We start from the raw sequence: 55,735 nt of genomic DNA, 5'->3' as shown, positions 1-55,735 counted from the left end.
CGCATGGCATCTGCACCGAACGCACCGCCACGCGCGATATCAACGGTGCGGTGCGCCGCGCGGACGTGCTGGCGACGATCCGCTGGGTGGCGGGGCAGCCGGGCGTGGATGCCCGCCGCATCGTTCTGCTGGGTTGGTCCAACGGCGCGCAGGCCGTGCTGGAGGCCGTGGATGCCAGCCGCGCTTGGCCCGCCGATACGCCCGCGATCAATCGCGCGGTGGCGTTCTACCCGGGCTGTGCGTCGGCACAGAAGCGGCCGGACTATCGGCTCAACGCGCCGTTGCTGCTGCTGGCCGGCGGCAACGACGACTGGACGCCGGCCGATCACTGCCAGACGCTGCAGACGGCCGTACTGGCGCGGCAGCCGCAGGCGCGTTTTGAGCTGGACATGTTTGGCGGCGCGTATCACGGCTTTGACGGCACGGCAGCAATCAAGGAGCGCAACGGCATCCCGAAGGGACGTCGCTATGGAACGGTCACCGTCGGTGGCGACCCGGCAGCGCGCGAAGCTGCGTTTGCGAAGCTGGCGGCGTGGCTTGATGCAGCGAACCCCTGAGCGCAGCAACCGAAGAACACCTGAACACTGAATACCTGAGTACCTAGACATTCACACCACAACAATCGACAGGACACACGCAACATGCAATGGGAAGTGGTGATCGGCCTCGAGACGCACACGCAGCTCTCGACGGTCTCGAAGATTTTCTCCGGCGCGTCCACCGCCTTTGGCGCGGCGCCCAACACGCAAGCGGCGCCCGTTGACCTGGCGCTGCCTGGCGTGCTGCCGGTGCTGAACAAGGGTGCCGTCGAGCGCGCCATCGTGTTCGGTCTGGCCATCGGCGCCAAGATCGCGCCCAAGAGCATCTTCGCGCGCAAGAATTACTTCTACCCCGATCTGCCCAAGGGTTACCAGATCAGCCAGTACGAGATTCCGGTGGTGCAGGGCGGCACGCTGACCATCCAGGTGGAAGGCAAGAGCGGCCAGCCCGGTTATGAGAAGACCGTGCAGCTCACGCGCGCCCATCTGGAAGAGGACGCCGGCAAATCGCTGCACGAAGACTTTGCCGGCATGACCGGCATCGACCTGAACCGCGCCGGCACGCCGCTGCTGGAAATCGTCACCGAGCCCGACATGCGCAGCGCGGCCGAAGCGGTGGCCTATGCCAAGGCGCTGCACGCGCTGGTGATGTGGCTGGGCATCTGCGACGGCAACATGCAGGAAGGCAGCTTCCGCTGCGACGCGAACGTGTCGGTGCGCCGGGGCCCGGACGCACCGTTCGGCACGCGCTGCGAAATCAAGAACCTCAACTCGTTCCGCTTCCTGGAAGAGGCGATCAACTACGAAGTGCGCCGCCAGATCGAGCTGATCGAAGACGGCGGCACCGTGGTGCAGGAAACCCGCCTGTACGATCCGGACCGCAAGGAAACGCGCTCGATGCGCAGCAAGGAAGACGCGCAGGATTACCGCTACTTCCCCGATCCCGACCTGCTGCCGCTCGTCATCGGCGATGAGTGGATCGAGCGCGTGCGCGCCACGCTGCCCGAGCTGCCCGCCGCCATGGCTGCCCGCTTCGAGTCGGCCTACGGCCTGCCGAAGTATGACGCCAGCATCCTCACCGCCACCAAGGCGACGGCTGCGTACTTTGAAGCGGTTGTGGCTGATGCCGGCGCTGCGAACGCCAAGGCCGCTGCCAACTGGATCATGGGCGAGGTCGCCTCGAACCTGAACCGCGCCGATCTGGACATCGATGCAGCGCCGGTGTCGCCTGCGCAACTGGCCAAGCTGCTCGCGCGCATTGCCGACGGCACGATCAGCAACAACACCGCCAAGAAAGACGTGTTCCCGGCCATGTGGGCCGGCGAGCACGGCGCCGATGCCGACGCGATCATCGCCGAGAAGGGCCTGAAGCAGATGTCGGATTCGGGCGAGCTGGAGAAGATCATCGACGACGTGCTGGCCGCCAATGCCAAGTCGGTCGAGGAATTCCGCGCCGGCAAGGAGAAGGCCTTCAACGCGCTGGTGGGCCAAGCCATGAAGGCCACGCGCGGCAAGGCCAACCCCGCACAAGTCAACGAACTGCTGAAGAAGAAACTCGGCGCAGCCTGATGAGCACCTCCACGATGAACGCACAAGACGTCGCCAACTACCTGCAGGCGCATCCGGCCTTCTTTGAAGAGCACGCCGAGCTGCTGGCTGCCATCCAGCTCACCAGCCCGCACAGCCACCGCGCGGTGTCGCTGCAGGAGCGCCAGATGGAAATCCTGCGCGACAAGAACAAGCACCTCGAACTCAAGCTGTCGGACCTGATGCGCCACGGCAATGAGAACGACCGCACGCAGCAGCGCGTGCACGCGTGGACGACGCGGCTGCTGGGCGAGGCTGACACGCATGCGCTGCCGTATGCCGTGCAGGACGGCCTGCGTGAAATCTTCGACGTGCCGGCCGTGGCGCTGCGCGTGTGGCAGGTCGGCGAGGAATTCGCGCACCTGGAAGTCGCGCAGGGCGTGAGCGAGGAAGTGCGCCTGTTTGCGGCCGGCCTGCGTGCGCCGTATTGCGGCGCCAACGCCGGTTTTGAGGCCGCCGGCTGGCTCGATACGTCTGACAGCGGCGAGCCGATCGAATCGCTCGCCATCGTGACGCTGCGAGTGCCCGTGCGGGGCGATGCCGATGCCAGTGCTGCGCCGGCATTCGGCCTGCTGGTGCTCGGCTCGTCGGACGCCCGCCGCTTCCATGACGGCATGGGTACGACTTACCTCGCGCAGATCGGCGAACTGGCCGCTGCCGCGCTCAACCGCCTGCGCGACTGAGCGCAGCCCACCGCATGCCGCAATCTGCTTCAGCCGATGCGTCTGGCGCGCAGGCGCCGCATCCGCAGATTGCGGCGTACCTTGACGCGCTGAAGTTCGAGCGGCAGCTCTCGCCCCACACGCTGGAGAGCTACACCCGCGAGCTGGCCGTGCTGCAGCGCCTCGGTGCGCAGCACGCCGCCAATGTCGATCTCACGCAACTGCAGTCCCACCATATCCGCCGCATGATGGCGCAGCTGCACGGCGACGGTTTGTCCGGCCGCAGCATTGCGCGGGCGCTGTCGGCGTGGCGCGGCTGGTTCAAATGGATGGCGCTGCGCGATGCCGCCGTCACCGCCAATCCCGTTGATGGCGTACGCGCCCCGAAGAGCCCGAAGCGGCTGCCGAAAGCGTTGTCCGTTGAACAGGCCGTCGCGCTGATGGAGCAGTTGCCTGGCGACGATGCCGAGACCGTCCGCGACCGTGCCGTCAACGAGCTGTTCTATTCGTGCGGGCTGCGGCTCTCCGAGCTGGTCAGCCTCGACATGCGCCACGTGAAGGCCGGTGCGTATGAGTCGGCGAGCTGGCTCGATCTGGAGGCGCGCGAGGTGCAGGTGCTCGGCAAGGGCAGCAAGCGGCGCACCGTGCCGGTGGGCACCAAGGCGGCGGAGGCGCTGGCTGCATGGCTGGCGGTGCGCGAGCAGCTTGCCAAGCCCGACGCGGCACCCGAAGACGCGCACGCGCTGTTTCTCTCGCCGCGCGGCAAGCGGCTGGCGCAGCGGCAGATTCAATTGCGCATGAAGCGCAACGCCATCGCGGCGGGCGTGCCGGCGGATGTGCATCCGCACGTGCTGCGGCATTCGTTTGCCACGCACATGCTGCAGTCGTCGGGCGATTTGCGTGCGGTGCAGGAACTGCTCGGCCACGCCAGCATTGCCAGCACGCAGGTTTATACTTCGCTCGATTTTCAGCACCTGGCCAAGATCTACGATCAGGCGCATCCCCGCGCGAAGAAGAAGTAGCGCTGCCCGCTTTCTCGGGCGAACCATCCCAGTCGTATGCAAACCCTGATTCTCAAGCCCGGCAAGGAGCGCTCGCTGCTGCGCCGGCACCCGTGGATTTTCGCCAACGCCATCGATCGCGTGGAAGGCAAGCCAGCGTCCGGTGCGACTGTCATCGTGCGCGCGCATAACGGCCAGTTTCTGGCGCGCGCCGCGTTCAGCCCCGTATCGCAGATTCGCGCCCGCGTGTGGAGCTTTGATGAAGCCGAGCCCGTCGATCACGCGTTCTTCAAACGCCGCATTGCCGCCGCCGTGGCGTACCGGCGCGCGTGGGTGCACGACACCGACGCCGTGCGCCTCGTCATGGGCGAAGCCGACGGCCTGCCCGGCCTCATCGTCGATCAGTACGGTACAGGTGATGCGGGCCAGCTCGTCTGCCAGTTCAGCGCCGCGGGCGTGGAGCACTGGAAGCAGGCGATCGTCGCCGCGCTCATCAAAGAGACGGGTTGCCCCAACGTCTACGAACGCTCCGATGTGAGCGTGCGCGAGCGCGAAGGCCTGGAGCAGATGACCGGCGTGCTGGCCGGTGCGGAGCCCGCCGCAGATCTGTCTGCCACCGAGCACGGCGTCCGCTATTACGTGGACGTGCGCGAGGGCCACAAGACCGGCTTCTACGTCGATCAGCGTGACAACCGTGCACTCGTCGGCGCGCTGGCCAAGGACCGCGATGTGCTGAACTGCTTCTGCTATACCGGCGGTTTTTCGCTGGCGGCGCTCAAGGGCGGGGCGCGCTCGGTGGTGTCGATCGACTCGTCGGGCGAGGCGCTGGCGGTGGCTGAGCGCAACGTCACGCTCAACGGCTTCGATCCGGCGCGCGCCGAATGGCTGGACGCGGACGTCTTCAAGTCGCTGCGCAACTTCCGCGCGGAAGGCCGCCAGTTCGACCTGATCGTGCTGGATCCGCCCAAGTTTGCAGCCTCGGCGCAGCAGGTCGATCGCGCGGCGCGCGCATACAAAGAGATCAACTTGGTCGGCATGCAGTTGCTGCGCCCGGGCGGTCTGCTGTTCACGTATTCGTGCTCGGGCGCCATCGACGCAGACCTGTTCCAGAAGATCGTCGCGGGTGCGGCGGCCGATGCCAAGGTGACGGCGCGCATCCAGCGCCGGCTGGCGGGCGGCGTCGACCACCCGCTGCTGACGAGCTTCCCGGAAGGCGAATACCTCAAGGGCCTGCTGCTGCAAGTCGGCTAGCAATTTGTCGCAATTTTTGGCTTGTCCCGGCAAGCCTCCATTGCGAAGATGCGGTCCTTCGTCTTCCGCATCACGTGCATGGCTTCCAATGCTGCCCACCATGCGACGGGCTGGGCGGCAGGTCTGATTGCCGCCACCGCCGTCGCGCAGGCTTCCCATACGTCTCTCGAACATCTCGGCAGCATCCTGGCGTTTTGCGCGGCGGTTGCCGGCAGCACCGCGCCTGACTGGATGGAGGTCGCGTGGTGGACGCGTGCTCGCCGCTTGTGGATCACGCACCGCACTGCCACCCACTGGGGCATTGGCTGGGTGGCGGTGCTTGTTCTGTCATATCAGACGCTGGGCCACGGCCATCTGTGGGCGCCGTTGCTGTTCGGCTTCGCTTGCGGCGGGCTGATGCACCTGTTGGCGGACTGGCCCAATCCGCTGGGCGTGCCCTGGATCTGGGGGCGCCATTCCCTGAACTTGTGGAAGAGCGGTCGCTGCGATCTGATCGTGGTGATCCTGGCGTGGGCTGCGGCGTGCTGGCTGGTGCGGCCGCTGTGGGCGGCGACGGCAACGCGGGTGGTTGGATGGCTCGCCCACCAAGCGCGATGAGCCCAGCGTCTCGGCATTGTCTGATGGAAGCCGGGTCTGCGAACGACTAAGTTGGAACCGCCGGACGCCACGCGTCCGTATCCAACTTCGTTTGCGCAACGCTTGCGCAAACGCCCTCACCGGGAGTCGTCGATGACACTGGATGTGACGCGCCAAGACCCTCGCTACAACACGCTCAAACATGGCTTCAACCTGCGCTGGCCCTCGACGGATGCGCAGGCCGCCAGCCGCATCGCTCTCATAGAAAAGCCCGACGATGTGGCGCCCGCCGTGCAGCGCATCATCAACGCGGGCCAGCGCCCGACCGTGCGCAGCGGCGGGCATTGCTATGAGGATTTCGTCTCCAACAACCCAGACGGTACGATCGTCGATCTGAGCTTGCTCGCCACACCCGAGGTGCACGCCGACGGCACGGTGCGCATTCCGGCCGGTACGCAGAACTGGAACGGCTACCTGGAGCTGTACAAGCGCCACAACGTGACGCTGCCCGGCGGCTCGTGCTACTCGGTGGGCGCAGGCGGGCATATTTGCGGCGGCGGTTATGGACTGCTCTCGCGGCTGCAAGGGCTGACGGTGGATTGGCTCTCGGCCGTGGACATCGTCACCGTGGACAAGACTGGCAAGGCGGCTGCCCGCACGGTGGATGCAGCGCACGATCCGGATTTGTTCCGAGCGTGTCGCGGCGCTGGCGGCGGCAACTTCGGCGTCGTTACGAGCTACACGTTCGCCAAGCTGCCGGCGGCACCGCAGGAAGTGGCGCTCGCCACCGTGGCCTTTGACTGGGCCACCATGACGCCGCCGCGCTTTGCCGAACTGCTGCGCATCTACGGCGAATACTGGGAGACGCGCGGCAAGGACCCAGACACGTGGGGCATGTTCTCGCTGCTCAAACTCACGCACAAATCGTCGGGGCAGATCGTCCTGCTCACGCAGTTCTGCAACCCGGATGGCACGTGCCGCGATCTCTCTGTCCTCAATGATTTTCTGAACCGCTTCCAGGCTTGCGCGCCCACGCCGGTCAAGGGGCGCCCGCCCGGCTACGGCCCCGCGCACAAGCAGGGCGTGGGGCAACTGCTCTGCTCCAAGCCGCACACCATCGTGCAATACGACTGGCTGACCGCCACGCAGTATCTGAACGGCTCGGGAGCCAATCAGCGCGGCAAGTACAAATCGGCCTACATGAAGCGCGGCTTCACGGCGCGGGAGGCGCAGCGCATCTACGCCCACCTCACGCGGACGATGCCGGGCGTCGACCTGAGCCAGTCGCTGCTGCAGGTCGATTCGTACGGCGGCGCCGTCAACAAGGCCGAGCGCATTGGCGACACCGCCGTGCCGCAGCGGGCGTCGATCATGAAGCTGCAGTACCAGACGTACTGGACGTCCGCCGCCGACGATGCCGGCCACCTGCGCTGGATCAGCGATTTCTACCGCGACGTCTACGGCGCGCCCGACGTGCCCGCGCCGCACAGCGGCACGCCATACCCCGGCGACCGGTACGAGGGCTGCTACATCAACTACCCAGACGTCGACATGCTGGCCTACCCGTTTTGGCCTCAGCTGTACTACGGCAGCGGTGACCTGTACGCGTTTCTGCAGGATGTGAAGCACCGGTATGATCCGAACAACATCTTCCACCACGCGATGTCCGTGCGTGTTTGATGGAGCCATCCCATGACCAATCGTCTTCGTCGAACTTTCATGCAGTGGACTGGTAGCTTACCTTTGCTGGGCGCACTTCCCAAAACCGTCATGGCCCAGGCGGGCGAGCAAACCGCTGCGTCGGGTGTGCAGCCTGCGGGCAATGCGCGCCCTCCCCGTTTCGCCTATGTCGGTACCTACACGTTCAACGCACCGGGCGGCACTGCCGGCGGCCCGGCTGCTCGCGGCATTTATGTGCTGGCGCCGCGCGGCGATGCGTGGACGCAGGTGCAGGTGGTCGAAAGTGCCAATCCGTCGTTCCTGGCCGTGCACCCGAATCAGCGCTTCCTGTACGCCATCAATGAACTGGAGGTCTACGAGGGCCGCCCGAACGGCAGCGCCGAGGCCTATGCGATCGACGCGCGCGACGGCAAGCTGACGCTGCTGAACCGCCAGCCGCTATCACTGTCGGGCACGAACCCCGCACACGTGGTCGTGTCGCCGGACGGCAAGCACCTGTGCGTGTCGATCTACAGCGGCGGCGCGTACAACCTCCTGCCGATCGGCGAGGACGGCAAGCTCGGCACCGTCTCCGGCATCTTCAAGGACACCGGCTCCGGCCCCCGCCCCGAACAGGAAGCGCCGCACGCGCACATGATGCTGTTCGACACCACCGGCCAGCACGTGATCGGCACCGACCTGGGCACCGATCGCATCAACGTATTTGCCATCGAGGGCGGCAAGCTAGCCCCGCGGGATCGCGCGCAGCTCAAGCCCGGCAGCGGCCCGCGCCACCTGGCGCTGCATCCGCAAGGCAAGCTGCTCTACGTCATCAATGAACTCGAGGGCTCAGTCGCCTGCCACGGTTACGACCCCGCCACCGGCCACGTGCAGGAGGAGCGCCAACGCATCTCTACCACCCCTGCCGACTACACCGGCCAGAAGAGCGGCGCCGAACTGCTGATGCATCCGTCGGGGCGGTTCCTCTACGCCAGCAACCGGAAGCTGAAGTCGGATCACCCGCTGGCCGACAGCGTGGCCGCATTCAGCATTGACGCCTCCGGCAAGCTCGCGCCGCTTCAGTACTGGAGCGAAGGTGTGCACTTCCCGCGCGCGATGACGATGGCGCCCGACGGCAGCTACGTCTACGTGCTCAACCAGAAGGGCGACACCCTCCTGCGGCTGCGCATCGACGGACAAACCGGCAAGCTGGACCAGCCCGTGGTGGTGGCAAAGGTGCCGACGCCCGTGTGTCTGGTGTTCGCGGCATAAGCGGTAGCGAAGCGCGAAAAGAAACCCCGGGGCGGCGCAATGCCGCCCAATTGCAACTCAATTGCAGCAACCCGCGCCACGTGGGACAATCCCGCGCATGAACAGCCGGCCCCCGCGCGACGATCTCGCCACTCCGCAATCCCATTCGCCTGAAGAGGCCGCCCGCGCACGCCTGCGTGGCCTGGGTAGCCGCGTGACCGAGCCCCGCGTGCGCGTGCTTGCCGTGCTGATGCAGGGCGCCGATCCGCTCTCGCACCAAGCCGTGTGCGACGCACTGCCCGACGATTCCGGCATCGACCGTGTGACGGTCTACCGCGTGCTCGACTGGCTCGTGGCAGGCGGCATCGTCCACAAGACGGCGGGGGCGGATCGTGTCTTCCGCTTCAGCCTTGCCGAGCACGACGCCGCGCGCGAAGCGGCGCACCGCTCGCACAGCCATTTCCACTGCACGCAATGTGGGCGCGACTTCTGCCTGGAGGGCGCCGAGCCGCCGGCCATGCCGAAGGCCGGCCTGCCCGCCGGCTTCGCGGCCGACCATGCTGAACTCACCATCAAGGGCGCTTGCGCGGATTGCGCGCATCTGGCGGCCCATCACAAGACAGGAAACGCACCATGTCCAAAATGATCCCGGTCACCATCCTGACGGGCTTTCTCGGCAGCGGTAAGACCACGCTGCTCAAGCGCATCCTGACCGAACAGCACGGCATGAAGATCGCCGTGATCGAAAACGAGTTCGGCGAAGAGAACATCGACAACGACATCCTCGTGCAGGACGGCAACGAGCAGATCGTGCAGATGAGCAACGGCTGCATCTGCTGCACCATCCGCGGCGATCTGGTGAAGGGGTTGTCCGACCTGCTCACGCGCCGTGACAACGGCCAGATCCAATTTGATCGCGTGGTCATCGAAACCACCGGCGTTGCGAACCCCGGCCCCGTTGCCCAGACGTTCTTCATGGACGACGAGATCGCCAGCCGCTACCTGCTGGATGCCGTCATCACGCTGGTCGATGCCAAGCATGGCAACATGCAGCTCGACAAGCAGGAAGAAGCGCAGCGCCAAGTGGGCTTTGCCGATGCCATCTTCATCACCAAGAGCGATCTGGTGTCCGCCGACGATGTGGACGCACTGCGCCACCGCCTGCTGCATATGAACCCGCGCGCCCCGATCCGCACCGCCAATTTTGGTGAGGCGCCGATCGACACGATTTTCGACCTGCGCGGCTTCAATCTGAACGCCAAGCTGGAGATCGATCCCGACTTCCTGCGCGAAGACGATCATGACCATCACCACGAGCATGATCACGACCACGCTTGCTCGGCCGACTGCGACCACGATCACGATCATGGCCATCAACATGGCCACGGTCACCACCATCACCACGGCCATGCGCACCACACGGACCGCATCGCCTCGTTCGTCTTCCGCAGCGAACGGCCGTTCAATTACACCAAGCTGGAGGAATTTCTCTCCGGCGTGCTGAATATCTACGGCGAGAAGCTGCTGCGCTACAAAGGCGTGCTGTATATGGAAGGCGTCGACCGCAAGGTCGTGTTTCAGGGCGTGCACCAGCTCATGGGCAGCGACGTGGGGGGCAAATGGGACGGCGAGACCCCTTCTAACCGCATGGTGTTCATCGGTGTGGACCTGCCGCGCGAAACGATTCTGAAAGGATTGGAGAACTGCCTGGCCTGATTCCGGCGCTTTTTCCCTCCTTTTGGGTGGCCCCGCCGCGCGGTTTCAGGCAGAATCCGGGCCGGATTTTGTGTCCGTGTTTCTCCGATAGTTCGGTTAATATCGTTCAGCTACAATAGGTCGATTTAGAAGCACGTCGTCCGAAGCACGTCCGATAGGAGAGCAGGCGATGGTGACTAAGACCAAGGAAGGACGCGGCGCCAACGGCGGTGCCGGGCGGTCCGAAACGGAGTCGGCAGCAGCCCAGGCTGCGCCAGCCACCCGAAAAAAAGCGGCAGGGGGCGCCGCTGCGGGAGAGGCAAAAGGAGGCGCGCGGGGCGGCAAGTCCGCCGCAAGCCAGAATGAGTCCGGCGCATCCCCGCGCAAGGACGACGCGACAGCCGAGACGGCGCGCGACTTACCAGGATCATCTGCAGCAACCATGAGCAGCAAGAAACTACTCACCGAAGCCGAAATCCTGAAGATGAGCGACAAGGATTACATGAACGAGGCGCAGCTCGCCTTTTTCAAGGACCGGCTTGTAAAAATGCGCGATGAAATTCTCGCGAACGCCAACCAGACCACCGAGCACCTGCGCGAGACTGTGATCGTGCCGGACCCGGCTGACCGTGCCACCATCGAGGAAGAGCACGCGCTGGAGCTGCGTACGCGGGATCGCGAGCGCAAGCTGCTCAAGAAGGTCGAACAGTCGATTGCGCGCATCGATGCCAACGACTACGGCTATTGCGACGAAACCGGCGAGCCGATTGGCATTCCGCGCTTGCTTGCGCGCCCGACGGCCACGCTGACGCTGGAGGCGCAAGAGCGCCGCGAAAAGCGCCAGAAGTTGATGGGTGACTGACGCAAGCGTCGCATTTGTCTGACGCATTCATTTGATTTGGCAGCCCGGTAACTCACCGGGCTGTTTGCTTTGTTTGGCCACAAACTGAGGCCACTGATCATGTCCCGTCCGCTTCCCGTTACCGTGCTGTCCGGCTTTCTGGGCGCCGGCAAGACCACGCTGCTCAACCACGTGCTCGCCAACCGCGAGGGCAAGCGCGTGGCCGTGATCGTCAACGACCTGTCGGACGTCAACATCGACGCGCAGCTCGTGGGCGATGGTACGGCCACCAGTGCGCAGCTTTCGCGCACCGACGAACGCATGGTGGAGCTGTCCAACGGCTGCATTTGCTGCACGCTGCGCGAAGACCTGCTCGACGAGATCGCGCGCCTAGCCCGTGAAGACCGCTTCGACTATCTGCTGATCGAATCAACCGGTGTGGCCGAGCCGCTGCCGATTGCCGAGACGTTCACGTTCGAAGACGCTGAAGGCGAGGTGCTGTCCGACCTTGCGCGCCTCGACACGATGGTCACCGTGGTCGATGCCCAGCACTTCCTGGTCGATTACGATGCCGCCGATTTTCTGGCCGACCGCGGCCAGGCGCGTGATGAAGACGACGACCGCACCGTCGTCGACTTGCTGATCGAACAGGTCGAGTTTTGCGACGTGATTGTGCTCAACAAGATCGACCTCGTGAGCGATGCCGAGCGCGAGCGCCTGGCCAGCATCCTGCACTCGCTGAACCCGCGCGCGCGCATCGTGCCGGCGTCCTTTGGCAAGGTGCCGCTGGACGAGATCCTCAACACGCATCGGTTCGATTTCGATGCCGCATCGGCGGCACCTGCGTGGCTGGCCGAGCTGCGCGGCGAACATGTGCCCGAAACTGAAGCGCTCGGCATCGGCAGTTTCGTCTATCGCCGCCGCGCGCCGTTTCACCCGCAGCGCCTGTGGGACCTGATGCACACCGAATGGCTGCGCGAACACGGTCGCGTGCTGCGCTCGAAGGGTTATTTCTGGCTGGCCTCACGCATGGACACGGCGGGCAGCTGGGGCCAGGCCGGCGGCGTGATGCGTCACGGCGGTGCCGGCGCGTGGTGGGCAGCGGTGGATGAAGCCGAATGGCCCGACGAGGAAGAAGCCCGCGCAGACATTTCCGAGAAGATGCACGACAACGGTGCGCCCGCGCGCTGGGGCGATCGTCGCCAGGAATTGGTCTTCATCGGTACCGATCTGGATGAAGCCGCGCTCACTGCGCAGCTCGATGCCTGCCTTCTGACCGATGCCGAGATGGCTGCCGGACCCGAAGCATGGGTCGCGCTGGCCGATCCCTTCCCCGCCTGGGCCTACGACGACCACGACGACACGGAGTGGGACGACGACCACGATCACCAACACGGTGACGACTGCGACTGCGGGCACCATCACTGAGCGCGCAGACCCCCTGCTTCATCGACGTTGACACCGGCGTCGTCCGGTCCCGACAATTCCCGAACGTTTTGCTTTCGTCATAAACCACGGGGAGTCGTCATGTCGGTCCTGCGTCTGCTGCGCGCCGCGAACCTGGTCGCTGCGCTGTCTTTTGCCACGACGCTCTCGGCGCTCACGCCGATTGCGGCGCATGCCCAGCCGGCATCCACGTTGGTGATTGGGCTGTCGAGCGACATCACTTCGCTCGATCCGCACTTCCACAACGTCACGCCCAATTCGAACGTGGCCGAGCATATGTTCGAGGCGCTGATCGCCAAGGACGAGAAGATGCGTCTCAAGCCGGGCCTCGCCACGTCATGGAAGGCTCTGAGCGATACGGTATGGGAGATCAAGCTGCGCCCTGGCGTGCATTTCCATGACGGCAGCGAATTCACCTCGGCCGACGTCGTCTATTCGCTGGCGCGCCCGGCCACCATCAAGAACAGCCCATCGCCGTTCACGATCTACACGCGTGGCTTCAAGGACGTGACGGCGGTCGACAAGCTGACCGTGCGCATCACCACGAACGGGCCATACCCGCTGGTGCCGAACGATTTGTCGACCGTCTACATGGTGTCGAAGAAGGCCGTCGAAAAAGCCGGCGCGGACGATTTCAACAACGGCCGCGCCATGATCGGCACCGGGCCGTACAAGTTCGTCTCCTTCAACCGCGGCGATCGCGTGGAACTCACGCGCTTTGACGGCTACTGGGGCAAGAAGCCGCAATGGCAGCACGTGACGCTGCGCATCCTGACGGCCGACGCGCCGCGCGTGGCGGCGCTCCTGGCGGGCGACGTGCAGGTCATCGAGAACGTGCCGAGCTCGGACATCAAGAAGCTGTCGACCAACCCGGCGGTGACGGTGTTCAAGATGCCGGTGTTCCGCATGATGTATCTGCACATGGATTCGAACCGCGACGTGTCGCCGTTCGTCACCGACAAGGCTGGTAAGCCGCTGCCGAAGAACCCGCTCAAGGATGCACGCGTGCGCGAGGCGATCTCGCTGGCGATCTCGCGCCAAGCCATCGTCGATCGCGTAATGGAAGGCGCTGCCGAGCCCACTGGCCAACTCGTCAACAGCGCGCTGTTCGGCCACGTCCCGGGCCTGAAGGCACCCGTGGCAGACCCGGCCGCAGCGAAGAAACTGCTCGCCCAGGCCGGCTACCCCGATGGCTTTGCCATCACGCTGCATGCCACCAACAACCGCTATCCGAACGATGACCGCGTCGCACAGGTGATCGCTTCGATGCTTTCGCGGGTGGGCATTGCCACCAGGGTCGAGACGCTGCCGTCAGCGTCGTTCTTCACGCGGGCGAACAAGCTGGACTTTTCGTTTCTGCAGGCTGGCTGGGGCGCGGATACCGGCGAAGCCAGTTCGAGCCTGAAGGCGCTACTGGCCACCTATGATCCGGGGCGTGGTTGGGGCGCGTCCAATCGCGGACGCTATTCAAATCCAGCGCTTGACGCCAAGCTGGCCGAAGCCCTGCAGACCTTGGACGACAGCAAGCGCGAGAGGCTGCTGCAGGAAGCCACGGAAATCGGCATGCGCGATTACGGCGTGATTCCGCTCTACTTCAATATCAACGTGTGGGCGGCCCGCAAGGGCTACACGGTGATACCGCGTCTGGATGAGCGCACCTACGCGTTCGATGTGACGCAGTGAGGCGTAAAGCAACGCCAAAAAGCGATTTTCGGCGCACAAAAAGTGTGCGCTGTGACGGAAATCAGGCTTGAAATCCTCGGGGCTGGCGTCAAGTATGAAGTTCTTTGGCCGGCCCGCTGGGGGCCGCGCCAAGCCGGACCCCTAGGAACAAGCGCATGGAACAGTATCACGGCACCACCATCGTCAGCGTGCGGCGCGGCAACCAAGTCGCGCTCGGCGGCGACGGCCAGGTCACGCTGGGCAATATCGTGATGAAAGGCTCGGCTCGCAAAGTGCGCGCCATCTACGATGGCAAGGTGCTGGTTGGCTTTGCAGGCGCCACTGCTGACGCCTTCTCCCTGCTGGATCGTTTTGAGGCCAAGTTGCAGAAGCATCAGGGCAACCTGCTGCGCTCCGCTGTCGACCTGGCCAAGGACTGGCGCACCGATCGCGCCCTGCGCCACCTTGAGGCGATGCTGATCGTCGCCGACCGCGAAACCACGCTTGTCATCACCGGCAACGGCGATGTGCTCGACCCGGAAGGCGGTATCGCTGCCATCGGCTCGGGCGGCTCGTATGCACAATCGGCCGCCAAGGCGCTCATGGAGAACACCGACCTCGCTCCGCGCGATGTGGTGGAAAAATCGCTGCGCATCGCTGGCGAACTCTGCATTTATACCAACACCAATTTCGTGATCGAGACGCTCGAATAATCGAACGCCTTCATCGACAGGATTCCCATGTCTGAAACCATGACGCCGTCAGAAATCGTCTCCGAACTCGACAAGCACATCATCGGCCAGCACAAGGCCAAGAAGGCTGTGGCCGTGGCGCTGCGCAACCGTTGGCGCCGCCAGCAGGTGGGAGACCCGCTGCGCCAGGAAATCACGCCCAAGAACATCCTGATGATCGGCCCGACCGGCGTGGGCAAGACCGAGATCGCCCGGCGCCTGGCCAAGCTGGCCGACGCACCGTTCATCAAGATCGAGGCGACCAAGTTCACCGAGGTGGGCTACGTCGGCCGCGATGTCGACACCATCGTGCGCGATCTGGCCGAGATGGCCGTCAAGCAGACGCGCGAATCCGAGATGAAGAAGGTGCGCGCCAAGGCCGAAGATGCGGCCGAAGATCGCATTCTCGACGTCCTGATCCCTCCGCCGCGCGACATCGGCTTTGCGCAGCCGGAAGAGAAGGATTCGACCGCGCGCCAGACCTTCCGCAAGAAGCTGCGCGAAGGCCAGCTCGACGACAAGGAAATCGAACTGGAAGTGTCGGCCGGCACGCCGAGCATGGACATCATGGGCCCGCCCGGCATGGAAGACATGACCGAGCAGATCCGCTCGATGTTCGCGGGCCTGGGTCAGGGTAAGAAGAACCGTCGCAAGATGAAGGTGAAGGAAGCCTTCAAGCTGTTGATCGACGAAGAGGCCGCGAAGCTCGTGAACGAAGATGAGCTGAAGCAGAAAGCGGTGGCTAACGTTGAGCAAAACGGCATCGTGTTCCTGGACGAGATCGACAAGATCGCCAGCCGCAGCGAATACGGCGGCGGCGAGGTGTCGCGCCAGGGCGTGCAGCGCGACTTGCTGCCGTTGGTGGAAGGTACGACCGTCAACACCAAGTACGGGATGATCAAGACCGATCACATCCTGTTTATTGCGTCAGGCGCGTTCCATCTGTCCAAGCCGAGCGACCTGATTCCTGAATTGCAAGGCCGCTTCCCGATTCGCGTGGAGCTGGATTCGCTGTCGGTGGAGGATTTCCGCGCGATTCTCACGCAGACCGACGCGAGCCTCACCAAGCAATATCAGGCACTCCTGAAGACGGAGGGTGTCGATCTTGTGTTTGCCGAAGACGGTATCCGCCGCTTGGCCGAGATCGCATGCTCGGTCAACGAAAAGGTCGAGAACATCGGCGCACGCCGTTTGTACACGGTGATGGAGCGGCTGCTTGAAGATCTGTCGTTCCACGCACACAAATCGTCCGGCGAGACCGTGACCATCGACGCTGCGTACGTCGACGAGCGCTTGAACGAGCTGTCTGGTAACGAAGATCTGTCGCGCTACGTGCTGTAAGCGTGTAAGCAACGCATTCCATATGTCCTGCGGGCCGCATCGGAGACGATGCGGCCCGTTTTGTTTGGGCACCTGCCAAGCCAAGCCTGGCAAGGATTTGCTCAGAATCGTGCGTGGTCAGGTCCGTTATCTGCTGAAGAAGGTGGTGCCGCACAGACAATGCGCGCCGCGCACCTGGCGTGCGCGATTCCAACCACGACAAGGAGAGAAGCGTATGAAACCGATCCAACGCCTGGCCCTGTGTTGCGTGCTTGCCTGCGCCCCGTTGGGCATCGCCCACGCCCAGCTCACGCCCGCGCCAACCGGCCCCGCCGGTGCCTCAGCACCGAACGATGCCAAGCGCGCCGCTTACGACAGTGCCGTCAAGCAAGCCGATGCCAATTACAAAGCCGCCAAGGACAAGTGCGATGCGATGAAGGGCAATGACCACGACGTCTGCCGTGCGCAGGCCAAGGGCGATTACAACGTTGCCAAGGCCAATGCGATGGTGGAGCGCGATGGCACTGAGGCCGCCCGCAACCGCGCCGCCAAGGAGAAAGCCGAGGCCGACTACGACGTCGCCAAGACGAAGTGCGATGCCATGAAGGGCAACGAGAAGGACACCTGCGTGAAAGACGCCAAGGCCGCCTACACGCGTGCCAAGGGTGGCGAAGAGGTGAGCCACGCCAAGGCCACGGGCAATGCCAAGGATGTCAGCGAAGCGCGCCGCGACGCCGTCAAGGACACCAACGACGCCAATTACAAGGCCGCGAAGGAGCGCTGCGACGCCATGTCCGGCGATGCCAAGACGAAGTGCCAGAACGACGTCGCCGCCAAGTTCAAGAAGTAAGCCGTACGGAAGTGCCTACACGGGCGGCCTGCGGGTCGCCCCTGCTTTGTCTCAATCTCACAATCGCAACGGAGGACGTATGAACTGGGACCAGATCGAAGGTAAATGGGATCAGGCCAAGGGCAAGGTCAAGGAGAAGTGGGGCCAGCTCACCGACGATGACCTGACCGTGATCCGCGGCAAGCGCGACCAGCTCGCCGGCAAGATCCAGGAACGCTACGGCTACACGAAGGAACGCGCCGAAGACGAGCTCAAGGCGTGGGAGCGCGATACCCGTTGGTGATGCGGCGCTGATGTGGCGTCACGCGGCCGGCGTCTATTTGGCGACCGGCCGCTTGCCCAGCTTGCGCTGCAGCGTGCGCCGGTGCATGTTGAGCGCCCGTGCGGTGGCGGAGATGTTGCCGCCGTGCTCGGCCAGCACGCGCTGGATGTGCTCCCACTCCAGTCGTGCGACCGACAGGGGCGCGGGGTTTTCCATCGTCTGCTCCGCCACGGCTTCAGACACGCCAACCTGCAGCGCCAGCAGAATCGAATCGACGTTGGCCGGCTTGGCCAAGTATTCGTCAGCTCCCAGCTTGACCGCCTGCACAGCGGTGGCAATGCTCGCGTAGCCCGTGAGAATCAGCATGCGCGCGTCGGGCAGCGCCTGGCGCAATGGGGCTATCCAGTGCAGGCCCGAATCCGTGCCGCCATGGGGCATCAGGCCCTTGTCGCTCGCGGCCAAGTGCAGATCGACAGTCACATACGAAAAGCGTGTCTGGCGTGCGAGGGCCAACGCTTCCCCCCCCGTGTGCGCGATCTGCGGAGCAAAGCCGCGACGCGTGAGTGCGCGCGCCAGCGTCTGCGCAAAGACGTCGTCGTCATCGAGGATCAGAAAGGGGGCGGGCTGCTGCATGGTGTTCTCCGGGGCCGTACGTGCGCGGGGCTGCGTCAGGCCGTCTCGTTATGTGAAGAGGGTGGGCGCGCCAATGATGGGGGCGGCCGCGTGTTCCATCGGACCGCCAATCGGCAGTCGGAGTTCGGCAATGGCGCCTTGCGGCGGGTTCGGACGGAGCACCACGGTACCACCCAGGCGGCGCGCAGTGGTGGAGGCAAGATACAGCCCGATGCCGTGACCCCCGTGCCGGCTTGGCACCGGTGTGCGGCCCAGCGAGGTTCGCAGGTCTTCCGGCAAACCCAACCCCGTATCGACGATGGACAGCACGATCTGCGGCGGCATATCGCGGAGGATGTCCGGGTTGGCGTCGATCTTGGCCGTCAGCAGCAGCGGCACCAGATCGCGCCCGGCGTGCTGCTGGCTGCGAGCTGCGTTGTCCAGCAGGATGGTAAGGATCTGGCCGACGCTCACTGCATCCAATTCGACCGCCTGTGCCGCCGGCGACGTCTCCGTGTGCAGGCGAATGTCCGGATGCCGCAGCTGCCACGTCTGCGTGAAATCGGGCAACCATTGGCCGAGTGGCTCGGGCGCGCCGTCGTTGGGTTTGCGTTGCAGACGCGCGAGAGCGGCGCGGCACAGTTCAAGTTGCTGCTCGATGGCGCGCAGGTCTTCGCGGTACGGGCCGAGCGGGGAATCGGGCTGCTTTGCGTCGTGCTGCAGCTCGCCGGCGATGACGGCCACGGTAGACAGCGGCGTACCCATCTCGTGCGCCACGCTCGCGCCTTGCGACATCAGGGCTTCGATGCGTTGCTCGCGCAGCAGTCGCTCGCGCGCTTCGGTCAATTGCGCTTCGCTCTCGCGCAAAGCGGCAGACAGCCGCGCCGTAAAGCCGGCGATCATCGCGCTGCTGGCCACGAAATCGATCCACATGCCGGCCAGGTGATACGCCACCGCATCGGCCTGGTTCGCCAGCTTCAGCGGGATGTAGTTGCCGAGCATCATGCTGTAGGCGGCCAGCGCATACAGCGTCAGGCCGACCACGTGTGCGATCGGCAGCATGGCCGCCGCAATCGCCAGCGCCGGCAGATAGAACGAGACGAACGGGTTGGTCGCGCCACCCGTGAAATACAGCAGGGCGGACAGCGCGGTCAGGTCCACCAGCAATTGAACGGTGATCTCGATATGCTGCACGGGCCGGTTGCGCCGCACCCGCCATCCGGTGAGCAGGTTAAACAGCGCATGCAGGCCCATCACGCTCAGCAGCGGCACCACCGGCAGTTGCACGCCAAATACCAGCGGCGCGAGCAGCATCAGGACCAGTTGGGTGGCCAGCAGGCTCCATCGCAGCCAGAAGAGGCGGCGTAGACTGGAAGCGTCCAGCAGTGGCGCGGCAAGAGACAGGGTGGAAAGCATGGTGGACAAGTGTAAACGTGCGCACCGCGCGGTTCTCCGTGCGGCGATGCGTCAATCAGCCGCACAATTGTGCACCCAACCTATCTCCCCACAGACGCTGTGCTTTAATGCGCAGCACGTTTGTCCCCGACAGGAGCCCTTGATGATGACGTCCCGATCGATCCGTTCTTCCGCTTGCCTGGCTGTGCTCACTGCTGGCCTGCTCGCAAGCGCCGCCGCTTTCGCACAGGTCACGGTGCAGGATGCCTGGGTGCGCGGCACGGTGCCGGGCCAGACATCCAGCGGCGCGTTCATGACGCTGCAATCGGCCGACGGTGCCAAGGTGGTGGGCGTGTCGACGCCCGTGGCCGGTACGGCCGAGATCCACGAGATGAAGATGGAGGGCGACGTGATGCGCATGCGCGCGATGCCCTCGCTGGATCTGCCCAAGGGCCAGACGGTGCAGCTCAAGCCGGGTGGCTACCACGTGATGTTGATGAACCTGAAACAACCGCTGGTGAAGGACACCACCGTGCCGCTCACGCTCAAGGTGGAGCTGGCCGACAAGCGCGTCGTCGAGCAGAAGGTCGAGGCCCGCGTGCGCGACCTGACCGCCGGCAACATGCCCGCCATGAACCACGGCGGCGAACACAAACATTGATGGCTTGCGGCGAGTGTCGCTTCAAGCCACGTAAGGAAGCATTCCCATGGCTAACAAGACACTGGGCACTCGCCAGAAACTGACGTTCCGCATCGAACCCTCAACGAAGGCCGGCACTGCGCGCCCGCGCAACTTTCTCGTGCCGCTCGCCCGCGGCCGCAAGGCCGGCGCCCACACTGAAGGCGGCCACGCTGAACGCCAGTGCGGCCGGGCCGACGTCCGCCGCGCACTGCGCACGCTGGACGACGACAGCAAAGACAAAGACTGATCAACTCGCTTCAGGCGCTGCCTTTGCCTGCGTAATCGCTTCGCGCAGGCAACGCTGGCAGCGGCAGCCCTGTCCCGGGCGCCGCGCGCTGGCGGGCAGCGTTTCTTCGGTCATGCACCAGCATGCCGCGTCGGGCTGCTTGCCGTCGCCGATGGCGCCGCAGCGCAAGTCCGCGCCGCACATCGCACATACGGTGTTGGCAGCCGGCGCAGTCACGCGGGGTTGCTCCCGTCGTCGTCTTGCCCGAGCTTGTGCATCGCTTGGCGCAAAAATCCCATCTGATGCGAGAACCGCGTACACGCATCGCAGGCAAACAGATGCACGCGCAGGCGTAGCCGCTCGCCTGTGGACAAGTCGCGGTCCATCTTCGACACCAGCATGCGGTGGGCTTCTTTGCAGGTGGGCAGTCCCCAGCGGTTCGGCATGGTCGTTCTCTGTGATGCGGCTTAGGTGCGCTTACGGGCGATTCAGGCAGCGGCAGGCTGATTGCCGAACCAGTGCAGGTCAAGGCACTCGCGCAGGCGCATGCGGGCGCGATAAAGCAGTGCCCAGGCATTGGTCGCGGTGATCTGCAATTCCTGACAGATTTCGTCGGTTTCCAGCTCCAGCCACTCGCGCATCATGAAGACGCGGCCCACCCGCGGCGGCAGTCGATCAACGCACATTTGCAGCACGTCGAAGAACTCGCGCCGTGACAGCGCGGCATCGGGGTCGCCCCAGTCGGACGGCGGGCGGGTGTAGTGGCCATCGGCGGCGAAGAGGCTGTCGAAGACCGCTTCGTCGGAACGCATGCCGGCCTCGTCGGATTCACCGCCCGCAAGCAGCGAGACGCGCACTTCGCGCCGCCCCGAGCGGATCGCGTCGATGATCTTGTGCTTGAGTATGCCGATCACGTACGTCTTGAGGGAGGCGTTGCCGGCAAAACGCTCCGGGTGTTCGAGCACCGCCAGGATGGTGTCGGCCACCGTGTCTTCAGCCAGGGCCGAGTCACGCAATTGCAGTTGGGCAAAGCGCAGCAGGTGAGGGCGCAGCGCGTCGAGTTGGTCGGGTGCGATGGCCATGTTTCCCCAGGGTGTTCTTTCGTGGCAACGGTATGGCAGGCACGCAAGGTGCGCCACCAGACCGTAGCGCCTTTTCTTGTAAAATCGCGCCTGCCGAAAATGGGCTGCTTCGTTTTTGTAGCACGCGACATTCGGCGCTCCATCATACCCGCCCAACCGGATGTCACCGTCATGACCGCTTCTGCTGCCCCCGACCCTGCTGGCCTCGCCCCCGAACTCGCGCACGTTGCGCCGGCGTTGAAGGCTGAAATTCTCGCGCAGGCCCTGCCTTACATTCGCAAGTTCCACGGCAAGACCATCGTCATCAAGTACGGCGGCAACGCCATGACGGAGGAAAAGCTCAAGCACGGCTTCGCGCGCGACGTGATCCTGCTCAAGCTGGTCGGCATGAACCCGGTGGTGGTGCACGGCGGCGGTCCGCAAATCGACGAAGCGTTGAAGAAGGTCGGCAAGCAAGGCACCTTCATCCAGGGCATGCGCGTGACCGACGAAGAGACCATGGAAGTGGTCGAGTGGGTGCTCGGCGGTGAAGTCCAGCAGGACATCGTCATGCTGATCAACCAATACGGCGGCCAGGCCGTCGGTCTGACCGGCAAGGACGGCGGCCTGATCCGCGCCAAGAAACTGAAGATGCCGGACCGCGAGCGCCCGGGCGAGTTTATCGACATCGGTTTCGTGGGCGATATCGAGACGATCAACCCGGCCGTGGTCAAGGCGCTGCAGGACGACGCGTTCATTCCGGTCATTTCGCCCATCGGCTTCTCTGACGAAGGCCAGGCTTACAACATCAACGCGGACGTCGTGGCTGGCAAGATGGCCGAGATTCTGAAGGCTGAGAAACTGGTCATGATGACCAACATTCCGGGCGTGATGGACAAACAGGGCAACCTGCTGACCGACCTGTCGGCACGCGAGATCGACGAGCTGTTTGCCGACGGCACGATCTCGGGCGGCATGCTGCCGAAGATTTCGTCGGCGCTGGATGCTGCCAAGAGCGGTGTGAACTCGGTGCACATCGTCGATGGCCGTATCGAGCACTCGCTGCTGCTGGAAATCCTGACCGAACAGGCGTTCGGCACGATGATCCGCTCGCACTGATGCGAACCACTCGGGCGGTGCGGGTGCGCCATGCTGCGCGCGCCTTCCCGCGCGAGGTGCCGGCGGGCTCCCCACCCGCCCGGCAGCCGGTCTGGCTGTTCGACCTCGACAACACACTTCACCACGCATCGCACGCGATCTTTCCGCAGATCAACCGGCTGATGACCGCGTACGTGGCGCGCGTGCTCGGCACGGACGACGCCACCGCCAGCCAGGTGCGCGTGGATTATTGGCGCCGCTATGGCGCCACGATTCTGGGCATGGTCCGCCATCACGGCGTCGACCCCGCTGATTTCCTTGCCGAGGCCCACCGCTTTGAAGACCTTCGCGCCATGGTGCGCGCGGAGCGCGGCCTCGCCCAACTGCTGCGTGCCCTGCCGGGGCGCAAGATCCTGCTGACCAACGCCCCGGTTGCCTACGCGCGCGAGGTGCTGCGGCTCATTGGCCTGAAACGCGCGTTCCTACGCGAAATTGCCGTCGAACACATGTGGGTGCACCGGCGCTTGCGCCCGAAGCCCGACCCGCTGATGCTGCGCCGGTTGCTGGCGCGCGAACGCATTGCGCCATCGCGCGCCATCCTCGTCGAAGACACGCTTTCTCACCTCAAACGCTATCGGCGCCTCGGGATCGGCACGGTATGGGTAACGGGCTATCTGCGGCGCGTGCCGCCCGGCGTGCTGCCAACCTCCGCTGCCGACGCATTGCATCCAATGCAAGCGTCAGCGATGGGCGCGCGTGCAAATTCACCACATCAACCGGCTGCCACACCGATTTTGTTCGCCAACCGGCCCGGCTATGTGAGCGTGAAAGTAAAATCGGTGCTTCAACTAAAACGAAGGCTTGTTCGACGCGGCTAGGCAGTGGTAACTCCGCGCTCGGAACGGGAGAGGGGCCAGGAAGTCATGAGCAACGCGCAAACGGAGTTTCCGACCGCCGAGCCGGTCGCGGACGTCGCCATAGAAGCACCGCCGGTACGCAAACGCCCCCGCCCGGGCGAGCGCCGCGTGCAGATTCTGCAGACGCTTGCCGGCATGCTCGAGCATCCGCGTGGTGAAAAGATCACAACCGCGGGCTTGGCTGCACGGCTGGATGTCTCCGAAGCGGCGCTGTATCGCCACTTCGCCAGCAAGGCGCAGATGTTTGAAGGGCTGATCGAATTCATCGAGCAGACCGTCTTTGGCCTCATCAACCAGATCACCTTGCGTGAGGAACACGGCCTGCGCCAGGCGCATGCCATCGCGCACATGCTGCTGTCGTTTGCCGACAAGAATCCGGGCATGACACGCGTGTTGGTGGGCGACGCGCTGGTCGGCGAAGACGAGCGCCTGCCCGAGCGCATGGCGCAGTGCCTGGATCGCATTGAGGCGTCGCTCAAGCAGAGTCTGCGCATGGCGGTCACGCAGGGTGCCTGGCCGGCGGATGCCGACATCGCTTCGCGTGCCAACTTGGTCGTATGTGCGGTGCTGGGACGCTGGCATCGGTACGCCAAGAGCGGCTTCCGGAAGTCTCCGGTGGAAGGTGCGGATGCGCAGTTGCGGGTGCTGTTGGCCTGATCGTGCTTCGTCCCAAGTAAAAGCCCCGCGATGCGGGGCTTTTTTGTTGCGTGCAGCGTTGGTCAGCCAATGGTGCGTACCGCTTCCGCCAGCGTATGAAATCGCGCCGCAATCTGCTCCGTTTCCACGTGGCCATAGCCAAGCAGCAGCCCCGGCAGGCGGCGCGCATCGTCCTGGTAATAACGTGAGAGAGGCCGGGTGACGACGTCATTGGCGAGTGCCAGATTAGCAACAGCCACATCGTTGGTGCCAGCCGGCAAGCCCAGCACGAGATGCAGGCCCGACGCGCCGTCATGCACGGGCAGTGCGTCGCCAAACTCGTGGGCGATGGACGCCAGCAACGTCTCGCGCCGTTCCGCATACACCCCACGCATGCGCCGGATGTGAGAGACGAAATGCCCCTCTGCAATGAAATCTGCCAGCACGGCCTGCGTGAGAATCTGGCCGCCGCGGAACATCTCCGACAGCCCCGTCGTAAACGCATCGGCCAGCGCGGGCGGCACGACCAGATAACCGATCCGCAAACTGGGGAACAGCACTTTCGAGAACGTGCCCATGTAGAGCACGCGCCCGCCTTCATCCAGCCCTTGCAGTGAGGGCAGCGGGCGGCTGCCGTAGCGGAATTCGCTGTCGTAGTCGTCTTCGACGATCCATGCATCGGTTGCGTGGGCCGTGGCCAGCAGCGCCCGGCGCCGCGCGAGGCTCATCACCGAACCGAGCGGGTATTGGTGCGATGGCGAGACCACCATGAGCTTCGGCGGCTTGCTGCGCTGACGCCCGCGTGTGGGGATGTCGAAGCGCATGCCTTCGTCGTCCACCGGCAGGGGCACGGTGCGCACGCCCGCAGCGGTGAGTACGCTGCGCACGCCCCAGTAGCCGGGGTCTTCGATCCATGCGCTGTCGCCGGCGTCGCACAGCAGCTGGGCAATGAGCTGGAGCGACGGGTGAATGCCTGCAGTGATGATGATTTGCTCGGGCTCGCACCGCACGCCACGCGCGGTGCGCAGGTAATCGGCCAGCGCGGTGCGCAGCGGCAGGTAGCCGGCGCCAACGGGATACGTCAGCAGCGCGGGTGAAGGCTTGCGCAGCAGCCGGTTGTGCAAGCGCGACCAGATGCGCGCCGGAAACATCCGCACTTCGGGCACGCCCGGCATGAAGGCGCCCCATTGGCGCGAGCTGGCGCCCGCATCGCGCACCAGCGCACGGCCGCGCATGGAGAGCATCGGCGCGGACGGCGTGGCCGCTTCAGTGATCGGCGCGGGCGCCACTGCGGCAACCGCTGCAGCCGGTGCGGGGGCGGCGTCCAGCCGGTCTGGCGCGGTATCGGCGACGAAGGTGCCGCTGCCCACGCCCGCCGACACATAGCCTTCCACGCCGAGTTGCTCATAGACGTGGATGACCGTGTTGCGCGCAATGCCCAGCTCGGTAGCCAACTGTCGCGATGACGGCAGGCGAGTGCCCGGCTGCAGCTCGTCGCGCAGGATGCCTTCCTGCAACACGCGGTACAGGCGACGGTGGTCGGGCTCGCCGCCCGGCTCTGCACGGTCGAAGCGGCGTTGCAGGTAGTCGACCAGCATGCTGGCGCGGTGGGTGGGTGAGTGGTCGGCCATGGTGCGCGATGGAACCAAAGTGGTTCTAAAAGAAAAACCTGATTGGGTCTTATTGTACAGAGCCAATGGGAACACACTGGCTCGCATCGCCTCTTTCTTGACCCAACGCACACGACCGCCATGAACGCCCGAGACCCGCAACAGAACGCCCAATGGAATGCCCGCCGTCTGGCCGCCACGCCGCGCGGCGTTGGTGTGATGACCGACCGCTACGCCGAGCGCGCCGAGAACGCCCTGTTCTGGGACGTCGAAGGCCGCCGCTACATCGACTTCGCAGCCGGCATTGCCGTGGTCAACACGGGCCATCGCCACCCGCGTCTGGTGCAGGCCGTGCGCGAGCAGCTGGATCACTTCACGCACACTGCTTTCCAGATCGTGCCGTACGGTTCGTACGTCGAGCTGGCCGAGCGTCTGAACGCGATCACGCCAGGCTCGCACGCCAAGAAGACCGCTTTCTTCACCACCGGCGCCGAGGCTGTGGAAAACGCCATCAAGATCGCACGGGCGCACACGGGCCGCCCGGGGGTGATCGCACTCACGGGCGCGTTCCACGGCCGTACGTTCATGGGCATGTCGCTGACGGGCAAGGTGGTGCCGTACAAGACGGGCTTCGGGCCGTTCCCGGGCAGCATCTATCACGTGCCGGCGCCTGTCGCACTGCATGGCGTGAGCACGCAGGATGCGCTTGACGCCATCCAGCGCCTGTTCAAGGCTGATATCGATCCGCGCCAAGTGGCAGCCATCATCTTCGAGCCGGTGCAGGGCGAGGGCGGCTTCTACCAGATGCCCGCCGATTTCGTACGCGCCGTGCGTGCGCTCTGTGACGAACACGGCATCGTGATGATCGCCGACGAAGTGCAAACCGGCTTTGCCCGCACCGGCAAGCTGTTTGCCATGGAGCACACCGGCGTGCTGCCGGACATCACGACGATGGCCAAGGGCCTGGCCGGCGGCCTGCCGCTGTCGGCCGTCACGGGCCGTGCAGAGATCATGGACGCGCCGGCTCCGGGCGGGCTCGGTGGCACCTATGCGGGCAACCCGCTGGCGGTGGCATCCGCACATGCGGTGCTCGACATCATCGCCGACGAGAAACTCTGCGAGCGTTCCGCCGCGCTGGGCGCACGGCTGGTTGACGCACTGAACGCTGCCAAGGCCAAACAGCCGCGCATCGCCGAAGTGCGTGGCGTGGGCGCGATGGTTGCTGTCGAATTCAATACGCCGGACGGCAAGCCGGACGCCGATTTCACCAAGCTCGTGCAGCAGCGCGCGCTCGAAGCCGGCCTGCTCCTCCTGTCGTGCGGCGTGTACGGCAACGTGATCCGCTTCCTGTTCCCGCTCACGATTGAAGACGCGGTGTTTGAAGAGGGCCTTGCCATCCTGCAACGCGCACTGGAGGGCTGACACCATGACCCGCACCGATTTGCCTAGCGCGCCGGTTACCCCGCCGATCGCACTGAAAGACCCTGGCCTGTGGCGCACGCAGGCGTTTCTCGCCGGCACCTGGGCCGATGCCGATGACGGCGCCACACACGACGTGACCGATCCGGCCACCGGCCGCAAGATCGGCACCGTGCCCGGCATGGGCACCGCCGAAACGCGCCGCGCCATCGATGCCGCGCAGGTTGCGCAACGCGCCTGGCGCAAGGTGAGCGCACGCGATCGCGCCAAGGTCCTGCGCAAGCTGGCCGATTTGATGATGGAGCACCAGCAGGATCTCGCCGCCATCCTCACAGCCGAGCAAGGCAAGCCGCTGCCGGAAGCCGCCGGCGAAATTGCCTACGCCGCGTCGTTCATCGAATGGTTTGCGGAAGAAGCACGCCGCATTTATGGCGACACGATTCCTTCGCCGCAGGGCGATCGCCGCATCGTCGTGCAGAAGGAGCCGATCGGCGTGAGCGCGGCCATCACGCCATGGAATTTCCCCATCGCGATGATGACGCGCAAGGTCGGCCCGGCGCTGGCGGCCGGTTGCTCGATGGTCGTGAAGCCTGCGCTGGAAACGCCCTACTCTGCGCTCGCATTTGCCGAGCTGGCCGTGCGCGCTGGCGTGCCGGCGGGCCTGCTGTCCATCGTCACGGGCGATTCGCAGGCGATTGGCGGCGAGCTGACGTCCAACCCGATTGTGCGCAAGCTCAGCTTCACGGGCTCCACGGCGGTCGGTCGCTTGCTGATGCGCCAGTGCGCCGACGACATCAAGAAGCTGTCGCTCGAACTGGGCGGCAACGCGCCGTTCATCGTGTTCGACGATGCCGACGTCGATGCGGCCGTGGAAGGCGCGATGATCGCCAAGTACCGCAACGCAGGCCAGACCTGCGTGTGCGCGAACCGCTTCTACGTGCAACGCGGCATCTACGACACGTTTGCTGCCAAGCTGGCTGACGCGGTGCGTGCGCTGCGCGTGGGCAACGGCACGGAGCCCGGCGTGCAGCAGGGCCCGCTGATCCACATGCGCGCGATGGACAAGGTGCAACAGCATCTGGACGACGCCGTACGCCAAGGCGCCCGCGTCCTGGTGGGCGGCAAGCCGCATGCGTTGTCCGCACAGGGCGGTGCGTTTTTCGAGCCCACCGTCGTCGTCGATGCGAAGCCTGGCATGCTGCTCGCGCATGAAGAAACGTTCGGCCCGCTGGCTGCGCTCATTCCCTTCGACACGGAAGAGGAAGCTGTGGCCGCCGCCAACGACACCGAGTTCGGCCTCGCTGCGTATTTCTACACACGCGATCTGGGCCGCGCCTGGCGTGTTTCGGATGCGCTGGAGTCCGGCATGGTTGGCGTCAATACGGGGCTGATCTCGACGGCGGAGGCGCCGTTTGGCGGCGTCAAGCAATCGGGGCTCGGCCGCGAAGGCTCGAAATACGGCATCGACGAATACCTGGAGATCAAGTACATCAACATGGCCGGCCTTTGACCAACGTATGACGGAGGATCGGACGCATCACGATGCGGTGATGCGTCCGCCGCAGCTTGCTCTATAATCACCCTCCTCTGGCGCGCCGATTTGACGACTGGCTTGCGGGCGCGCGGGAGTTCAGATATCCACGGATGTGGCCCTGGGCTCTCATTACAAATGCGGCTAAAGAGGTTCGGTCAGAGCGGGGGCGGTAAAAGCAAGCGCCCCACGTGCGCCACATGAGAACCCGATTGGTTGCGTGAACAGCGTTGCCGGTCGGGTTTTTTCTTTGGTGCCATGACAGACATCCAGGCTGACCCCGCGGTCACCGCAGCCGATGCGGCGCAGGCCGATACCTCCTCTCCGAAGGCACATCAGGGCAAACCGGCCAACGCCATCGGCCTGGTCGTGCCCGAGCGCATGCACTTTGCCGAGCCGCTGCAACTGCGCAACGGCTCGCAGATCAGCGGCTACGACCTGATGGTCGAAACCTACGGCACGCTCAATGCCGACCGTTCCAACGCTGTGCTCATCTGCCACGCGCTCAACGCTTCGCACCACGTGGCCGGCGTGCACGCCGAGGGCGAAGTCGGCTGGTGGGACAACATGGTCGGCCCCGGTAAGCCGGTCGACACCAACCGCTTCTTCGTCATCGGGGTGAACAACCTGGGTTCGTGTTTCGGCTCGACCGGCCCCATGAGCCCGCATCCGGAAACTGGCCTGCCTTATGGCGCACGCTTTCCCGTGGTGACGGTGGAAGACTGGGTGAACGCCCAGGCGCGCGTGGCCGATCGTTTCGGTATCCAGCAGTTTGCGGCGGTGATGGGCGGCAGTCTCGGCGGCATGCAGGCGCTGGCCTGGAGCCTGATGTATCCGGACCGGCTGCGGCATTGCGTGGTGGTGGCGTCCACGCCCAAGCTGTCGGCGCAGAACATCGCTTTCAACGAGGTGGCGCGCAGCGCGATTCTGTCTGACCCCGATTTTCACGGCGGCGATTACTACGCGCACAACGTCAAGCCCAAGCGCGGGCTGCGCGTGGCCCGGATGATCGGCCACATCACGTATCTGTCGGATGAAGACATGGCCGCGAAATTCGGCCGCGAACTGAAGGCGCAAGACATCCGTTTCTCGTTCGACGTCGAGTTCCAGGTCGAGAGCTATCTGCGCTACCAGGGCGACAAGTTTGCCGAGTACTTCGATGCGAACACGTATCTGCTCATCACGCGCGCGCTCGATTACTTCGACCCCGCGCTGGCTTACGGTGGCAATCTGACCAAGGCCGTCGCGCATACCAAGGCGAGCTACCTCGTCGTCAGCTTCATGACCGACTGGCGATTCGCCCCTTCGCGTAGCCGCGAGCTGGTCAAGGCGCTGCTCGACAACAAGCATCCCGTCACCTACGGCGAGATCGACGCGCCGCACGGTCACGACGCTTTCCTTCTCGAAGACGCGCGCTACCACGCGCTGGTCCGCGCCTATTACGAACGCATCGCGCAGGAGATCGGCGCATGACAACGCAAACGCTGAACCCCGCTGCGCCGTCCGCGGTGCCGAACATCCTGACCGACCGCGCGGACTTTCGTGCCATCGCCCGCTGGATCGAGCCGCGCTCCACCGTGCTCGACCTTGGCTGCGGCGACGGCAGCCTGTTGCGCGTGCTGCAGGATGAGCTCGACGTGCTGGCCTACGGCATCGAGATCGACGACGCGGGCGTGCTGGCCTCCGCGAAAAAGGGCGTGCACGTGATCCAGCAGAACATGGAAGGCGGCTTGGCGCTGTTCGAAGACAAGAGCTTCGATACGGTCATTCTTTCGCAAACGCTGCAGACCATCCACAACACAGCGCAGGTGCTGCGCGAGATGCTGCGCGTCGGCCGCGAGTGCATCGTGTCGTTCCCGAACTTCGGCTACTGGCCGCATCGGCTGTCGATCTTCCGCGGGCGCATGCCGGTGTCCAAGTCGCTGCCGTACGAGTGGTACAACACGCCCAACGTGCGCGTGCTGACCATCCGCGACTTTGAAGCGCTGGCGCCCAAGGTGGGGCTGGTGATTCTCGATCGCGTTGTGCTGCACGAAGGCAGCGTGGTGCGCTGGGGGGCCAACTGGCGTGGCAGCGTGGCCGTGTACCGGGTGCGCGCGGGCTGATTGCCTCGGCAGCCGCGGGCGCCTCTGGTGTGCTGGTTTGTGCGCACCCGCACGTAGCAAGTTGGCGCGTTACACTGGGCCATCTTCCGGTGAGGAGCGCGCGATGAGCAGACAGATCCGGCGCAGAAGTCCGCGCATGCTGCAGGCGGTGTTGGCGGTGGTGATGAGTACGGCGATGTCGTTGACAGCCGCTGCAACGTCACCTGCCGACACACAGGGCGATGCCGCCGCCCTTACCCAGATCGCCATCGCGCATTACGAGAAGAACGATTTCGGCCACGCCTTCGACGAGTTTGCCGAGGCTGCGCAGCGCGGCAACCGGCTCGCGCAATTTAACTACGCGATGATGCTCATGCGCGGCGAAGGCACCGTCGCCCGCCCAGAAGAGGCGGTCAAGTGGCTGCGCCGTGCCGCCGACAACCAGATGACCCACGCGCAGTTTGCCTATGGCGAATTGTTTGAGCGCGGCGAGCTGGTACCGCGCTCCCTGGAAGAAGCCAACAAGTGGTACGAGCGCGCCGCGGCGGGCGGGCATGTCGAGGCACAGCGTGCGCTGGCCACCAACTACTTCACCGGGCGCGGTTTGCCGCGTGACTACGGGCGTGCGTTCAACTGGTACAAGAAGGCGGCCGAGGGGGGCGATGGGCCTTCGCAGTACATCGTCGGCAGCTATTACGAGCGTGGCGAGCCCGGCGTAGTGCCTCAGGATGTTGAGCTGGCCAAGAAATGGTACGGCCGGGCGGCTGCGCAAGGGGATGTCGGGGCGCTCGGCAAGCTGCGCGAGCTGGTGGAGAAAACCTACCGCGGCAAGCACGGCGACCCGCCCACAACGGCACGCCAGTCCATGTAGCGCTCCCAAGAAAAAACCGCCGGGCATGGCTGCATGCACCGGCGGTTTTGCTTTGGAGCGTGTTCAACCGTTGATCAACAGCAGCGGCCGACGCGCCCCGCGTAGCGCGCGTCCTGGCGTTCGCGGAAGAAGTCTTCGTACGTCATGACGGCCTGGCCCGGATGGGTCTCCTGCATGTGGCGCACGTAAGTGTCGTAGTCCGGCACGCCAACCATCAGGCGCAGCGTCTGGCCCAGGTAGCGGCCGAAGTTTTCGAGTTCTTCGCGCATGCCCGTGCTCATGCGCCCAGCGCTTCGTACGGCGTTTCGTTGGCGGTCGGGCGGCTCGCCGCGCGCGCCTTGAGTACCGTGCGCAGGCCATACCAGGCGATGCTCACCACCACGAGAATGAACAGGCCGCACAGGAATGCGTCGATGCGGTCGTTCAGCACCACCTGCTGCATTTGCGCCATCGACTTGGCCGGGGCGAGCAGCTTGCCCTCGGCAATCGCGCTGGCGTACTTGTTGGCGTGGGCCAGGAAGCCGATCTTCGGGTCCGGATCGAACAGCTTCTGCCAGCCGGCGGTGAGCGTGCAGATCAGCAGCCAGATGGTCGGCAGCAGCGTCACCCACACATAGCGGTCGCGCTTCATCTTGACGAGAACGCAGGTGCCCAGTGTCAGCGCAATCGCGGCGAGCATCTGGTTGGAGATGCCAAACAGCGGCCACAGCGTATTGATGCCACCCAGCGGATCGACCACGCCCTGGTACAGGAAGTAACCCCATAGCGCGACGGTCGCGGCCGTGGCAATGAGGTTGGCGACGAGCGAATCCGTGCGCTTGAGTGCCGGCACAAAGGTGCCGAGCAGATCCTGCAGCATGAAGCGCCCGGCGCGCGTACCTGCATCCACGGCCGTGAGGATGAACAGCGCCTCGAAGAGAATCGCAAAGTGGTACCAGAAGGCCATCATGGCCTGGCCGCCCACCACTTGGTGCAGGATGTGCGCCATGCCCACGGCCAGCGTCGGTGCGCCGCCTGCGCGGGCGAGGATGGTGTTCTCGCCGACGTCCTTGGCGGTCTGGATCAGCACGTCAGGGGTGATGACGAAGCCCCAGGTGGAGAGCGTGTGTGCCACCGTATCCGGCGTCGCGCCCACCAGCGCTGCCGGGCTGTTCATCGCGAAGTACACACCCGGGTCGATGACCGAAGCGGCCACCAGCGCCATGATGGCGACGAACGATTCCATCAGCATCGCGCCGTAGCCGATGAAGCGCGCTTGGCGTTCGTTCTCCAGCAACTTGGGCGTGGTGCCCGACGAGATGAGCGAGTGGAAGCCCGACACCGCGCCGCATGCAATCGTGATGAACAGGAAGGGGAACATGTTGCCCGACCACACCGGACCACCGCCGCCTGCGAACTGCGTGAGCGAGGGCATCTGCATCTGCGGCGCGACGATCAAAATGCCGATGGCCAGTGCCATGATCGTGCCGATCTTCAGGAACGTAGACAGGTAATCGCGCGGGGCCAGCAGCAGCCACACCGGCAGCACCGAGGCGACAAAGCCGTAGCCGATCAGCATCCACGTGAGGGCCTTGCCGTCGAACGTGAACAGCGGCGCGAGGGCAGCATTTTCGTGCACCGCCTGACCGCCGATGATGGCCAGCATCAGCAGCACGAAGCCGATGATGGAGATCTCGCCGATGCGGCCCGGACGGATGTACCGCACGTACACGCCCATGAACAGCGCGATGGGAATCGTCGCGGCGACCGTGAAGGTGCCCCACGGCGAGCCGACCAGCGCCTTCACCACGATCAGCGCCAGCACGGCCAGGATGATGATCATGATGAGGAACGCGCCAAACAGCGCGATCACGCCGGGCACCGTGCCCATCTCACTCTTCACCAGGTCGCCCAGCGAGCGGCCGTCGCGGCGCGTGGAGATGAACAGCACGATGAAATCCTGTACCGCACCGGCAAACACTACGCCCGCCAGAATCCACAGCATGCCCGGCAAATAGCCCATCTGCGCGGCCAGCACGGGGCCGACCAGCGGGCCAGCGCCGGCAATGGCCGCAAAGTGGTGGCCGAACAGCACGTGCTTGTTGGTGGGGACGTAGTCGAGCCCGTCGTTGTAGCGCCAAGCGGGCGTCTTGCGGGTGCCGTCCAGGCCGAGCACCTTGTCGGCAATGAAGCGGCTGTAATAGCGATACGCGATCAGGTAGATGCATACGGCGGCCACCACCACCCAGAGCGCGCTGACTGCCTCGCCGCGCGCAAGCGCAACGGTGGCAAAGGCAGACGCGCCAAGAATGGCGACGACCAGCCAGATCAGGTGTTGCCTGACGAAGCTCATGTCGGTCTCCTCGAACCTTGGTCGAAGTTATTTGCTGAACGCGGGATGTGGGTTCATCCCTGCAGTAAGTCCTGCCCCGTGACAGGGGCGTGTAGTATTTGCCAGCCTCACCCCGCGCCACAAGCGGAGGACTACGCAACGCATGTCCGTAGTTCTACGCAGGGCCCCACACCTGATCGAGACCGCGCCGCCGCCTTGCAATGCAGCAAAGCGTCGCGTTTTTGTTATGAAGCTCCGCCAGAAGATCCTGCTGCTCGCCGTCGCACCGCTGACCATTGCCATGCTGGCGATCATGCTGACCGTGCGCCATCAGTCGATCGCGCTGGCGCGGCACGAGCGGCAGCTGGTGGAGTCGGCGTATCTGCAGGCCAAGGAGACGGAGCTGCGGTCTTACGTCAAGCTGGCGCAGAGCGCCATCGCACCGTTGCTGGCGGCCGGCCACGGCGCAGACCCGGCCCGGGACGAAGCCACGCGCGACGAAGCCATGCGCACCCTCGCCCGCCTCGACTTCGGCACCGATGGCTACTTTTTCCTCTACGACTTGCGCGGCCGCAACCTGATGCACCCGCGCCAGCCCGAACTTGTCGGGCGCGATCTGTGGGACCTGACGGACTCGGGTGGCCAGCCGACCATCCAGAAACTGGTGGCTGCCGCGCAGGCGGGTGGCGGTTTCGTGCGCTACATGTGGGACAAGCCATCGACGCACCAGAGCGTGCCCAAGCTCGGTTATGTCGAGCCGATTCCGCAGTGGGGCTGGATGGTGGGCACAGGCCTGTACCTGGATGACATCGAGCAGACCCTGCGAGAGATTGACCAACGCGCGCAGGCCAACATCGATCAGACGCTGGCGTGGGTGGTCGGCATTGCCGCGATCAGCATCCTGCTGGTGGCGGGCAGCGGTTTGGCGCTGAACGTGAGCGATCACCGCCAGGCCGATGCCAAGCTGCGCCAACTCGCGCAGCAGGTGGTGAAGTCTCAGGAAGACGAACGCGCCCGTGTCTCGCGTGAACTGCACGATGGCATCAGCCAGGTGCTGGTCTCGACCAAGCTGCTGCTCGAAACCGCGCATGGTCATCTTGAGGCGTCGGCTGCATCGCCGCCGTCGATCGAACGGGCGGACAGCATGTTGCGCCGCGCGCTTGATCGGCTGAACGGCGCGCTGGGCGAGGTGCGGCGCGTGTCGCACAACCTGCGCCCTGCGCTGCTGGATGATCTCGGTTTGGCGGCTGCGCTGGAGCTGCTCGTGCGAGAAACGCGTGAGGCGCACGAAGACAGCCAGCCGGGGTTCGCGATTGCGCTCGAAGTGGTCGGCCCGCCCGTGCAGTTACCGGACGCGTGCAACACCGCGCTGTTCCGCATTGCGCAGGAGGCTGTCTCGAACATCGAGCGCCACGCCACGCAAGTCACGCGCATCGGCGTATTGCTTGAAAACGATCTGGGTGCCGTGCGCTTATCCGTTCGCGACAACGGCCCCGGCTTCGATGTGGAATCCGTGCAGGTGGACCCGCAACGTGGCATCGGCTTGCGCAACATGCGCGAACGCATGGCCGCGCTGGGCGGCACCTGTACCATCGCTTCGGGCCCGCACGGCACGGAGGTGTGTGCTGTGCTCCCGCATGTCGTCATTGCTCAACTGGCTTCCGCTCCCTCTTCTCCCCTCGTATGAACATGCGACCCGCCGCGCCCGTCAAACTGCTCCTCGTCGACGATCACCCGCTCGTGCGCGATGGCGTGCGCATGCGGCTCGAAGCCGTGCCGCATTTCGAGGTAGTGGGGGAAGCCGGTGACGCCGATGCTGCCCTGCAGGCCGCGCGCACCTTGTCACCCGATCTGGCACTGATGGACATCGGCATGCGCGGCATGAACGGCATTGCGCTGACCGAGAAGTTTGCCGAGGCGTTTCCCGAGATTGCCGTGCTCGTGCTGTCGATGCACGACAACCTGGAATACGTACGGCAAGTGATCCGCGCCGGCGCGCGTGGCTACGTGCTCAAGGACGCGCCCGCCAGCGAGCTGGTCGAAGCAATCGACGCTGTGCTGGCCGGCCGACCGTTCTACAGCGCGCAGCTGGCGATGCGCATGGCCGAGCAGGCCGTCATGCCCACGCCGGTCGAGGCGCTCACCCCGCGCGAGCGCGACATTCTCGACGGCATCGCCAAGGGCTATGCCAACAAGCGCATCGCCGACGAGCTGGGCTTGTCCGTGCGCACGGTGGAATCGCACCGCCTGAACCTCAAGCGCAAACTCGGCATCGAGGGCCAGGCGGAACTGGTGAAGTTTGCGGTCGAGCTGGGAAAGGGCCGTTAGATGCCCTTCGCACTGTCCACGTAATCACGCACCATCGCCTCGAACGAGGTGTCGCGGCCAAAGCCCATTGCGTCGGCGCGGGCGGTGTCGAAGCGCGCCGGCCAGCTTTGCACGATGGCCTTGATGCGCGCGTCCGGCTCCCATCGGATACGCGAGACCGGCGCATCGCCGGCCACCTTGCGCAGCGCCTCCACCATCTCGCCCACGCGCACCGTAATGCCCGGCAGGTTCAGTGATCGGCGATTGCCCCATGCCGACGCCGGCAGTGTGTACGCGCGCAGCAGCGACGCCACCACCTGGCGCGGCGAGGCAAGCCACAGCTCAGTCTCGGCTTCCACGGGGCAGATGGCTTCCTCGCCGGCCAGCGGCTCGCGGATGATGCCGCTGGCAAAGCTCGATGCCGCGCCATTTGGCTTGCCTGGGCGCACCGACACTGTCGGGATGCGTACCGCGCGGCCGTCGATGTAGCCCTTGCGCGAATACTCGCCCACCAGGAATTCGCCCATCAGCTTCTGCACGCCGTACGAAGCCTGCGGCGTGGCCGCCGTGTCGTCGGTGACGACGGCTGGCAGTTGACCGCCGAACACCGCTACCGAGCTGGCGAACAGCACGCGCGGCGCCCGGCCGGTCTTGGCGTGTTGCGCGCGTAGCGCATCGAGCAATGCGCGCGTGCCGTCCAGGTTCACGCGCATGCCGAGGTCGAAATCGGCCTCGGCGGTGCCGCTCACCACGGCGGCCAGGTGGAACACGCCGCCCACGTTTTCGTCGATCACCTGGGCGATCAGGGCGGGGTCGGAGGCATCGCCGGTCACGTAGCGCACGCGCGCATCGGCAATCTGACCGGCCACCTGGTCCAGCACGATGAAGGTCTCAACGGGCTGCACCGAGCCTTCCGTATCCGGCAGGCCCGGTTGTTCGAGCAGTGCCGCCAGCACGCGCTGGCCCAGGAAACCGGCGCCGCCGGTGATGACGATGTTCATGGTGTCTCCTTGTTGCCGGGCCTGAGCGGCCCGGCGTTTTGATTGATGCCTAGGGTAAACAGGGATGAAGCTCCGCGACTCAACTTGTATGATGACACGACGAATTTACGATTGCCAAGACATCCCTGCCACCATGTTTGAACGACTCGACGCCGCGCCTTCCCTGTCCGACCGCGTGGCCCAGACCCTGATGGACAAGATCGACGCCGGGGAACTGCGCCGCGGCGAACGGATGCCGTCCGAAACCGTGCTTGGTCAGGAATTCGGCGTGAGCCGCACCGTGATCCGCGAGGCCATCTCGCGTCTGCGCCACGAAGGCGTGGTCGAAGCGCGTCAGGGCAGCGGCGTGTACGTCACGCAGCAGGCTGGCCTCAAGCCGCTGCGGATCGATGCGGCGCAGGCCGGCTCGATCGATGCCGTGCTGCACATCATCGAATTGCGCCGGGCGTTGGAGGCCGAAGGCGCCGCGCTGGCCGCCCAGCGTCGCACCGATGCCGAGATGATCGGGATCGACGCCGCACTCGACGGCATCGACGCTGCGGTGGCGGCCGGCGGTGACGGCGTGGCCGAAGACCTGCGCTTTCACCACGCCATCGCCGCGGCCAGCGGCAATCCGTTTCTGGTGCAGGCACTCGGCTTTTTCAGCCAATACCTGGAAGAAGCGATTGGCGTGACGCGCAGCAACGAAGCGCGCCGCGAAGACTTCGCCCGCCAGGTCCGCGACGAACACCGCGCGATGGTCGAGGCGATCCGCAACCGCGATGCACTTGCTGCACGCAATGCCGCGCAGACCCACATGTTCAATGCCGCTCGTCGTTTGGCCGAAGGGCGCGACGTGGCGCAAGACTGATTTCTGGAGTCATTCATGACGCAATCGATGGCGGACCGGAAGGTCGGCGTGATCGGACTTGGCGCCATGGGTTTGGGCATTGCCAAGACCCTGCGCAATCACGGCTACACCGTGCATGCCTGCGACGCGCGCCCGGGTGCCGCAGCGGATTTCGCCAAGGAAGGCGGCGTGGCCCGCGCAACGCCGGCGGAGGTTGCCGCTGGTGTGGATGTGGTGGTCTCGGTGGTGGTCAACGCCGCGCAGACCGAGGCCGTGCTGTTCGGCGAGAGCGGTGCAGCGGCCGCCATGCGACGGGGCAGCACGTTCGTCATGTGTTCCACGGTCGACCCGAACTGGTCGATTGCGCTGGAGGCACGCCTCGCGCAGCAGGGCATCCTGTATGTGGACGGCCCGATTTCGGGCGGCGCCGCCAAGGCCGCTTCGGGCCAGATGACGATGATGACGTCGGCCACGCCCGAGGCGTATGCGGCGGCGGGCCATGTGCTCGACGCCATGGCCGGTAAGGTCTATCGCCTGGGCGACAAGGCTGGCGCGGGCAGCAAGGTCAAGATCATCAACCAGTTGCTGGCCGGCGTGCACATTGCCGCCGCCGCCGAAGCCATGGCCCTGGGCCTGCGCGAAGGTGTGGCAGCGGATGCGCTGTATGAAGTCGTCACCCATAGCGCGGGCAACAGCTGGATGTTCGAAAACCGCATGGCCCACGTGCTGGCCGGCGACTACACGCCGCTGTCCGCCGTCGACATCTTCGTCAAGGACTTGGGCCTCGTGCTCGATACGGCGCGTGCCACCAAGTTTCCGCTGCCGCTGGCGGCTACCGCGCACCAGATGTTCATGCAGGCATCCACTGCGGGCTACGCCAGGGAAGACGACTCCGCCGTGATCAAGATCTTCCCGGGGATCACGCTGCCGGAGGGCCAGCAAAAATGAGCGCAGCGCCAACTTCCCGCCCGGTCCTCGGTTGCATCGCCGATGATTTCACCGGTGCGACCGACCTCGCCAACATGCTCGTGCGCGCCGGCATGCGCACGGTACAGGCCATCGGTGTGCCGCAGGCAGGCGGCGAGGGCATCGCTGCGGATGCCGATGCCATTGTCGTGGCGCTCAAGTCGCGCACGATTCCGGCGGCCGATGCCGTGGCGCAGTCGTTGAGCGCACTGCAATGGCTGCGTGCGCAAGGCTGCTCGCGCTTCTTCTTTAAATACTGCTCGACCTTCGATTCCACCGACGCCGGCAACATCGGCCCCGTAGCCGAGGCGTTGATGGCTGAACTGGGCGCCGATTTCACGTTGGCCTGCCCCGCGTTTCCCGAGAACGGCCGCACGATCTTCCGTGGCCATCTGTTCGTGGGCGACGCGCTGCTCAACGCGTCGGGCATGGAGCACCATCCGCTGACGCCGATGCGCGATCCGAACCTTGTGCCGGTGCTCGCGCGCCAGAGCGCGGGCAAGGTCGGCCTGCTGCGTTACGACACCATCATGCGCGGTGCCCAGGCCGCGCGCGATCAGGCCCAGCAACTGCGCGCCGACGGCGTGAAGCTGGCGATCGCCGATGCCATTTCCAACGATGACCTGATCGTGCTGGGCGAGGCGTTTGCCGACTTGCCGCTGCTCACAGGTGGCTCGGGCCTGGCGCTTGGCTTGCCTGCGCAATACCGCCGCGCAGGGCTGATCACCGAACATGGCAACGCGGCCCAACTGCCAGCGGTGGCCGACTCGGCGATCGTGTTGTCGGGCAGCTGTTCTCGTGCGACGAACGCACAGGTGGCGCACTGGCGTGCATCGCGCCCCGCGTTCCAGATTGATCCGCTGGCGCTGGCCGAAGGCAAGCCGGTGGTGGTCGACGCGCTCGATTTCGTACACCGCCATGCCGGTCAGACGGTGCTGGTTTACGCCACCAGCGCGCCCGAGCAAGTGGCCCATGTGCAGCAAACGCTGGGTGTGGAGCGCGCCGGCAAGCTGGTTGAAGACGCACTGGGCCGCATCGCTCGCACGCTGCATGCTGACGGCGTGCGCCGCTTCGTGGTGGCGGGCGGTGAAACATCGGGCGCCGTGGTGCAGGCGCTTGACGTGCGTGCGCTGCGCATCGGCCCGCAGATCGACCCAGGCGTGCCCTGGACAGCCACCATCGACACCGATCCGGTTGCGCTGGCATTGAAGTCCGGCAACTTCGGAACGGTGGATTTCTTCGAGAAGGCGCTTGCGCAACTGGCGCTGGCCACCGCGGAGGCTACCGTATGAGCGCGTCCACAGAAACAGCGCTGCGTGAAGAGATCGCCCGCGTCGGGCAGAGCCTGTATGCGCGCGGCTATACCGTCGGCACGGCAGGCAACATCAGCGCACGCCTGCCTGACGGCTGGCTCATCACGCCCACCGATGCCTGCCTCGGTTCGCTGGACCCGGCGCGCATTGCCAAGGTACTGGCGACGGGCGAGTGGGTCGGCGGCGACAAGCCTTCGAAAACGCTCGCTCTGCATCGCGGCATCTACGACCGCAATGCCGACGCGCATGCCGTGGTGCACACGCATTCGACGCATCTTGTGGCGCTCACGCTAGCCGGCGTCTGGAACGAAGCCGATGTGCTGCCACCCATCACGCCGTACTACGTGATGAAGGTCGGCCACGTGCCGCTCATCACGTATCGGCGTCCGGGGCATCCGGATGTGGCTTCGCAGATTGCTGCGCTGGCCAATGACGTGCGCGCCGTGCTGCTCGATCGACTCGGGCCCGTGGTATGGCACGGCTCGGTGTCGAATGCAGCCTACGCGCTGGAAGAACTGGAAGAAACCGCACGGCTTTGGTTGATGACCGAACCGAAGCCCGCGCCGCTGTCCGACGCGCAGATCGACGAACTGCGCCAGACGTTCGGGGCCCGTTGGTAGCGACCGATAGCAAATCGGTAGCGCCCGCTGCACGGCCCACATAAAACCTAGACCGGAGACCACATGAACACCTCGACCGCCACCACGGCGGCGTTGCCTTCGCACGCCGTTTCAAAAGAGGACAGCGTCTATGCGCGCGTGTCGCGCCGCATCGTCCCGCTCATCATGCTGTGCTACGTAGTCGCGTATCTCGATCGCGTGAACGTTGGGTTTGCAAAGCTGCAGATGTCGCAGGCGCTGAATTTTTCCGAGACGGTCTACGGGCTCGGTGCCGGCATCTTCTTCATCGGGTACTTTCTCTTCGAGGTGCCGAGCAACCTGCTGATGAACAAGATCGGCGCGCGCATCTGGATCGCGCGAATCATGATCACGTGGGGTTTGATCTCGGGCGCATTCGCATTCGTGCAGACGCCGACGCAGTTCTACGTGATGCGCTTCCTCCTGGGCTTGGCAGAAGCGGGCTTCTACCCTGGCGTCATCCTGTACCTGACGTACTGGTATCCGTCGCATCGCCGCGCGCGCATTGTCGCGATGTTCATGGCGGCCATCCCCATCTCGGGCATTTTCGGCAATCCGCTGTCGGGTTGGATCATGAGCGCGTTTCACGGGACGGGCGTCGGCGGCGGCTGGCAGGGCTGGCAGTGGATGTTCGTGATCGAAGCCGTTCCTGCTGTGCTGGTCGGCCTGCTGGTGCTGTGGAAGTTCGATGACAGTATCCGCAAGGCCAAGTGGTTGTCAGAAGACGAGAAGCAGATTCTTGAAGCCAACATTGCTGCAGACAACAAAGGCAAGACCGAGCACCACGGCATCGGCAAGGTGTTCTCCGACCCGCGTGTGTGGATGATGAGCCTGATCTACTTCGCTTTCGTCATGGGCCAATACGGCTTGACGTTCTGGATGCCGACGCTGGTCAAGAACGCCGGTGTGACAGACACCTTCATGGTGGGCGTGCTCTCTGCGATTCCGTACGTATGTGCGGCGATCACCATGGTGCTGATCGGTCGCAGTGCCGATGCACGACGCGAGCGTCGCTGGCACCTGGTTGTGCCGGCGTTGATGGGCGCAGTCGGTTTTGCCGTGGTGGCGACGGCCGGGCACAACGTGGCCTTGTCGATCGTGTTCCTGTCATTGGCCGCTGCGGGCGTGCTGACGTGCGCGCCGCTGTTCTGGTCCCTGCCCACGGCCTTCCTGCAGGGCACGGCTGCCGCTGCCGGCATTGCCGCCATCAACTCGGTCGGCAACTTGGCCGGCTTTGTGAGCCCCTATATGATCGGTGCGCTCAAGGACATGACGGGCAGCACATCCACCGGCATGTATGCGTTGGCGGGCGTGCTGGTGCTCGGCTGCATTGCCGTGTTGCGTACGCCGTCGAAGTTGGTCAATAAATAAGCAATCGTATCCAGAGGTCTGTCATGCCCCGCTTTGCCGCCAACCTTTCCATGATGTACCAGGAGCACGCGTTCCTCGACCGCTTTGCCGCCGCGGCAAAAGATGGGTTCGAGGGCGTTGAGTTTCTATTTCCCTACGACTTCGACAAGGCGGATATCCGCGCCCGTCTTGACGACGCTGGCCTCACGCAAGCGCTGTTCAATGCCCCGCCGGGCGATTGGGCGGGCGGCGAGCGCGGCATCGCCTCATTGCCCGGTCGCGAGGATGAATTCAAGCGCGGCATTGCGACAGCGCTGGAGTATGCGCAGGTGCTCGGCAACACGCGCCTGCACGTGATGGCCGGCCTGCTGCCCGCCGGTGCAGACCGCGCACGCCATCAGGCCACCTACGTGAGCAACGTCGCCTACGCTGCGCGCGAGGCTGCCGGCGCGGGCGTCACCATCGTGCTGGAACCGATCAACACGCGCGACATGCCGGGCTTCTTCCTCACGCACCAGGCGCAGGCACACGCGGTGTGCAAGGAAGTCGGCGCGACCAACGTCAAGGTGCAGTTCGACCTGTACCACGCGCAGATCATGGAGGGCGATCTGTCGGTCAAGCTCAAGCAGTACCTCGATGGCGTGGGCCACGTGCAGATTGCCGGCGTGCCCGATCGTCACGAACCGGACGAAGGCGAGCTGAACTATCCGCACCTCTTCGCGTTGCTGGATGTGCTCGGCTATGACGGTTGGGTCGGCTGCGAATATCGGCCGCGTGCCGGCACCAGCGAAGGGCTCGGCTGGCTCAAGCGCTGGCGCGAAAGCCAGCGTTGACGCGCAAGCATAAGGAGTACCTGCGTCGATCTGCCCAGGTTATGGCGCGCATCGCCAAGCGCAGATATAAAAGAAAACCGCCGCTGCGCAATGCGCACGCGGCGGTCTGCTCTGGCGGACAGGCTCGTCAGGCGCCCAACTGAGCGGGGCCAAGCGAGCGCGTCGTGGGGACGCGGCCGTATGCCGGCAGCTCCGCCTTGCGGGTCGCCACTTCCAGTTGCATGCCAATCGCTTCGGCAGCATGCGCGGCCGTTGCGCCGCTGGTGCCCACCACGAGGCGATAACCGCCACCGCGCACGGTCTGGATCAGGCCATCGCAGGGCGTGCCGGCCAACGCCACGCGCAGCTTGCGCACATGCACATCCACTGTGCGCTCACCCACGAATACATGGTTGCCCCATACGCGGTCCAGCAGTTGCGTGCGCGAGTGCACGCGTTGCGGGTGCGCGACGAGAAAGTGCAGCAAGCGGAATTCCAGCGGGCTGAGCGGAATGGCGCGCGGACCGGTTTCGGTTTGCGCAGTCACGCCCAGCGTGAGCGGATCGAGGCGCAGGCCGTTGACCTGGAGGATGTCGTCGCCATGCTGATGCGGCGCGCGGCGGCGCAGTACGGCGCGAATGCGGGCGTGCAGCTCGCCCGTGTCGCACGGCTTGACGACGTAGTCGTCGGCACCGGCGTCGAGTGCGGCAATCTTGGCACGCGCATCGCCATGACGGGACAGCACGATGACCGGCAGGCCGCGCGTCTGCATGTTGGCGCGCAACGCCAGCAGCATGTCGATCGACTCGCGCTCGGGCCACGTCCACTCCATCAGGAGCAACTCAGGCATGGCCGCCAGGATGGCTGCCTGCGCCTGGCCCGGATGGCTGACCCGTTGTACCTCGTGTCCACCATCACGCAGGGAAAACGACAGACGCTCCCCCTCTGCCTGGTCTTGTTCGACCAGCAAGATCTGAATACCCACTTTGTGATACCTCCCGTCTAACCAGCCGACACACTCCGGCGAGCAGCCTCGCGGCTGCGCTCTGCTGTCTGCGGTGCGCGTTGTTATGAGTGCCATGCGGGCAGTTGCGCGTGTGCTCGCATGTCGTTTCTTGCGGGCGCTGTTGCCCGGCCGTCGGCCTTGCGCGGATCGTCATGCTGCTGTTCCCGTCGACGATCGCCAGCGGAGCCTCCTGGGTGGTGTCCAGGGTGGTCTTGAGAAAGGTCTGCAAGCCCCTCGGTGCCTGCTGCGGCGTGCCGAACCATGCAATCGTTTGCACGGTTTGCGGCCTTGCCTGCGCGCAATCCGAGCCGGCGCCCCCCCGAGCGCCGGTGAAGTAGGGATTCCCCACCTCCGTTGGCATAAGGCTTGTTAGCCCTTTCCCGTTTCCTCTAGTCATGAACCCCCCCTCTGGCTCAGAGAGAAAGGATTCCGTTTTGCGGGATTATAAGAATCCCGTAGGGATTCGTCACGCAGGAATTTTAAAATTTGGAAATTCATTCAATTCGACACGCATTGGGGTGGCGTGGTTGACATGCATTCTTCATAAAGCTATGCCAGGCAACGTTCTTGGCCGATACCATGCGTACAACGATTCAAGCCAGGCATAAATGCATGACGATTATGCTCGCGCCGGCATAATGATCGCGCTTATGTGTGCGCCGGTATTTTTTACAAAACGATTCGATTTCCTAAAAATCAATTGATCTGTTTTGTTGGCAGGGGTAATTCGCGCGATTTAAAACTTTAGGATTACTGCTCATTGTTTGGGCAACTTTCTGCGGGCAGGCGAAAAAAAAGCCCGCACAAGGCGGGCTTTCTGTCCTGATGCCAAAGCGGCGGCGGCTGTCAGCCCTCCAGGCGTTCTTCCAGGCGGGCCTTGGCGTCGGGCAGCGCTTGCGGCAGGCCGTGCGCCAGTTTCGTGAACAGCTCGTCGTGCAGCGCCAGTTCTTGCTTCCAGGCTGCCGCGTCCAGCGAGATCACCTTGGCGAACTGCTCGGCCGTGAAGTCCAGGCCGTCCCAGCTCAGTTCTTCGTAGCGCGGCGATACGCCAAAGACGTTCTCATCGCCCTGCGCCTGACCTTCGATGCGATCGATCATCCATTTGAGCACGCGCATGTTTTCGCCAAAGCCCGGCCACACGAACTTGCCGTTTTCGTCCTTGCGGAACCAGTTCACGCAGAAGATCTTCGGCAGCGTGGCGCCGCTCTCGGCAAGCTTCTCGCCGACGTTGAGCCAGTGGGCGAAGTAGTCGGCCATGTTGTAGCCGCAGAACGGCAACATGGCGAACGGGTCGCGGCGCACCACGCCTTGCTGGCCTGCGGCGGCGGCGGTGGTTTCCGAGCCCATCGTGGCAGCCATGTATACGCCTTCGGTCCAGTCGCGCGCTTCGGTCACGAGCGGCACGGTGGTCGAGCGGCGGCCGCCGAAGATGAACGCATCAATGGGTACGCCGGCCGGGTTGTCCCATTCCGGATCGATCGACGGGCATTGCGCGGCCGGCGCCGTGAAACGCGCGTTCGGATGGGCAGCCTTGCGGCCGGTTTCCTTGGCGGTCTCGGGCGTCCAGTCCTGGCCTTGCCAGTCGATGAGGTGGGCCGGCGGCGTGTCGGTCATGCCTTCCCACCACACATCGCCGTCATCCGTGAGGGCCACGTTGGTGAAGATGACGTTTTCTTTGAGCGTAGCCATCGCGTTGAAGTTGGTCTTCTCGCTGGTGCCCGGGGCCACGCCAAAGTAGCCGGCTTCCGGGTTGATGGCGTACAGGCGGGTCTTGCCGGTGGCGTCCTTGCGGGGCTTGATCCAGGCGATGTCGTCGCCGATGGTCGTCACCTTCCAGCCGTTCAGGCCCGCAGGCGGAATCAGCATCGCAAAGTTGGTCTTGCCGCAGGCCGACGGGAAGGCCGCCGCCACGTGATACGTCTTGCCCTCCGGCGACGTCACGCCCAGGATCAGCATGTGCTCGGCCAGCCAGCCCTGGTCGCGGCCCATGGTGGAGGCGATCCGCAGCGCGAAGCATTTCTTGCCCAGCAGCGCGTTGCCGCCGTAGCCCGAACCGAACGACCAGATTTCGCGCGTTTCCGGGAAATGCACGATGTACTTGGTCGGGTTGCACGGCCACGGCACGTCTTTCTCGCCGGCGGCGAGCGGCTTGCCGACGGTGTGCACGCACGGTACGAAATCGCCGTCGCTGCCCAGCACGTCATACACGGCGCGGCCCATGCGGGTCATGATGCGCATGTTGACGGCCACGTACGGGCTGTCCGACAGCTCCACGCCGATGTGCGCGATCGGCGAGCCCAGCGGGCCCATCGAGAACGGCACCACGTACAGCGTGCGGCCGCGCATGCTGCCGTCAAACAGGCCGTTCAGCGTCTGGCGCATCTCGGCCGGGGCCGTCCAGTTGTTGGTGGGGCCGGCATCTTCCTTCTTCTGCGAGCAGATGAAGGTGCGGTCTTCCACGCGCGCCACGTCCGACGGGTCCGACAGCGCCAGGTACGAGTTCTTGCGCTTGGCCGGATTGAGCTGCTTCATCGTGCCGGCGGCCACCATTTCGGCGCACAGGCGGTCGTATTCCTCTTGCGAACCATCGCACCAGACGATGCGCTCCGGCTTGGTGAGTGCTGCGACCTCGCCCACCCACGCGATCAGGCGCGGGTGTTTCACGTAATCGGGCACGTTCAATGCGGGCACGCCCTGCATCACGGGTTGATTCATGACCAAAACTCCAATGGAAGTGAGAAAGAAATCGATGGCGGATCAGCACGGTGGCCGCGTCCAGCGGCAGGGTGGAAAGCGATCGACGGCACCTCATGGGCAGGCCGGATCAGCGATTTCCAGAGGGAGAGGTGAGGCAGGCGGAGGGACGGTAGCCGTGCTGATTTCACATTCAGTTACAAAGCGGTGCGCTGACGGAACGTGGGTTTTTCCGGGCAGCGGGGGCCGCGTGCGCTAAAGTGGCGGGACCGAGGTCAACAGACCCTAGAACAAGGACTCGTCACCAGCGGGGCTGCGCAAATTGCGTGCCCGCGGCGGGCAATTCCGAACGTCGACACAGATTGTCGTGCGACGAGGGATGGGAAGAATACCACCGCGAGGGATCGCTGTTTTTTGCTGCGCACCATTGTTCGAAGTGAGATGTCGATGAAGATTGCCGTACTGGACGACTACCAAGACGCTGTTCGCAAGCTGGATTGCTTCAGCCTGATGCAGGATCACGAAGTCAAAGTGTTCAACAACACCGTCAAAGGCGTGGGTCAATTGGCCGCACGTGTGGCGGACGTTGAAGCCATCGTGCTGATCCGGGAGCGCACGCGTGTGACGCGTCAGTTGCTGGACCGCCTGCCCAAACTCAAGATCATCAGCCAGACTGGCCGCGTATCGCGCGATTCGGGCAGTCATATCGACCTGGATGCCTGTACCGACAAGGGCGTGGTGGTGCTGGAGGGCAAGGGCTCGCCAGTGGCGCCGGCTGAACTGACCTGGGCGCTCGTGATGGCCGCGCAGCGCCGCATTCCGCAATACGTGGCGAGCCTCAAGCACGGCGCGTGGCAGCAGTCGGGGCTGAAATCCACGACGATGCCGCCCAACTTTGGCATTGGCCGCGTCCTGAAGGGCCAGACGCTGGGCATCTTCGGCTACGGCAAGATTGGCCAGCTCGTGGCCGGCTACGGCCGCGCCTTCGGCATGAATGTGCTGGTGTGGGGCCGCGAAGGCTCGCAAGAGCGGGCCCGCGCCGATGGCTTTGCCGTGGCGGATTCGAAGGACGCGCTGTTCGAACAGTCCGATGTGCTGTCCGTCCACCTGCGCCTGAACGACGAAACGCGCGGCATCGTCACGGTGGCCGACCTTACGCGCATGAAGCCGACCGCCCTCTTCGTCAACACGAGCCGTGCCGAGCTGGTGGAAGAAAACGGCCTGGTGACGTCGCTCAACCGCGGGCGCCCGGGCATGGCCGCCATCGACGTGTTTGAAACGGAGCCCATCCTGCAGGGCCACACCCTGCTGCGCATGGAGAACTGCATCTGCACGCCGCACATCGGCTATGTCGAGCGCGAGGGCTACGAGCTGTACTTCAGCATCGCGTTCCAGAACATCCTCGATGTCCTGCAGGGCAACGTCGACAGCGTGGTCAATCCGACGGCGCTGGCGCCCGCGCTGATCCGCGCATAACGCCAGCGTTCTGTCCGTCGTTTTTCTTCGTCAATCAAGCCGCGGCACGCAGCTGCGGTTGGTTGGCGCCTGCGCCGTCAAAGCGGAAGCTGTCCATCGCCAGCGAGCCGTACGTCACGGTATCGACCACGTGCTGAGCCTGCACGCCGCCCGGCGTGGCTTGGCTCGGCTGGCCCATGGCGGCACCCAGTGCCACGTACAGCGGCATCAGGTGTTCGTCGGTCGGGTGGGCGTGGGCGGCGTTCGGGGCTTGCGCGCGGTAATCGCAGAAGCGGGTGAAATCGCCGCTGCGGATGCCGTCGGTCATCGTCTCGATCATCCATTCGCGGAAGGCCGTCACCCAAGGCTCGACTGGCACACCGTGCTGCGCCATGCCCGGGCCGCGCATCAGCGCGCGCAAGTTGTGCGTGAAGCTGCCGGAGCCGACGATCAGCACGCCTTCGTCGCGCAGCGGCGCGAGCGTACGCCCCATCGCCATCTGACAAGCCGGCGACAGGCCCGGCATCAATGACACCTGCACCACGGGAATCTTCGCCTCGGGAAACATCAGCATCAGTGGCACCCATGCGCCGTGGTCCAGCGGCTGGCGCGGGTCCAGCACGGTGGAAGCCTGTTCTTCCAGCCCCGGGACGATGTTGCCGTCGATCAGTGCACGGATGCGCTCGGCCAAGTCCGGCGCGCCGGGCGGGGCGTATTCCAGGGCGTATAGCTGTGGCGGGAAGCCGCCGAAGTCGTGCCACGCTTCCTGCTGGGCGCGGGCAGTGACGGCTGGCCGGCGCGTCATCCAATGCGGCGAAACCACGACGATGGCGCGCGGCTTGAGGGCGGTCATCTCTTGCCCGAGCGCCGCCAGCATCTTGCCGACAGGGCCCGGATCGGCCGCCAGCATGGGCGACCCATGGGACAGATAAAGCACGGGAAGCATGTCAAATTTCCTGAAGAATATATTTGCCATTCTGCGCCGACACAGCACCAGCAACGTGCATGGATTTGCAGATCGGGATCAGGAAAATTGAACGAGTGCGCTTACATGCTCAGCATTTCCTCCGCCACCGTTGGGTGCAGGCCGACGGTTGTATGCAGATGCTTGAGCCGTACGCCCATGCGCACGGCCACCGCCAGCGCCTGGATGATCTCTGGCGCGGCGTTGTCGACGATGTGCGCGCCGAGCACGCGTCCGCTGCGCGCATTGCATACCAGCTTGATCAGCGATTCCATGCTCGAGCCCGCAAAACGCTGCTCCAACGAGACGAAGCGGCGCACCACCACGTCGATGCGATCTGCCAACGCGCGTTTGTCGGTGTCCGCTCCGCGTTTGCCCAATTCAGGCCAGCGCGTGCGCGCGTCAGCCTCGGTCAGGCCTACGCAGGCGATCGCCGGATCGCAGAACACGGCCATCGGCACGGTGTTCATGTCGGGCAGCTTGGTGCCTTTGCCGAATAAGCGTTCAGCCACGTAGCGGCCTTGCGCTGCGGCCACGGGCGTCAATTGCAGCGGGCTGCCGCCACAAATGTCGCCCACGGCATGCACGCCGCGGGCGCGCGTGCGGAAATGGCGATCGACCGCGACGCGTCCGTGTGCGTCGAGCGTGACGCCGGCCGCGTCCAGGCCGAGGCCCGCGATGTTCGGCGTGCGGCCGATGGCGCTCAACACACGCTGGGCGCGCAGCACGCGGGGAGTGTCGCTGCCTTCGGTGCTCGCGTAGACGGCCACGCCGCCGCCGTTCACAGCATCGCGTTCGACGCGGACGACGTCGGCGTTTAGGATCAGCTCGACGCCGCAGCCGGCCAGCGACTGCGCAGCGGCCTCGGCCACCGTGACGTCAAATTCAGGCAGCACACGCGTATCGCGCGTCAGCACGGTAACCCGCACGCCAAAGCGTGCCAGCGTAGACGCCATCTCCACCGCAATGACGCCGCCGCCCGCGATGATGAGCGATGCGGGGAGCGTGTCCCAGTCAAACACGTCGTCGGAAGTGCAGGACAGTTCCGTGCCTGGTACGGGAAGCGGCATGGGGCGGGCGCCGGCGGCCAGCACGATCTGGCGTGCCCGCAGCGTGGTCTTGCCGGTATCGGTTTGCAGGCGGACGATGCCGCGGCCGCGCAGCGAGGCCGTGCCGCTCAACCACTGCACGCCGGCATCGGCCAGTTGGGCGAAATGTGCTTCGTGCAGCCGCACGACTTCGGCGCGCGTGCGGGCGATGGCATCGGCCCAGGCGTCGGCGGCGTTGGCGGTGCGCGCGCACCGCGCCACGGTCTGCGACCAGGTGGCGCCGTAGCCAAGCAGCTTCTTCGGCACGCACCCGCGGTTGACGCAGGTGCCGCCAACTTGTGCGCGGTCAATCAGCAGCGCGCGTGCCCCCAGTTGCGCAGATCGGCGCGCAGCCGCGAGCCCGGCCGAACCGGCGCCGATCACGATCAGGTCAAACGCATGTGCAGGGTTTGCGGGCATGAGGTGTCCGTCGAAGAAGCATCGGCCGGACGACCTTGGTGGCACGCCGGCGGGCGCGCCATGCGCAGCAAGCGGCGCGCCCGCCGCCTGTCTTAGAGGAGGAGGTTACGCAGCCACCGCCGTGGCGAACCCGCGTGGAAGTTCGCGCAGGAAGGTTTCGCCGTCATGACGGCCAAGCGCATAGGCGTCGCGCATAGCGCCCGGGCGGGTGTAATCCCAGCTTGAAATGGGAACCTTGCGCGAGGGCTGCACGTAAAAGCGGCGCTGCACGCCGTCGGCCACGGGCACATCCATGCGGAAATACGTCGGCCGCGGGTACAGGCGCGTGACGAGCACCAGCGCGTCGCCGGGCGTGGCGTCCAGCGCGTGCACGGGCACGTTGTCCACCATCCCGCCGTCGAGTACTGGCCGCCCCGCGCGCCGCAGCACTGGCGTGAACGGCGGGGTGGAGGCCGATTGCAGCAGAAGATCCGCAAGATCCTCGGGCGTGGCGCAATCCTGTGCGCGCACGATTTCCGGCGTGAAGCCGAGGCGCTTGCCCAGCGTCGGGTGCAGCGTCTTGCGGACGTGCTTTTCGATGTTGTAGGCAATCAGCCCTGCCGCCACCGCCGACCGTGCGCCCAGCCAGCGCGGGATATGCGCCACGCCGATACGGATCTCGGGCGCCTGCGCCAGCCGCCCGAAGCGACCCTCGCCGAACACCGTCAGCAGCGCCGTGCGGTACATGCCGTAATGCGGAAACACGCGCTCGCCGCGCAGCAGGTTGCCCCAATGGGCGTTGCGGGTGTTCTGACGCAGGGCTTCGCCGTAGTAATCCATCAGCTCGGCCGAATTCCATGCATGCAGCATGCACGCCGTCGATGCGCCGGCCGAGATGCCGGCAATCACGCGCGGCGCCAGGCCCAGTTCGGGCTGCACGACATCCCACCAGCCGGCCTGCCACCAGCAGCGGTTGCCGCCGCCGGCAAAGACCATCTGATCGAACACCGGCGCGTTCATGCCGGAGTCCCCGTGCGGGCGGCCGCGGCCGCTGTCGGCTCTAGCCGCAGCGATGGCGCGTATTTCAGTGTGTCGATGCACGCATCCAGCAGACGCTCGCGCTTGGTGGCGAGGCTGGAGGCATCCGGGTAGAAAAGGTAATCGCCCATGATGCCGTTGAACGTGGCATGGAAATGCGCCACGGCCAGCGGGATATCGAGGTCGGCCGGCAGTTGCCCGCGCCGCGTTGCCTGCTCGATGATGCTCGTCAGGTGGGTCATGCCTTCCTCAAATGATTCTTGTTGGCGCTTGAGGATGGGGCTGGTGTCTTCCACGAACTCGCACTTGTTGAACATGATCTCGAAGACCTTGCGCCAGTGCGCATCTTCCACGAGTTGCCGCAACAGGAAGTTGCCCACCGTGCGCAATTCGCCCAACGGATCATCGGCTTCCACCCCGAGCGGGGTGCACATGGTCTCCATGGGCAGTTTCACGCGCTCGCACATGGCGGCAAAAACATCGGTCTTATTGCGGAAGTGCCAGTAGATGGCGCCGCGCGTCACGCCCGCGGCCTGCGCGATATCCGATAACGATGTGCGTGCCACGCCGCGCGCATAGAACACGTCTTCCGCCGCATCCAGGATGCGGTTACGTGTTTCCAGTGCTTCTTCCTTCGTTCGTCTAACCATGATCTTCCAGAGGAACGCCGTATCACCTGAGTCGACGTTCTTTCGATTGGCTTTTGTGCAATGCACAATTCCAGGCAACGCACTATTGCGCTTCGCACAACGCGGCAGCGGGTCCGTTGGCTGACAATGCTTTGTCGCAGCGCGGTATGCGCCGCACGTTCGCTTGATGCCGTCATTGCTACGAACTCCGGAAAGGTGTCAACGGAGTCCCTATTCGTAACGGCATCACTTACATACATACGCGAACGTATCTATAATAGCGCGCACTCCGTCGCTTGCCCATGGCCGTATGCGCCACATCCAATCCCGGGCACGTGGTCTGGAGCCGACTTCTGTCTGTCGGCAGCCAGTCGGAGATCGACTGCCGATCGCTCCCGCGTCTTAGCATTCTGGTCCGAGTTGTTGCGAGTTCGTCGCAAAGGCCATATCGCATGCCGCGAGATGCAGCTAGCATCGGACGTTTTCGTTTTGTGTTTTTTGGTTTCGCTGACGGTTTGCCGGCGTCGCACTCGTTTGCGCGGCGTGGCGGCACCCGGCATTCCGCTTATCGCCACATGGGGTCATCTATGACGAACACCCGCCGTTATCACCAACTCGCTGCCGCCGCATTCACGGTGGTGGCACTTGCAGCCTGCGGCAACAAGCAGGCACAAGGGCCGGGCGGCGCCGGCATGCCTCCGACCGAAGTCGGCGTTGTGACCGTGCAGCCGCACTCCGTTGGTCTGACCAGCGAGTTGCCGGGCCGCCTGGAGGCCACGCGGGTGGCGCAGGTGCGCGCACGGGTCGCAGGCATTGTGCTCAAGCGCACCTACGCTGAAGGCAGTGACGTGAAGGCCGGCCAGCAGTTGTTCCAGATCGATCCGGCGCAGTATCAGGCGTCGCTCGACAGCGCCAAGGCACAGCTTGCGCGCTCGGAAGCCACGCAAACGCAGGCGCAACTGAAGGCTGAACGCTACAAGCCGCTGGTTGCCACCAACGCCATCAGCAAGCAGGACTACGACGACGCCACCGCCGCCGCCAAGCAAGCCACCGCTGACGTGGCCGCCGCCCGCGCTGCCGTGGAAACCGCCAAGCTGAACGTCGGCTACGCCAGCGTGACTTCGCCCATCTCCGGGCGTGCTGGTCTGGCGCAGGTCACCGAAGGCGCGCTGGTGGGCCAGGGCGAGGCGACGCTGCTGACGACCGTGCAGCAGATCGACCCGATCTACCTGACCTTCACGCAGTCAAGCACCGAAGTGATGCGTCTGCAGCAAGCGCTCAAGGACGGCAAGCTGGCCAAGGCCGGTGGTGATGCAGCCAAGGTCACGCTCGTGACGGAAGACGGCCGCGCCTATGCACAGTCGGGCAAGCTCTACTTCTCGGACCTGACAGTGGACCCGGCCACGGGCACGATCACGTTGCGCGCAATTGTTCCGAACGTCGATCGCACGCTGCTGCCGGGCATGTACGTACGCGCCCGCCTGGAGCAGGCTGTGGACGAGCAGGCGATCACGGTGCCGCAACAAGCAGTGACGCGCAGCCCGGACGGCGCCTCGGTCATGGTGGTCGACGAGAAGGGCATGGCTGCAGTGCGCCAAGTCCAGGCCGATCGCTCGACCGGTACGGAATGGATCGTCGCCAGCGGCCTGAAGGCAGGCGACAAGGTGATCGTCGACGGTTTGCAGAAGGTTCATCCGGGCGCACCGGTCAAGGCTGTGCCGTGGCAGCCGATGTCGGCAGGCCAGGGCAAGGGCCCGCAAGGTCAGGGCGGCCAGGGTGGCGGCGCCGCACCCGCTTCGGCGGCCAGCGCCCCTGCTGCAAGCACTCCCGCTGCCAGCGCACCGGCAGCCAAGCAGTAAACAAGGAGCCATCGCATGGCAAAGTTTTTTATCGATCGCCCGGTCTTTGCCTGGGTGCTCGCGCTGTTCATCATCCTTGCTGGGGCGATTTCGATCACCCAGCTGCCGATCTCGCAGTACCCGACCATCGCGCCGCCGTCCGTCATCATCACGGCAACGTATCCGGGCGCCAACGCGAAGACGCTGGACGAATCCGTCACCAGCATCATCGAGCAGGAAATGAACGGTGCGGACGGCCTGCTCTATATGGAGTCGGTCAGCCAGGGCGGTAACGGCCAGGCGCAGATCACCGTGACGTTCAAGGCCGGTACCGATCCGGCACTGGCGCAGGTGGACGTGCAGAACCGCTTGAAGCGCGTGGAAGCTCGGTTGCCTTCTGCGGTGACGCAGCAGGGCGTGCAGGTCGACAAGGCCCGCTCGAACTTCCTGCTGTTTGCCACGCTGGCATCCACCGACGGCAAGATGGACCCGGTCGCACTGGGTGACTACATCTCACGCAACGTGCTGAATGAAATCAAGCGCGTGCCGGGTGTGGGTCAGGCCATCCTGTTCGGTACGGAACGCGCCATGCGCGTCTGGATCGATCCGGCCAAGCTGGTCGGCTACAAGCTGACGCCCACGGATGTCTACAACGCTATCCGCGCACAGAACGCGTTGGTCTCGGCCGGTACGATCGGCGATCTGCCGTCTGTCTCCGATCAGCCCCTCGCAGCAACGGTCGTGGTGGAGGGCCAGCTCACGACCACTGAGCAGTTCGGCAACATCGTGCTGGTGGCCAAGCCTGACGGTTCGCTGGTGCGCGTGAAGGACGTTGCACGCCTGGAACTGGGCGGCCAGACTTACTCGACCTCTGCGCGGATCAACGGCCAGCCGATCTCGGCCATTGGTGTGCAGCTCTCGCCCACGGGTAACGCTCTGGGTACGGCCAAGGCCGTGAAGGCCAAGCTGGAAGAGCTCTCGAAGTACTTCCCGGCGGGCGTGGAATACAAGGTGCCGTACGACACCTCCAAGTTCGTCCAGATCTCGATCGAGGAAGTGGTCAAGACGCTGTTCGAAGCCATGGTGCTGGTGTTCCTGGTGATGCTGCTGTTCCTGCAGAACATCCGCTACACGCTGGTGCCGTCGATCGTGGTGCCAATCTCGCTGCTGGGCGCGTTTGCCGTCATGAACGCGATGGGTTTCTCGATCAACGTGCTGACGATGTTTGGCCTTGTGCTGGCGATCGGTATTCTCGTTGACGATGCGATCGTGGTGGTGGAAAACGTCGAGCGGATCATGGCCGAAGAAGGCCTGCCCCCGCGTGAAGCCACCCGCAAGGCCATGGGCCAGATCACGGGCGCCATCATCGGTATTACGCTGGTGCTGATGGCCGTGTTCATCCCGATGGCGTTCTTCTCGGGCTCCGTGGGCGCGATCTATCGCCAGTTCTCGCTGTCGATGGTGTCGTCGATCTTCTTCTCGGCGCTCATGGCGCTGACGCTCACGCCGGCACTGTGCTCGACACTGCTCAAGCCGATCGAGAAGGGTTCGCACCACGAGAAGAAAGGCTTCTTCGGCTGGTTCAACCGCATGTTCAGCACGACCACGAACCGCTATCAAAG

At 64.8% G+C, this 55,735-nt stretch carries 53 protein-coding genes (2 of these 53 cut by a window edge); 38 read left to right on the top strand and 15 right to left on the bottom strand.

All coding sequences use genetic code 11. The annotated features are described in order from the left end of the window. The 17 genes from ACEN9T_RS25080 to ACEN9T_RS25000 all read left to right on the top strand — a co-directional run. Positions 1-557: the 3' portion of a dienelactone hydrolase family protein gene (locus tag ACEN9T_RS25080; RefSeq protein ID WP_413707395.1), read on the top strand. It extends 406 nt beyond the left edge of the window; 557 of the gene's 963 nt are visible here — the last part of the coding sequence; its start codon lies off the left edge, out of view; the stop codon is at positions 555-557. Between the two features lie 84 nt (positions 558-641). Next, positions 642-2,108, top strand: a complete 1,467-nt coding sequence (gene gatB, locus ACEN9T_RS25075) for an Asp-tRNA(Asn)/Glu-tRNA(Gln) amidotransferase subunit GatB (protein WP_413707394.1) — start codon at positions 642-644, stop codon at positions 2,106-2,108. 14 nt (positions 2,109-2,122) lie between these two features. Continuing rightward, a complete protein-coding gene (locus ACEN9T_RS25070; protein WP_092974488.1) occupies positions 2,123-2,809 on the top strand; it encodes a DUF484 family protein in 687 nt (228 codons plus the stop codon). Positions 2,810-2,823: 14 nt separating this feature from the next. Further along, the gene (gene xerC, locus ACEN9T_RS25065; protein ID WP_092974054.1) at positions 2,824-3,810 is read left to right on the top strand and encodes a tyrosine recombinase XerC; all 987 of its coding nucleotides are present in this window, start codon (positions 2,824-2,826) and stop codon (positions 3,808-3,810) included. Between the two features lie 36 nt (positions 3,811-3,846). Beyond that, positions 3,847-5,040, top strand: a complete 1,194-nt coding sequence (locus ACEN9T_RS25060; RefSeq protein WP_413707393.1) for a class I SAM-dependent rRNA methyltransferase — start codon at positions 3,847-3,849, stop codon at positions 5,038-5,040. Positions 5,041-5,118: 78 nt separating this feature from the next. Then, positions 5,119-5,637: a metal-dependent hydrolase gene (locus ACEN9T_RS25055; protein WP_413707392.1), complete on the top strand. Its 519-nt coding sequence runs from the start codon at positions 5,119-5,121 to the stop codon at positions 5,635-5,637. Between the two features lie 132 nt (positions 5,638-5,769). Further along, entirely contained in the window at positions 5,770-7,296 is a 1,527-nt protein-coding gene (locus ACEN9T_RS25050) for an FAD-dependent oxidoreductase (RefSeq protein ID WP_413707391.1), read from the top strand. Positions 7,297-7,308: 12 nt separating this feature from the next. Beyond that, positions 7,309-8,547: a lactonase family protein gene (locus tag ACEN9T_RS25045; protein ID WP_413707390.1), complete on the top strand. Its 1,239-nt coding sequence runs from the start codon at positions 7,309-7,311 to the stop codon at positions 8,545-8,547. 97 nt (positions 8,548-8,644) lie between these two features. Next, on the top strand, positions 8,645-9,172 hold the full coding sequence (locus tag ACEN9T_RS25040; RefSeq protein WP_092974069.1) for a Fur family transcriptional regulator: 528 nt from the start codon (positions 8,645-8,647) through the stop codon (positions 9,170-9,172). Then, positions 9,160-10,242 carry a CobW family GTP-binding protein gene (locus tag ACEN9T_RS25035; RefSeq protein ID WP_092974072.1) on the top strand — a complete coding sequence of 361 codons (1,083 nt, stop codon included), beginning with the start codon at positions 9,160-9,162 and terminating at the stop codon, positions 10,240-10,242. The genes ACEN9T_RS25040 and ACEN9T_RS25035 overlap by 13 nt, the downstream gene beginning before the upstream one ends. A 421-nt stretch (positions 10,243-10,663) precedes the next feature. Further along, positions 10,664-11,083: an RNA polymerase-binding protein DksA gene (dksA, locus tag ACEN9T_RS25030; RefSeq protein WP_024977044.1), complete on the top strand. Its 420-nt coding sequence runs from the start codon at positions 10,664-10,666 to the stop codon at positions 11,081-11,083. Between the two features lie 99 nt (positions 11,084-11,182). Beyond that, on the top strand, positions 11,183-12,490 hold the full coding sequence (gene zigA / locus ACEN9T_RS25025) for a zinc metallochaperone GTPase ZigA (RefSeq protein WP_413707389.1): 1,308 nt from the start codon (positions 11,183-11,185) through the stop codon (positions 12,488-12,490). A 99-nt stretch (positions 12,491-12,589) separates the two neighbouring features. After that, positions 12,590-14,191 (top strand): ABC transporter substrate-binding protein, encoded by a 1,602-nt coding sequence (locus ACEN9T_RS25020; protein ID WP_413707388.1) that lies wholly within the window; start codon positions 12,590-12,592, stop codon positions 14,189-14,191. Positions 14,192-14,346: 155 nt separating this feature from the next. Further along, a complete protein-coding gene (gene hslV, locus ACEN9T_RS25015) occupies positions 14,347-14,883 on the top strand; it encodes an ATP-dependent protease subunit HslV (RefSeq protein WP_413707387.1) in 537 nt (178 codons plus the stop codon). 27 nt (positions 14,884-14,910) lie between these two features. Next, positions 14,911-16,242 (top strand): ATP-dependent protease ATPase subunit HslU, encoded by a 1,332-nt coding sequence (gene hslU / locus ACEN9T_RS25010; protein ID WP_024977040.1) that lies wholly within the window; start codon positions 14,911-14,913, stop codon positions 16,240-16,242. A gap of 214 nt (positions 16,243-16,456) precedes the next feature. Further along, the gene (locus ACEN9T_RS25005; RefSeq protein ID WP_092974078.1) at positions 16,457-17,071 is read left to right on the top strand and encodes a hypothetical protein; all 615 of its coding nucleotides are present in this window, start codon (positions 16,457-16,459) and stop codon (positions 17,069-17,071) included. Positions 17,072-17,150: 79 nt separating this feature from the next. After that, positions 17,151-17,354: a CsbD family protein gene (locus ACEN9T_RS25000; protein ID WP_024977038.1), complete on the top strand. Its 204-nt coding sequence runs from the start codon at positions 17,151-17,153 to the stop codon at positions 17,352-17,354. A gap of 33 nt (positions 17,355-17,387) precedes the next feature. On the opposite strand, the gene ACEN9T_RS24995 is transcribed toward ACEN9T_RS25000, so the two are convergent. Both ACEN9T_RS24995 and ACEN9T_RS24990 read right to left on the bottom strand, forming a co-directional pair. After that, positions 17,388-17,966, bottom strand: coding sequence for a response regulator transcription factor (locus tag ACEN9T_RS24995; RefSeq protein WP_024977037.1), 579 nt, complete (start codon positions 17,964-17,966; stop codon positions 17,388-17,390). 48 nt (positions 17,967-18,014) lie between these two features. Then, the gene (locus tag ACEN9T_RS24990; protein ID WP_413707386.1) at positions 18,015-19,361 is read right to left on the bottom strand and encodes an ATP-binding protein; all 1,347 of its coding nucleotides are present in this window, start codon (positions 19,359-19,361) and stop codon (positions 18,015-18,017) included. Between the two features lie 145 nt (positions 19,362-19,506). Here ACEN9T_RS24990 and ACEN9T_RS24985 point away from each other — a divergent pair, with 145 nt between their 5' ends. Next, entirely contained in the window at positions 19,507-20,001 is a 495-nt protein-coding gene (locus ACEN9T_RS24985) for a copper chaperone PCu(A)C (RefSeq protein ID WP_092974493.1), read from the top strand. A 46-nt stretch (positions 20,002-20,047) separates the two neighbouring features. Next, on the top strand, positions 20,048-20,269 hold the full coding sequence (locus ACEN9T_RS24980; protein WP_413707385.1) for a hypothetical protein: 222 nt from the start codon (positions 20,048-20,050) through the stop codon (positions 20,267-20,269). Here the strand turns inward: ACEN9T_RS24980 and ACEN9T_RS24975 are convergent, their stop codons facing one another. The 3 genes from ACEN9T_RS24975 to ACEN9T_RS24965 are packed head-to-tail and all read right to left on the bottom strand — an operon-like array spanning position 20,270 to position 21,330. Next, complete coding sequence (locus ACEN9T_RS24975; RefSeq protein WP_413707384.1) at positions 20,270-20,485, bottom strand: hypothetical protein; 216 nt, start codon at positions 20,483-20,485, stop codon at positions 20,270-20,272. Further along, positions 20,482-20,694 carry a zf-HC2 domain-containing protein gene (locus ACEN9T_RS24970; protein ID WP_027678660.1) on the bottom strand — a complete coding sequence of 71 codons (213 nt, stop codon included), beginning with the start codon at positions 20,692-20,694 and terminating at the stop codon, positions 20,482-20,484. The genes ACEN9T_RS24975 and ACEN9T_RS24970 overlap by 4 nt, the downstream gene beginning before the upstream one ends. A gap of 42 nt (positions 20,695-20,736) precedes the next feature. Continuing rightward, on the bottom strand, positions 20,737-21,330 hold the full coding sequence (locus ACEN9T_RS24965) for a sigma-70 family RNA polymerase sigma factor (RefSeq protein ID WP_092974090.1): 594 nt from the start codon (positions 21,328-21,330) through the stop codon (positions 20,737-20,739). A 171-nt stretch (positions 21,331-21,501) separates the two neighbouring features. Between ACEN9T_RS24965 and argB the strand changes: the two genes are divergently transcribed. The 3 genes from argB to slmA are packed head-to-tail and all read left to right on the top strand — an operon-like array spanning position 21,502 to position 23,981. Beyond that, on the top strand, positions 21,502-22,428 hold the full coding sequence (gene argB / locus ACEN9T_RS24960) for an acetylglutamate kinase (protein ID WP_092974093.1): 927 nt from the start codon (positions 21,502-21,504) through the stop codon (positions 22,426-22,428). After that, positions 22,428-23,285, top strand: coding sequence for an HAD-IA family hydrolase (locus ACEN9T_RS24955; protein WP_413707383.1), 858 nt, complete (start codon positions 22,428-22,430; stop codon positions 23,283-23,285). The genes argB and ACEN9T_RS24955 overlap by 1 nt, the downstream gene beginning before the upstream one ends. 45 nt (positions 23,286-23,330) lie before the next feature. Then, entirely contained in the window at positions 23,331-23,981 is a 651-nt protein-coding gene (gene slmA, locus ACEN9T_RS24950; RefSeq protein ID WP_045205124.1) for a nucleoid occlusion factor SlmA, read from the top strand. Between the two features lie 62 nt (positions 23,982-24,043). Here the strand turns inward: slmA and ACEN9T_RS24945 are convergent, their stop codons facing one another. Next, complete coding sequence (locus tag ACEN9T_RS24945) at positions 24,044-25,558, bottom strand: PLP-dependent aminotransferase family protein (RefSeq protein WP_413708509.1); 1,515 nt, start codon at positions 25,556-25,558, stop codon at positions 24,044-24,046. A 153-nt stretch (positions 25,559-25,711) separates the two neighbouring features. On the opposite strand from ACEN9T_RS24945, the gene gabT reads away from it, so the two are divergent. From gabT to ACEN9T_RS24920, 5 genes are all read left to right on the top strand, one after another. Then, positions 25,712-26,992 (top strand): 4-aminobutyrate--2-oxoglutarate transaminase, encoded by a 1,281-nt coding sequence (gene gabT / locus ACEN9T_RS24940; RefSeq protein WP_092974102.1) that lies wholly within the window; start codon positions 25,712-25,714, stop codon positions 26,990-26,992. Between the two features lie 4 nt (positions 26,993-26,996). After that, positions 26,997-28,499 carry an NAD-dependent succinate-semialdehyde dehydrogenase gene (locus ACEN9T_RS24935; RefSeq protein ID WP_413707382.1) on the top strand — a complete coding sequence of 501 codons (1,503 nt, stop codon included), beginning with the start codon at positions 26,997-26,999 and terminating at the stop codon, positions 28,497-28,499. A 279-nt stretch (positions 28,500-28,778) separates the two neighbouring features. Beyond that, positions 28,779-29,993 (top strand): homoserine O-succinyltransferase MetX, encoded by a 1,215-nt coding sequence (gene metX / locus ACEN9T_RS24930; RefSeq protein WP_092974109.1) that lies wholly within the window; start codon positions 28,779-28,781, stop codon positions 29,991-29,993. Beyond that, a complete protein-coding gene (metW, locus tag ACEN9T_RS24925) occupies positions 29,990-30,625 on the top strand; it encodes a methionine biosynthesis protein MetW (protein WP_092974112.1) in 636 nt (211 codons plus the stop codon). The genes metX and metW overlap by 4 nt, the downstream gene beginning before the upstream one ends. A 103-nt stretch (positions 30,626-30,728) precedes the next feature. After that, a complete protein-coding gene (locus ACEN9T_RS24920) occupies positions 30,729-31,475 on the top strand; it encodes a tetratricopeptide repeat protein (protein WP_413707381.1) in 747 nt (248 codons plus the stop codon). 74 nt (positions 31,476-31,549) lie between these two features. Here the strand turns inward: ACEN9T_RS24920 and ACEN9T_RS24915 are convergent, their stop codons facing one another. Together ACEN9T_RS24915 and ACEN9T_RS24910 are read right to left on the bottom strand one after the other, a co-directional pair. Then, positions 31,550-31,744, bottom strand: coding sequence for a YbdD/YjiX family protein (locus ACEN9T_RS24915; RefSeq protein ID WP_004628224.1), 195 nt, complete (start codon positions 31,742-31,744; stop codon positions 31,550-31,552). A gap of 8 nt (positions 31,745-31,752) precedes the next feature. Then, entirely contained in the window at positions 31,753-33,807 is a 2,055-nt protein-coding gene (locus tag ACEN9T_RS24910; protein ID WP_092974118.1) for a carbon starvation CstA family protein, read from the bottom strand. Between the two features lie 226 nt (positions 33,808-34,033). On the opposite strand from ACEN9T_RS24910, the gene ACEN9T_RS24905 reads away from it, so the two are divergent. After that, positions 34,034-35,473: a cache domain-containing protein gene (locus tag ACEN9T_RS24905; RefSeq protein WP_413707380.1), complete on the top strand. Its 1,440-nt coding sequence runs from the start codon at positions 34,034-34,036 to the stop codon at positions 35,471-35,473. After that, entirely contained in the window at positions 35,470-36,114 is a 645-nt protein-coding gene (locus ACEN9T_RS24900) for a response regulator (protein ID WP_092974124.1), read from the top strand. The genes ACEN9T_RS24905 and ACEN9T_RS24900 overlap by 4 nt, the downstream gene beginning before the upstream one ends. On the opposite strand, the gene denD is transcribed toward ACEN9T_RS24900, so the two are convergent. Further along, positions 36,111-37,094: a D-erythronate dehydrogenase gene (gene denD / locus ACEN9T_RS24895; RefSeq protein ID WP_413707379.1), complete on the bottom strand. Its 984-nt coding sequence runs from the start codon at positions 37,092-37,094 to the stop codon at positions 36,111-36,113. The genes ACEN9T_RS24900 and denD overlap by 4 nt on opposite strands. Before the next feature lie 133 nt (positions 37,095-37,227). On the opposite strand from denD, the gene ACEN9T_RS24890 reads away from it, so the two are divergent. From ACEN9T_RS24890 to otnI, 6 genes are all read left to right on the top strand, one after another. Continuing rightward, entirely contained in the window at positions 37,228-37,944 is a 717-nt protein-coding gene (locus ACEN9T_RS24890) for a FadR/GntR family transcriptional regulator (RefSeq protein ID WP_413707378.1), read from the top strand. A 15-nt stretch (positions 37,945-37,959) separates the two neighbouring features. After that, entirely contained in the window at positions 37,960-38,871 is a 912-nt protein-coding gene (ltnD, locus tag ACEN9T_RS24885; RefSeq protein WP_413707377.1) for an L-threonate dehydrogenase, read from the top strand. Then, the gene (gene otnK / locus ACEN9T_RS24880) at positions 38,868-40,181 is read left to right on the top strand and encodes a 3-oxo-tetronate kinase (RefSeq protein WP_092974133.1); all 1,314 of its coding nucleotides are present in this window, start codon (positions 38,868-38,870) and stop codon (positions 40,179-40,181) included. Before ltnD ends, otnK begins: the two co-directional genes overlap by 4 nt. After that, positions 40,178-40,822: an aldolase gene (locus ACEN9T_RS24875; RefSeq protein ID WP_413707376.1), complete on the top strand. Its 645-nt coding sequence runs from the start codon at positions 40,178-40,180 to the stop codon at positions 40,820-40,822. Before otnK ends, ACEN9T_RS24875 begins: the two co-directional genes overlap by 4 nt. 63 nt (positions 40,823-40,885) lie before the next feature. Continuing rightward, entirely contained in the window at positions 40,886-42,211 is a 1,326-nt protein-coding gene (locus ACEN9T_RS24870; RefSeq protein WP_413707375.1) for an MFS transporter, read from the top strand. A 23-nt stretch (positions 42,212-42,234) separates the two neighbouring features. Beyond that, positions 42,235-43,023, top strand: a complete 789-nt coding sequence (gene otnI, locus ACEN9T_RS24865; protein ID WP_413707374.1) for a 2-oxo-tetronate isomerase — start codon at positions 42,235-42,237, stop codon at positions 43,021-43,023. A 127-nt stretch (positions 43,024-43,150) separates the two neighbouring features. Here otnI and ACEN9T_RS24860 read toward each other — a convergent pair whose 3' ends face one another. Together ACEN9T_RS24860 and ACEN9T_RS24855 are read right to left on the bottom strand one after the other, a co-directional pair. Continuing rightward, positions 43,151-43,987 (bottom strand): winged helix-turn-helix domain-containing protein, encoded by an 837-nt coding sequence (locus tag ACEN9T_RS24860; protein WP_252692088.1) that lies wholly within the window; start codon positions 43,985-43,987, stop codon positions 43,151-43,153. 867 nt (positions 43,988-44,854) lie between these two features. Further along, positions 44,855-46,723, bottom strand: a complete 1,869-nt coding sequence (locus ACEN9T_RS24855; protein ID WP_413707373.1) for a phosphoenolpyruvate carboxykinase (GTP) — start codon at positions 46,721-46,723, stop codon at positions 44,855-44,857. A 426-nt stretch (positions 46,724-47,149) separates the two neighbouring features. On the opposite strand from ACEN9T_RS24855, the gene ACEN9T_RS24850 reads away from it, so the two are divergent. Then, the gene (locus tag ACEN9T_RS24850) at positions 47,150-48,178 is read left to right on the top strand and encodes a D-2-hydroxyacid dehydrogenase family protein (RefSeq protein ID WP_092974150.1); all 1,029 of its coding nucleotides are present in this window, start codon (positions 47,150-47,152) and stop codon (positions 48,176-48,178) included. Positions 48,179-48,212: 34 nt separating this feature from the next. On the opposite strand, the gene ACEN9T_RS24845 is transcribed toward ACEN9T_RS24850, so the two are convergent. From ACEN9T_RS24845 to ACEN9T_RS24830, 4 genes are all read right to left on the bottom strand, one after another. Next, positions 48,213-49,103 (bottom strand): DODA-type extradiol aromatic ring-opening family dioxygenase, encoded by an 891-nt coding sequence (locus ACEN9T_RS24845; protein ID WP_413707372.1) that lies wholly within the window; start codon positions 49,101-49,103, stop codon positions 48,213-48,215. A 101-nt stretch (positions 49,104-49,204) separates the two neighbouring features. Beyond that, positions 49,205-50,629 carry a dihydrolipoyl dehydrogenase family protein gene (locus tag ACEN9T_RS24840; RefSeq protein ID WP_413707371.1) on the bottom strand — a complete coding sequence of 475 codons (1,425 nt, stop codon included), beginning with the start codon at positions 50,627-50,629 and terminating at the stop codon, positions 49,205-49,207. Between the two features lie 105 nt (positions 50,630-50,734). Then, entirely contained in the window at positions 50,735-51,628 is an 894-nt protein-coding gene (locus tag ACEN9T_RS24835) for a patatin-like phospholipase family protein (protein ID WP_413707370.1), read from the bottom strand. Continuing rightward, positions 51,625-52,296, bottom strand: a complete 672-nt coding sequence (locus tag ACEN9T_RS24830) for a TetR family transcriptional regulator (protein WP_092974162.1) — start codon at positions 52,294-52,296, stop codon at positions 51,625-51,627. Before ACEN9T_RS24830 ends, ACEN9T_RS24835 begins: the two co-directional genes overlap by 4 nt. A gap of 566 nt (positions 52,297-52,862) precedes the next feature. Between ACEN9T_RS24830 and ACEN9T_RS24825 the strand changes: the two genes are divergently transcribed. After that, on the top strand, positions 52,863-54,134 hold the full coding sequence (locus tag ACEN9T_RS24825) for an efflux RND transporter periplasmic adaptor subunit (protein ID WP_413707369.1): 1,272 nt from the start codon (positions 52,863-52,865) through the stop codon (positions 54,132-54,134). Positions 54,135-54,149: 15 nt separating this feature from the next. Then, positions 54,150-55,735, top strand: the 5' portion of a protein-coding gene (locus tag ACEN9T_RS24820; protein ID WP_092974168.1) for an efflux RND transporter permease subunit. Its footprint extends 1,567 nt past the window's final position; only the first 1,586 of its 3,153 coding nucleotides appear in the window; it begins with the start codon at positions 54,150-54,152; its stop codon lies off the right edge, out of view.

It is taken from the genome of Ralstonia sp. Ralssp110 (assembly GCF_047325135.1).
Taxonomy (GTDB): domain Bacteria; phylum Pseudomonadota; class Gammaproteobacteria; order Burkholderiales; family Burkholderiaceae; genus Ralstonia; species Ralstonia mojiangensis.
Note: the sequence above shows the minus strand (reverse complement) of the source record. Positions and strands in the feature narration are given on the sequence as shown.

Excerpts from the sequence above, each read along its gene's own strand:
- ACEN9T_RS25040 (WP_092974069.1), top strand. The coding sequence starts at position 8,645 with ATGAACAGCCGGCCCCCGCGCGACGATCTCGCCACTCCGCAATCCCAT.
- denD (WP_413707379.1), bottom strand. The coding sequence starts at position 37,094 with ATGAACATCGTCATCACCGGCGGCGCCGGTTTCCTGGGCCAGCGCGTG.
- gabT (WP_092974102.1), top strand. The coding sequence starts at position 25,712 with ATGAACGCCCGAGACCCGCAACAGAACGCCCAATGGAATGCCCGCCGT.
- ACEN9T_RS25035 (WP_092974072.1), top strand. The coding sequence starts at position 9,160 with ATGTCCAAAATGATCCCGGTCACCATCCTGACGGGCTTTCTCGGCAGC.
- slmA (WP_045205124.1), top strand. The coding sequence starts at position 23,331 with ATGAGCAACGCGCAAACGGAGTTTCCGACCGCCGAGCCGGTCGCGGAC.
- ACEN9T_RS24905 (WP_413707380.1), top strand. The coding sequence starts at position 34,034 with ATGAAGCTCCGCCAGAAGATCCTGCTGCTCGCCGTCGCACCGCTGACC.
- ACEN9T_RS25045 (WP_413707390.1), top strand. The coding sequence starts at position 7,309 with ATGACCAATCGTCTTCGTCGAACTTTCATGCAGTGGACTGGTAGCTTA.
- ACEN9T_RS24870 (WP_413707375.1), top strand. The coding sequence starts at position 40,886 with ATGAACACCTCGACCGCCACCACGGCGGCGTTGCCTTCGCACGCCGTT.
- ACEN9T_RS24890 (WP_413707378.1), top strand. The coding sequence starts at position 37,228 with ATGTTTGAACGACTCGACGCCGCGCCTTCCCTGTCCGACCGCGTGGCC.
- ACEN9T_RS25070 (WP_092974488.1), top strand. The coding sequence starts at position 2,123 with ATGAACGCACAAGACGTCGCCAACTACCTGCAGGCGCATCCGGCCTTC.
- ltnD (WP_413707377.1), top strand. The coding sequence starts at position 37,960 with ATGACGCAATCGATGGCGGACCGGAAGGTCGGCGTGATCGGACTTGGC.
- hslV (WP_413707387.1), top strand. The coding sequence starts at position 14,347 with ATGGAACAGTATCACGGCACCACCATCGTCAGCGTGCGGCGCGGCAAC.
- ACEN9T_RS24830 (WP_092974162.1), bottom strand. The coding sequence starts at position 52,296 with ATGGTTAGACGAACGAAGGAAGAAGCACTGGAAACACGTAACCGCATC.
- hslU (WP_024977040.1), top strand. The coding sequence starts at position 14,911 with ATGTCTGAAACCATGACGCCGTCAGAAATCGTCTCCGAACTCGACAAG.
- ACEN9T_RS24835 (WP_413707370.1), bottom strand. The coding sequence starts at position 51,628 with ATGAACGCGCCGGTGTTCGATCAGATGGTCTTTGCCGGCGGCGGCAAC.
- ACEN9T_RS24935 (WP_413707382.1), top strand. The coding sequence starts at position 26,997 with ATGACCCGCACCGATTTGCCTAGCGCGCCGGTTACCCCGCCGATCGCA.
- ACEN9T_RS25020 (WP_413707388.1), top strand. The coding sequence starts at position 12,590 with ATGTCGGTCCTGCGTCTGCTGCGCGCCGCGAACCTGGTCGCTGCGCTG.
- ACEN9T_RS25005 (WP_092974078.1), top strand. The coding sequence starts at position 16,457 with ATGAAACCGATCCAACGCCTGGCCCTGTGTTGCGTGCTTGCCTGCGCC.
- ACEN9T_RS24915 (WP_004628224.1), bottom strand. The coding sequence starts at position 31,744 with ATGCGCGAAGAACTCGAAAACTTCGGCCGCTACCTGGGCCAGACGCTG.
- ACEN9T_RS24910 (WP_092974118.1), bottom strand. The coding sequence starts at position 33,807 with ATGAGCTTCGTCAGGCAACACCTGATCTGGCTGGTCGTCGCCATTCTT.
- dksA (WP_024977044.1), top strand. The coding sequence starts at position 10,664 with ATGAGCAGCAAGAAACTACTCACCGAAGCCGAAATCCTGAAGATGAGC.
- ACEN9T_RS25060 (WP_413707393.1), top strand. The coding sequence starts at position 3,847 with ATGCAAACCCTGATTCTCAAGCCCGGCAAGGAGCGCTCGCTGCTGCGC.
- ACEN9T_RS24945 (WP_413708509.1), bottom strand. The coding sequence starts at position 25,558 with ATGCTGGTCGACTACCTGCAACGCCGCTTCGACCGTGCAGAGCCGGGC.
- otnK (WP_092974133.1), top strand. The coding sequence starts at position 38,868 with ATGAGCGCAGCGCCAACTTCCCGCCCGGTCCTCGGTTGCATCGCCGAT.
- ACEN9T_RS24965 (WP_092974090.1), bottom strand. The coding sequence starts at position 21,330 with ATGGCCATCGCACCCGACCAACTCGACGCGCTGCGCCCTCACCTGCTG.
- ACEN9T_RS24970 (WP_027678660.1), bottom strand. The coding sequence starts at position 20,694 with ATGCCGAACCGCTGGGGACTGCCCACCTGCAAAGAAGCCCACCGCATG.
- ACEN9T_RS24985 (WP_092974493.1), top strand. The coding sequence starts at position 19,507 with ATGACGTCCCGATCGATCCGTTCTTCCGCTTGCCTGGCTGTGCTCACT.
- metX (WP_092974109.1), top strand. The coding sequence starts at position 28,779 with ATGACAGACATCCAGGCTGACCCCGCGGTCACCGCAGCCGATGCGGCG.
- xerC (WP_092974054.1), top strand. The coding sequence starts at position 2,824 with ATGCCGCAATCTGCTTCAGCCGATGCGTCTGGCGCGCAGGCGCCGCAT.
- ACEN9T_RS25000 (WP_024977038.1), top strand. The coding sequence starts at position 17,151 with ATGAACTGGGACCAGATCGAAGGTAAATGGGATCAGGCCAAGGGCAAG.
- ACEN9T_RS24980 (WP_413707385.1), top strand. The coding sequence starts at position 20,048 with ATGGCTAACAAGACACTGGGCACTCGCCAGAAACTGACGTTCCGCATC.
- ACEN9T_RS24995 (WP_024977037.1), bottom strand. The coding sequence starts at position 17,966 with ATGCAGCAGCCCGCCCCCTTTCTGATCCTCGATGACGACGACGTCTTT.
- otnI (WP_413707374.1), top strand. The coding sequence starts at position 42,235 with ATGCCCCGCTTTGCCGCCAACCTTTCCATGATGTACCAGGAGCACGCG.
- ACEN9T_RS24955 (WP_413707383.1), top strand. The coding sequence starts at position 22,428 with ATGCGAACCACTCGGGCGGTGCGGGTGCGCCATGCTGCGCGCGCCTTC.
- ACEN9T_RS24900 (WP_092974124.1), top strand. The coding sequence starts at position 35,470 with ATGAACATGCGACCCGCCGCGCCCGTCAAACTGCTCCTCGTCGACGAT.
- ACEN9T_RS24875 (WP_413707376.1), top strand. The coding sequence starts at position 40,178 with ATGAGCGCGTCCACAGAAACAGCGCTGCGTGAAGAGATCGCCCGCGTC.
- ACEN9T_RS24850 (WP_092974150.1), top strand. The coding sequence starts at position 47,150 with ATGAAGATTGCCGTACTGGACGACTACCAAGACGCTGTTCGCAAGCTG.
- ACEN9T_RS25055 (WP_413707392.1), top strand. The coding sequence starts at position 5,119 with ATGGCTTCCAATGCTGCCCACCATGCGACGGGCTGGGCGGCAGGTCTG.
- ACEN9T_RS25050 (WP_413707391.1), top strand. The coding sequence starts at position 5,770 with ATGACACTGGATGTGACGCGCCAAGACCCTCGCTACAACACGCTCAAA.
- metW (WP_092974112.1), top strand. The coding sequence starts at position 29,990 with ATGACAACGCAAACGCTGAACCCCGCTGCGCCGTCCGCGGTGCCGAAC.
- ACEN9T_RS24855 (WP_413707373.1), bottom strand. The coding sequence starts at position 46,723 with ATGAATCAACCCGTGATGCAGGGCGTGCCCGCATTGAACGTGCCCGAT.
- ACEN9T_RS24840 (WP_413707371.1), bottom strand. The coding sequence starts at position 50,629 with ATGCCCGCAAACCCTGCACATGCGTTTGACCTGATCGTGATCGGCGCC.
- argB (WP_092974093.1), top strand. The coding sequence starts at position 21,502 with ATGACCGCTTCTGCTGCCCCCGACCCTGCTGGCCTCGCCCCCGAACTC.
- ACEN9T_RS24825 (WP_413707369.1), top strand. The coding sequence starts at position 52,863 with ATGACGAACACCCGCCGTTATCACCAACTCGCTGCCGCCGCATTCACG.
- ACEN9T_RS24920 (WP_413707381.1), top strand. The coding sequence starts at position 30,729 with ATGAGCAGACAGATCCGGCGCAGAAGTCCGCGCATGCTGCAGGCGGTG.
- gatB (WP_413707394.1), top strand. The coding sequence starts at position 642 with ATGCAATGGGAAGTGGTGATCGGCCTCGAGACGCACACGCAGCTCTCG.
- zigA (WP_413707389.1), top strand. The coding sequence starts at position 11,183 with ATGTCCCGTCCGCTTCCCGTTACCGTGCTGTCCGGCTTTCTGGGCGCC.
- ACEN9T_RS24990 (WP_413707386.1), bottom strand. The coding sequence starts at position 19,361 with ATGCTTTCCACCCTGTCTCTTGCCGCGCCACTGCTGGACGCTTCCAGT.
- ACEN9T_RS24845 (WP_413707372.1), bottom strand. The coding sequence starts at position 49,103 with ATGCTTCCCGTGCTTTATCTGTCCCATGGGTCGCCCATGCTGGCGGCC.